The organism is Tepidiphilus thermophilus (genome assembly GCF_001418245.1).
In the GTDB taxonomy this organism is placed as follows: domain Bacteria; phylum Pseudomonadota; class Gammaproteobacteria; order Burkholderiales; family Rhodocyclaceae; genus Tepidiphilus; species Tepidiphilus succinatimandens.
This window is the reverse complement of record NZ_LIPU01000012.1, coordinates 1-53,081: the sequence shown is the minus strand read 5'-3', so window position 1 is coordinate 53,081 and position 53,081 is coordinate 1. Positions and strand designations below refer to the sequence as shown.

At 66.1% G+C, this 53,081-nt stretch carries 53 protein-coding genes and 1 tRNA gene; 25 read left to right on the top strand and 29 right to left on the bottom strand.

The annotated features are described in order from the left end of the window. On the bottom strand, window positions 1–285 hold a 285-nt coding region (locus ASC37_RS09175), incomplete at its 3' end, for a helix-turn-helix domain-containing protein (RefSeq protein WP_157287461.1). Window positions 286–425: 140 nt separating this feature from the next. Next, on the bottom strand, window positions 426–983 hold the full coding sequence (gene greB, locus ASC37_RS09170) for a transcription elongation factor GreB (protein WP_055424100.1): 558 nt from the start codon (window positions 981–983) through the stop codon (window positions 426–428). A gap of 69 nt (window positions 984–1,052) precedes the next feature. On the opposite strand from greB, the gene ASC37_RS09165 reads away from it, so the two are divergent. Further along, window positions 1,053–1,790 (top strand): alpha/beta fold hydrolase, encoded by a 738-nt coding sequence (locus tag ASC37_RS09165; RefSeq protein WP_055424099.1) that lies wholly within the window; start codon window positions 1,053–1,055, stop codon window positions 1,788–1,790. 15 nt (window positions 1,791–1,805) lie between these two features. Here the strand turns inward: ASC37_RS09165 and ASC37_RS09160 are convergent, their stop codons facing one another. The 3 genes from ASC37_RS09160 to ASC37_RS09150 form a co-directional block, all read right to left on the bottom strand. After that, window positions 1,806–2,633 (bottom strand): endonuclease/exonuclease/phosphatase family protein, encoded by an 828-nt coding sequence (locus ASC37_RS09160; RefSeq protein WP_055424098.1) that lies wholly within the window; start codon window positions 2,631–2,633, stop codon window positions 1,806–1,808. Window positions 2,634–2,641: 8 nt separating this feature from the next. Next, window positions 2,642–3,541: a flagellar brake protein gene (locus tag ASC37_RS09155; RefSeq protein ID WP_055424097.1), complete on the bottom strand. Its 900-nt coding sequence runs from the start codon at window positions 3,539–3,541 to the stop codon at window positions 2,642–2,644. A gap of 64 nt (window positions 3,542–3,605) precedes the next feature. Further along, window positions 3,606–5,435 (bottom strand): cation:proton antiporter, encoded by a 1,830-nt coding sequence (locus tag ASC37_RS09150; protein ID WP_055424096.1) that lies wholly within the window; start codon window positions 5,433–5,435, stop codon window positions 3,606–3,608. 140 nt (window positions 5,436–5,575) lie between these two features. Between ASC37_RS09150 and ilvB the strand changes: the two genes are divergently transcribed. From ilvB to ilvC, 3 genes are read left to right on the top strand one after another with little or no spacing between them, the layout of a single operon-like run. Beyond that, window positions 5,576–7,291 (top strand): biosynthetic-type acetolactate synthase large subunit, encoded by a 1,716-nt coding sequence (gene ilvB, locus ASC37_RS09145; protein ID WP_055424095.1) that lies wholly within the window; start codon window positions 5,576–5,578, stop codon window positions 7,289–7,291. A 23-nt stretch (window positions 7,292–7,314) separates the two neighbouring features. Continuing rightward, complete coding sequence (ilvN, locus tag ASC37_RS09140; RefSeq protein WP_055424094.1) at window positions 7,315–7,806, top strand: acetolactate synthase small subunit; 492 nt, start codon at window positions 7,315–7,317, stop codon at window positions 7,804–7,806. Window positions 7,807–7,842: 36 nt separating this feature from the next. Further along, window positions 7,843–8,859 (top strand): ketol-acid reductoisomerase, encoded by a 1,017-nt coding sequence (gene ilvC / locus ASC37_RS09135; protein WP_055424093.1) that lies wholly within the window; start codon window positions 7,843–7,845, stop codon window positions 8,857–8,859. On the opposite strand, the gene tilS is transcribed toward ilvC, so the two are convergent. The 4 genes from tilS to ASC37_RS09115 all read right to left on the bottom strand — a co-directional run bounded on the left by tilS (window position 8,856) and on the right by ASC37_RS09115 (window position 11,998). Next, on the bottom strand, window positions 8,856–9,890 hold the full coding sequence (gene tilS, locus ASC37_RS09130; protein ID WP_055424092.1) for a tRNA lysidine(34) synthetase TilS: 1,035 nt from the start codon (window positions 9,888–9,890) through the stop codon (window positions 8,856–8,858). The genes ilvC and tilS overlap by 4 nt on opposite strands. Continuing rightward, window positions 9,865–10,827 carry an acetyl-CoA carboxylase carboxyltransferase subunit alpha gene (locus ASC37_RS09125; RefSeq protein WP_055424091.1) on the bottom strand — a complete coding sequence of 321 codons (963 nt, stop codon included), beginning with the start codon at window positions 10,825–10,827 and terminating at the stop codon, window positions 9,865–9,867. Before ASC37_RS09125 ends, tilS begins: the two co-directional genes overlap by 26 nt. Window positions 10,828–10,944: 117 nt before the next feature. Then, the gene (locus ASC37_RS09120; RefSeq protein WP_082438446.1) at window positions 10,945–11,649 is read right to left on the bottom strand and encodes a Bax inhibitor-1/YccA family protein; all 705 of its coding nucleotides are present in this window, start codon (window positions 11,647–11,649) and stop codon (window positions 10,945–10,947) included. Window positions 11,650–11,677: 28 nt separating this feature from the next. Further along, window positions 11,678–11,998, bottom strand: coding sequence for a hypothetical protein (locus tag ASC37_RS09115; protein WP_055424090.1), 321 nt, complete (start codon window positions 11,996–11,998; stop codon window positions 11,678–11,680). A 102-nt stretch (window positions 11,999–12,100) separates the two neighbouring features. Here ASC37_RS09115 and ASC37_RS09110 point away from each other — a divergent pair, with 102 nt between their 5' ends. Then, on the top strand, window positions 12,101–13,045 hold the full coding sequence (locus tag ASC37_RS09110; protein ID WP_055424089.1) for a LysR substrate-binding domain-containing protein: 945 nt from the start codon (window positions 12,101–12,103) through the stop codon (window positions 13,043–13,045). Here the strand turns inward: ASC37_RS09110 and ASC37_RS09105 are convergent. The 4 genes from ASC37_RS09105 to ASC37_RS09090 all read right to left on the bottom strand — a co-directional run bounded on the left by ASC37_RS09105 (window position 12,976) and on the right by ASC37_RS09090 (window position 17,856). Continuing rightward, window positions 12,976–14,682, bottom strand: a complete 1,707-nt coding sequence (locus ASC37_RS09105) for a TRAP transporter large permease (protein WP_408646111.1) — start codon at window positions 14,680–14,682, stop codon at window positions 12,976–12,978. The genes ASC37_RS09110 and ASC37_RS09105 overlap by 70 nt on opposite strands. Then, window positions 14,682–15,251 (bottom strand): TRAP transporter small permease subunit, encoded by a 570-nt coding sequence (locus ASC37_RS09100; RefSeq protein WP_055424087.1) that lies wholly within the window; start codon window positions 15,249–15,251, stop codon window positions 14,682–14,684. The genes ASC37_RS09105 and ASC37_RS09100 overlap by 1 nt, the downstream gene beginning before the upstream one ends. A 69-nt stretch (window positions 15,252–15,320) precedes the next feature. Next, window positions 15,321–16,727 carry an FAD-binding oxidoreductase gene (locus ASC37_RS09095; protein WP_055424086.1) on the bottom strand — a complete coding sequence of 469 codons (1,407 nt, stop codon included), beginning with the start codon at window positions 16,725–16,727 and terminating at the stop codon, window positions 15,321–15,323. A gap of 46 nt (window positions 16,728–16,773) precedes the next feature. Next, the gene (locus ASC37_RS09090; RefSeq protein WP_055424085.1) at window positions 16,774–17,856 is read right to left on the bottom strand and encodes a TRAP transporter substrate-binding protein; all 1,083 of its coding nucleotides are present in this window, start codon (window positions 17,854–17,856) and stop codon (window positions 16,774–16,776) included. A gap of 107 nt (window positions 17,857–17,963) precedes the next feature. Between ASC37_RS09090 and ASC37_RS09085 the strand changes: the two genes are divergently transcribed. After that, window positions 17,964–19,625 carry an L-lactate permease gene (locus tag ASC37_RS09085; protein ID WP_055424084.1) on the top strand — a complete coding sequence of 554 codons (1,662 nt, stop codon included), beginning with the start codon at window positions 17,964–17,966 and terminating at the stop codon, window positions 19,623–19,625. 6 nt (window positions 19,626–19,631) lie between these two features. Then, the gene (locus ASC37_RS09080) at window positions 19,632–20,972 is read left to right on the top strand and encodes a glycerate kinase type-2 family protein (RefSeq protein WP_055424083.1); all 1,341 of its coding nucleotides are present in this window, start codon (window positions 19,632–19,634) and stop codon (window positions 20,970–20,972) included. A 36-nt stretch (window positions 20,973–21,008) separates the two neighbouring features. Here ASC37_RS09080 and ASC37_RS09075 read toward each other — a convergent pair. Both ASC37_RS09075 and ASC37_RS09070 read right to left on the bottom strand, forming a co-directional pair. Next, window positions 21,009–21,098 (bottom strand) — tRNA-Ser (locus ASC37_RS09075). Window positions 21,099–21,144: 46 nt separating this feature from the next. Then, complete coding sequence (locus tag ASC37_RS09070; protein ID WP_055424082.1) at window positions 21,145–21,603, bottom strand: HIT family protein; 459 nt, start codon at window positions 21,601–21,603, stop codon at window positions 21,145–21,147. 81 nt (window positions 21,604–21,684) lie between these two features. Here ASC37_RS09070 and ASC37_RS09065 point away from each other — a divergent pair, with 81 nt between their 5' ends. The 5 genes from ASC37_RS09065 to ASC37_RS09045 all read left to right on the top strand — a co-directional run bounded on the left by ASC37_RS09065 (window position 21,685) and on the right by ASC37_RS09045 (window position 26,660). Continuing rightward, complete coding sequence (locus ASC37_RS09065) at window positions 21,685–22,206, top strand: bacteriohemerythrin (protein WP_055424081.1); 522 nt, start codon at window positions 21,685–21,687, stop codon at window positions 22,204–22,206. Window positions 22,207–22,238: 32 nt separating this feature from the next. Then, the gene (locus ASC37_RS09060; protein ID WP_055424080.1) at window positions 22,239–22,997 is read left to right on the top strand and encodes a sulfite exporter TauE/SafE family protein; all 759 of its coding nucleotides are present in this window, start codon (window positions 22,239–22,241) and stop codon (window positions 22,995–22,997) included. A 21-nt stretch (window positions 22,998–23,018) separates the two neighbouring features. Next, the gene (aceB, locus tag ASC37_RS09055) at window positions 23,019–24,620 is read left to right on the top strand and encodes a malate synthase A (protein WP_055424079.1); all 1,602 of its coding nucleotides are present in this window, start codon (window positions 23,019–23,021) and stop codon (window positions 24,618–24,620) included. A gap of 136 nt (window positions 24,621–24,756) precedes the next feature. Beyond that, complete coding sequence (locus ASC37_RS09050) at window positions 24,757–26,373, top strand: MFS transporter (protein WP_055424103.1); 1,617 nt, start codon at window positions 24,757–24,759, stop codon at window positions 26,371–26,373. Beyond that, the gene (locus ASC37_RS09045; RefSeq protein ID WP_055424078.1) at window positions 26,370–26,660 is read left to right on the top strand and encodes a DUF4212 domain-containing protein; all 291 of its coding nucleotides are present in this window, start codon (window positions 26,370–26,372) and stop codon (window positions 26,658–26,660) included. Before ASC37_RS09050 ends, ASC37_RS09045 begins: the two co-directional genes overlap by 4 nt. A 52-nt stretch (window positions 26,661–26,712) precedes the next feature. On the opposite strand, the gene icd is transcribed toward ASC37_RS09045, so the two are convergent. Continuing rightward, window positions 26,713–27,957 carry an NADP-dependent isocitrate dehydrogenase gene (gene icd, locus ASC37_RS09040; RefSeq protein ID WP_055424077.1) on the bottom strand — a complete coding sequence of 415 codons (1,245 nt, stop codon included), beginning with the start codon at window positions 27,955–27,957 and terminating at the stop codon, window positions 26,713–26,715. 202 nt (window positions 27,958–28,159) lie between these two features. Between icd and aceK the strand changes: the two genes are divergently transcribed. Both aceK and ASC37_RS09030 read left to right on the top strand, forming a co-directional pair. Beyond that, the gene (gene aceK / locus ASC37_RS09035; protein WP_055424076.1) at window positions 28,160–29,956 is read left to right on the top strand and encodes a bifunctional isocitrate dehydrogenase kinase/phosphatase; all 1,797 of its coding nucleotides are present in this window, start codon (window positions 28,160–28,162) and stop codon (window positions 29,954–29,956) included. Window positions 29,957–29,994: 38 nt separating this feature from the next. Further along, entirely contained in the window at window positions 29,995–30,666 is a 672-nt protein-coding gene (locus ASC37_RS09030) for an OmpA family protein (protein WP_028873784.1), read from the top strand. A 12-nt stretch (window positions 30,667–30,678) separates the two neighbouring features. On the opposite strand, the gene ASC37_RS09025 is transcribed toward ASC37_RS09030, so the two are convergent. Continuing rightward, on the bottom strand, window positions 30,679–31,353 hold the full coding sequence (locus ASC37_RS09025) for a M48 family metallopeptidase (protein ID WP_055424075.1): 675 nt from the start codon (window positions 31,351–31,353) through the stop codon (window positions 30,679–30,681). A 53-nt stretch (window positions 31,354–31,406) separates the two neighbouring features. Here ASC37_RS09025 and nadC point away from each other — a divergent pair, with 53 nt between their 5' ends. After that, on the top strand, window positions 31,407–32,255 hold the full coding sequence (gene nadC, locus ASC37_RS09020) for a carboxylating nicotinate-nucleotide diphosphorylase (RefSeq protein WP_055424074.1): 849 nt from the start codon (window positions 31,407–31,409) through the stop codon (window positions 32,253–32,255). A gap of 204 nt (window positions 32,256–32,459) precedes the next feature. After that, a complete protein-coding gene (locus ASC37_RS09015; RefSeq protein WP_055424073.1) occupies window positions 32,460–33,701 on the top strand; it encodes an ATP-binding protein in 1,242 nt (413 codons plus the stop codon). A gap of 69 nt (window positions 33,702–33,770) precedes the next feature. On the opposite strand, the gene thrC is transcribed toward ASC37_RS09015, so the two are convergent. Genes thrC through mltG form a run of 9 tightly spaced genes read right to left on the bottom strand, consistent with a single transcriptional unit; the run spans window position 33,771 to window position 43,473 of the window. After that, window positions 33,771–35,201: a threonine synthase gene (gene thrC, locus ASC37_RS09010; protein ID WP_055424102.1), complete on the bottom strand. Its 1,431-nt coding sequence runs from the start codon at window positions 35,199–35,201 to the stop codon at window positions 33,771–33,773. Window positions 35,202–35,231: 30 nt separating this feature from the next. Next, on the bottom strand, window positions 35,232–37,733 hold the full coding sequence (locus ASC37_RS09005) for an ABC transporter permease (RefSeq protein ID WP_055424072.1): 2,502 nt from the start codon (window positions 37,731–37,733) through the stop codon (window positions 35,232–35,234). Beyond that, entirely contained in the window at window positions 37,730–38,908 is a 1,179-nt protein-coding gene (locus tag ASC37_RS09000) for a M20 aminoacylase family protein (protein ID WP_055424071.1), read from the bottom strand. The genes ASC37_RS09005 and ASC37_RS09000 overlap by 4 nt, the downstream gene beginning before the upstream one ends. 23 nt (window positions 38,909–38,931) lie before the next feature. Continuing rightward, window positions 38,932–39,648 carry an ankyrin repeat domain-containing protein gene (locus tag ASC37_RS08995; RefSeq protein ID WP_055424070.1) on the bottom strand — a complete coding sequence of 239 codons (717 nt, stop codon included), beginning with the start codon at window positions 39,646–39,648 and terminating at the stop codon, window positions 38,932–38,934. Further along, window positions 39,645–40,430, bottom strand: a complete 786-nt coding sequence (locus tag ASC37_RS08990) for a TatD family hydrolase (protein WP_055424069.1) — start codon at window positions 40,428–40,430, stop codon at window positions 39,645–39,647. The genes ASC37_RS08995 and ASC37_RS08990 overlap by 4 nt, the downstream gene beginning before the upstream one ends. A gap of 13 nt (window positions 40,431–40,443) precedes the next feature. Then, on the bottom strand, window positions 40,444–40,812 hold the full coding sequence (locus ASC37_RS08985) for a PilZ domain-containing protein (protein ID WP_055424068.1): 369 nt from the start codon (window positions 40,810–40,812) through the stop codon (window positions 40,444–40,446). A 2-nt stretch (window positions 40,813–40,814) separates the two neighbouring features. Next, window positions 40,815–41,825 carry a DNA polymerase III subunit delta' gene (locus ASC37_RS08980; RefSeq protein WP_055424067.1) on the bottom strand — a complete coding sequence of 337 codons (1,011 nt, stop codon included), beginning with the start codon at window positions 41,823–41,825 and terminating at the stop codon, window positions 40,815–40,817. Beyond that, a complete protein-coding gene (gene tmk / locus ASC37_RS08975; protein ID WP_055424066.1) occupies window positions 41,813–42,448 on the bottom strand; it encodes a dTMP kinase in 636 nt (211 codons plus the stop codon). The genes ASC37_RS08980 and tmk overlap by 13 nt, the downstream gene beginning before the upstream one ends. Continuing rightward, window positions 42,445–43,473, bottom strand: a complete 1,029-nt coding sequence (gene mltG / locus ASC37_RS08970; protein ID WP_055424065.1) for an endolytic transglycosylase MltG — start codon at window positions 43,471–43,473, stop codon at window positions 42,445–42,447. The genes tmk and mltG overlap by 4 nt, the downstream gene beginning before the upstream one ends. 96 nt (window positions 43,474–43,569) lie before the next feature. Here mltG and ygfZ point away from each other — a divergent pair, with 96 nt between their 5' ends. Continuing rightward, window positions 43,570–44,565 carry a CAF17-like 4Fe-4S cluster assembly/insertion protein YgfZ gene (gene ygfZ / locus ASC37_RS08965; protein WP_055424064.1) on the top strand — a complete coding sequence of 332 codons (996 nt, stop codon included), beginning with the start codon at window positions 43,570–43,572 and terminating at the stop codon, window positions 44,563–44,565. 3 nt (window positions 44,566–44,568) lie between these two features. Continuing rightward, window positions 44,569–45,330 carry an NRDE family protein gene (locus tag ASC37_RS08960; protein ID WP_055424063.1) on the top strand — a complete coding sequence of 254 codons (762 nt, stop codon included), beginning with the start codon at window positions 44,569–44,571 and terminating at the stop codon, window positions 45,328–45,330. 108 nt (window positions 45,331–45,438) lie between these two features. Here the strand turns inward: ASC37_RS08960 and ASC37_RS08955 are convergent, their stop codons facing one another. Together ASC37_RS08955 and tadA are read right to left on the bottom strand one after the other, a co-directional pair. Then, window positions 45,439–45,957 (bottom strand): L,D-transpeptidase, encoded by a 519-nt coding sequence (locus ASC37_RS08955; protein ID WP_055424062.1) that lies wholly within the window; start codon window positions 45,955–45,957, stop codon window positions 45,439–45,441. After that, window positions 45,948–46,442 carry a tRNA adenosine(34) deaminase TadA gene (gene tadA / locus ASC37_RS08950; protein ID WP_218054552.1) on the bottom strand — a complete coding sequence of 165 codons (495 nt, stop codon included), beginning with the start codon at window positions 46,440–46,442 and terminating at the stop codon, window positions 45,948–45,950. Before tadA ends, ASC37_RS08955 begins: the two co-directional genes overlap by 10 nt. A gap of 86 nt (window positions 46,443–46,528) precedes the next feature. On the opposite strand from tadA, the gene ASC37_RS08945 reads away from it, so the two are divergent. The 4 genes from ASC37_RS08945 (at window position 46,529) to ASC37_RS08930 (ending at window position 51,782) form a co-directional block, all read left to right on the top strand. Continuing rightward, on the top strand, window positions 46,529–47,965 hold the full coding sequence (locus ASC37_RS08945; protein WP_055424061.1) for a putative nucleotidyltransferase substrate binding domain-containing protein: 1,437 nt from the start codon (window positions 46,529–46,531) through the stop codon (window positions 47,963–47,965). A gap of 209 nt (window positions 47,966–48,174) precedes the next feature. Then, window positions 48,175–51,060 carry an adenosylcobalamin-dependent ribonucleoside-diphosphate reductase gene (locus ASC37_RS08940; protein ID WP_055424060.1) on the top strand — a complete coding sequence of 962 codons (2,886 nt, stop codon included), beginning with the start codon at window positions 48,175–48,177 and terminating at the stop codon, window positions 51,058–51,060. A 130-nt stretch (window positions 51,061–51,190) separates the two neighbouring features. After that, on the top strand, window positions 51,191–51,472 hold the full coding sequence (locus tag ASC37_RS08935) for a BrnT family toxin (RefSeq protein ID WP_055424059.1): 282 nt from the start codon (window positions 51,191–51,193) through the stop codon (window positions 51,470–51,472). Further along, window positions 51,462–51,782 carry a helix-turn-helix domain-containing protein gene (locus ASC37_RS08930; protein WP_198289067.1) on the top strand — a complete coding sequence of 107 codons (321 nt, stop codon included), beginning with the start codon at window positions 51,462–51,464 and terminating at the stop codon, window positions 51,780–51,782. The genes ASC37_RS08935 and ASC37_RS08930 overlap by 11 nt, the downstream gene beginning before the upstream one ends. Here ASC37_RS08930 and ASC37_RS11525 read toward each other — a convergent pair. Further along, on the bottom strand, window positions 51,733–51,990 hold the full coding sequence (locus tag ASC37_RS11525) for a hypothetical protein (protein ID WP_141056606.1): 258 nt from the start codon (window positions 51,988–51,990) through the stop codon (window positions 51,733–51,735). The genes ASC37_RS08930 and ASC37_RS11525 overlap by 50 nt on opposite strands. Before the next feature lie 33 nt (window positions 51,991–52,023). Between ASC37_RS11525 and ASC37_RS08925 the strand changes: the two genes are divergently transcribed. From ASC37_RS08925 to ASC37_RS08915, 3 genes are all read left to right on the top strand, one after another. Then, the gene (locus ASC37_RS08925) at window positions 52,024–52,221 is read left to right on the top strand and encodes a hypothetical protein (RefSeq protein ID WP_055424057.1); all 198 of its coding nucleotides are present in this window, start codon (window positions 52,024–52,026) and stop codon (window positions 52,219–52,221) included. 4 nt (window positions 52,222–52,225) lie between these two features. Then, entirely contained in the window at window positions 52,226–52,528 is a 303-nt protein-coding gene (locus ASC37_RS08920; protein WP_055424056.1) for a hypothetical protein, read from the top strand. 326 nt (window positions 52,529–52,854) lie between these two features. Continuing rightward, window positions 52,855–53,081 (top strand): helix-turn-helix domain-containing protein (locus ASC37_RS08915; RefSeq protein ID WP_141654662.1); only part of this gene is annotated, 227 nt, incomplete at its 3' end.

Genomic DNA, 53,081 nt, shown 5'->3' with positions numbered 1-53,081 from the left:
CTTCCACGCTTTTTGCAGGTGCGCGAACGGCTGCGAATGCGCATCCCTGTGGATGCCCTCGAGCCACGGCTGGCCGTTTTCGTCGAGCCAGTCGGAGTCGCTGTACTTGATGGCGTTGAACTGCCGCTTGAGTGCCATGGCATTGGGCTTTTGCCCGGCGGCATACTGCCGGTTCCATTCGGCGAGCGCCCAGTTCCACACGCGCCGGGCCGTGCCGCAGGCGCGTTTGAAGTAATCCGCCTGCTCGGGCGTGGGACGAAGGGCGATTTTGTGGGTGAGGTGCATGGTCAGTCACTCATCGCCAAGAAGTTTTGCCGCCTTGCCCGTGCTCATGGTGTTTTCCATGAACACCCTTATGGACTAATTTGCACTTTTGGTAATACGAGAGTTGGCTCCTTCGTTTCTGGGCATAGAGGGGGAAATTTTCAAGAGGAGGCTTCATAGCGGATGTCGACGATCTCCAGCTCGCGCACGCCGCCCGGCGTGGGAATGCGCACCACCTCCCCCAGCTCGGCCTTGAGTAGCCCCCGCGCGAGCGGCGCGATCCAGCTCACTTTGCCTTTGCCCGCATCGGCCTCGTCGACCCCGACGATCTGCCAGGTCTCCTCCGTCTCGGTATCCAGATCGCGGACCGTCACCGTCGCCCCGAAGAAGACGCGGTCGGTCTGCGTCTGCTCGCGGGGGTCGACCACCACGGCCGATTCCAGCCTTTTGGTGAGGTAGCGCAGGCGCCGGTCGATCTCGCGCAGGCGCCGTTTGCCGTAGATGTAGTCGCCATTCTCGGAACGGTCGCCGTTGCTCGCCGCCCAGGCCACCGTCTCGACGAGCTGGGGGCGCTCGACCTTGACGAGCCGTTCGAACTCCTCGCGCAAGGCGCGATGACCCGCCGGCGTCATGTAGTTCTTGAAGCCGGGAAAGCTTTGTACCTCGACGAGTTCCTCGTCCTCGTCGACCTCGCTCTCGCGCACGAAGGCCTTGCTCATGCGTGCTCCTCCTGAAGCGTCAAGAAAAACGGTAAAGTATAGTCTTCGATTCTGCCGGAGGGTTCCACCATGACGTTCGCCACCGATCCGCTCGTCGTCCTCATCCACGGCGCCGGGCACGACCGGCGCATCTGGTGGGCCGTCACCCTGGGACTGAGCCGGCTGGGCTGGCAGGTGAGCGCCCCCGATCTGCCCGGCCACGGCGCCGACGAGCGCGCGCCCTGCCCCACCATCGAGGAATACGCGGCGGCGCTCGCCGCCGGGCTCGATGCCGAGCGTCCCGTCGTTGCCGTGGGTCACAGCATGGGTTCGCTCGTGGCGCTGGAACTCGCCGCGCGGCTGGGCGAGCGCTGCCGTGGGCTCGCGCTCATCGGCACGGCGCTGCCGATGGCGGTGAGCCCAGAATTGCTCGAGCGCGCCGCCGAGCCGCGCGCCGCCTGCCAGATGATGGAACCGTGGGCATTCGGTGCCCGCGCCCGGGGAACGGGGCTGCCGCGGGCGGTGCAGGAACTCGTGCTGGAACAGCGCCCCGGCGTGCTCGCCAACGACCTGCGCGCCTGCCATGCCTACGCCGCGGAACCGGCACTGGAGCGTGCCAAAGGGATGAGCGCGCCGGCGCTCTTCCTCACCGGGGCACAAGACCGCATGACGCCCGTCAAGGCCGCGACCCGTCTTTGGGAAACGCTCGCGCGGCGCGAAGCCGCCTGTACCTGGCACACCCTGCCCGGCGTGGGGCACACGCCCATGCTGGAAGCGCCGCTTGCGCTGCGCTGGCTGCTGCACCGGTTCCTACGCCGCTGCCGCTGAGCCGATCGCTGCGTTTCAGAATTCGAGATCGAGCACGATGGGCTGATGGTCGGAGGCGGCCGTGTCCCGCACCACGAAAAAATCCCGCACGGCCGGGCGTAGCGCCGCGCTCACCCAGGCGTAGTCGCAGCAGTAAGGGTGATCGGGCCATTCGGCCCCGTGCAGCCCCACCGTGTGCTCGTGCGGCGCTTCGCCATGCACCAGGCGCCAGGCGTCGAACCACAGACCGCTTTCCTCGAGCAGCCGGTACTCCTCGTCTTCGGGAGCGAAGTTCCCGTCCCCGAGCCACACCGCCTCCGCCGGCCGCGGCCAAGCGCGGAAGGTCGCTTCTTCCTCGTCCCCGCCGCCCTGCGGCCAGGCGAGGATTTCCCGCTGATGTTCGACGAGGGCTTGCACCTGCGCCAGGCGCTGACGCCGCGAGTAGTATTCCAAATGGCTCGTCGCTACCCGCAGCCGCCGCTCGCCCACCCGCACCACCGCCTCGAGCAGCACGCGCGGCATGCACTTGTCGGTCTCCGGCGGCGGATAGGGCAGACTCACGCGCTGCACCTGCTCCACCGGCAGACGGCTGCCCAGCCAATTGCCGAAGAGCGCCCGGCCGCCGTGGGCGCGCGGCACGTCGAGCGCCGGGGCGTAGAAGCCGTGATACTCCGGTAGCGCACCGCGCAGGATGGCCGGTCCGTCCTCACCGCGCGAACCGGGCAGCTCGTCGAAGCGGCTCGCCACTTCCTGCAGGCAGATCACGTCCGCGTCGAAGGCGCGCAGCGCCGCAAGCAGGCGCGCCCAATCCACCCGCCCGTCCGCCCCCCGCCCCCATTGAACGTTCCAGCTGACGATGCGCATTTTTCCTCCTAACCGGTCACCGTCGGGTTGGTCTGCACGGCGGCGATGTAGGTCATCAGGGCGACGGTATCCTCGGGTGTGAGATCGACGAACTCGATGCCGTAGCCCTTGGCTCCCTCCAGGGTGCGATCGTCGATCTCGCGCATCGAACGCACGATGGCCGGCACCGCCAGGATGATCTCCGTGCCAGAGATCTCCAGCTTGAACTTGATCTGGATGCGCTGCCCGACCTTCAGCGGATGGCGCGTGGCCAGCAACCCTCCGCCCACCGACAGATCGAGGATGACCCCACCGAAGGCCTGGTTGTCGTCGGAGACCACCGCCGCCACCAGGCGCACGGGGACACGCTCGCTGCGCCGCAGCCGCACCGCCACCACCTCCAGCGGATAGGTCAGATGCAGATGCGGGTAGGGGCGCGAGGCATTGACCAGCACGGAGGAAGGGAAGACGAAGGCGTAGGAGCCGACGCTGCCGCGTACCTGCAAGGCGGTGCCATCGGGCACGAAGAGCGGCAATCCGCCGCGCTCCAGAGCGTCGACGATCACCGACTTGCCGCGCAGCGAACCAATGTAGCGCACGAAATAGCGATCCTCTTCCCGGCCCAGCTGGATCTGAAGGACGGTACCGGGCAGCAGGCGCAACTCCTCGAAGTTCAGGCGAAGGGCATTGTTCTTGCCCGGTTCCTCCTCCCGTTCCACCACGTTCAAGGCCGCACCGATCGCCTGACGGAAACGCTCGTCGGTGGTCAGATTGCGTTCCGCCCCCTGGCGCAGGAGTTTTTCCTTCTCCTCGGCCGAAGCGATCACGTGCCCTTTCGCCAGCAAGAAACGGCCGTGCCGGTCGAAGACGTCGAATGGGATCGGCTTGCCGACCAGAAATTCGCTGGGACGGACGGGAACACGAAGCACCTGGGATCTCCTCTGAGCCGCGGGCACGCATGAACGACGGGCGGCTCATTCTAACGCGGGACGATCATGCCGAAGCGCCCGCCACTTTGCCTTTTTCGCCCTCGACCGGCAGATAGAGGCCGAGCAGATACCAGTCCGGACCGGGGCGGGAGGTAAATTCCGGCCCCACGCCCTGCAGGCGCCCCTTGGCATCGATCGCCAGCAGCAGATTCCCCCGGCCAGAAAACTGCTCCTGGTAGGATTCGAAAGCAAATGCCTCGCTCAAGCGCGTGGCATAGATCTTCGCGCCGCGCTCGAAGAGCGCCAGCAGTTCGGCCAGACCGGCTTCCTTCCCGGCCAAAAGACGGGCATAGCGAGGATCGGCCACCTGCTGCCCCTTCTTCGCCACCTCTTCGGGCGTGAGCACGACGTAGACGTTGCCCCGCCCGAATTCGCGCTGGTAGCGTACCGCCGCCAGTGCGTTCAGTTCCGGATACGGCGACATCGCCAGCAGATAGCCCACGCCGACCAGATCGAGCCGCCGGTCGGCTTCCTTCGAGACCACGTTACCGAAGAACGTCTCCAGCCCCGCCATGCGCGCCTCGCGTACCAGGGCATAATCGGTGTCGGCCACGATCACCCGAAAGCCCAGCCGGGTGAGCGCCAGGCCCAGCTCCCGTCCCAGGCGATGCGCCCCCACGATCAGCACCCCGCGCGCCTGCGGTTCCGCCACCCCCAGACGTTGCGCCGCCAGTCTGGCCGTGCCGCCAGCAAAGAGCACCGTGCCGATGATGACGGCAAAGGTGAGCGGCACCAGCACCTCCGCCCCCGGGTGCCCCAGCTCACGCAAGCGCAGCGCAAAGAGCGCCGACACCGCCGCGGCCACGATCCCGCGCGGCCCGATCCAGGCGATCAGCGCCTTCTCCTGCCACCTCAGCCCGCTCCCCCAGGTCGACGCCCATACCTTGAGCGGCTGGGCCACGAACTGGATCGCCATGAAGACCAGCACCACTCCCTTGCCGACCTCGGCGAGCTGCGCCACGTCCAGGCGCGCCGCCAGGACGATGAAGAGTACCGAAATGAGAAGAATGGTGAGCGTCTCCTTGAACGAGAGGATGTCCTCCAGAGGCACCCCTTTCATGTTGGCCAGGCGCATGCCCATCACCGTCACCGCCAACAATCCCGCCTCGTGGGCGAGCAGGTTGGAGGCGGTGAAAACCCCCACCACGAAAGCGAGCACAATGACGCTGTCAAGGTAATCGGGCACCAGGTAGCGGCGCAACATCCGTCCCAGCGCCTCGGCCGCGATCCAGCCGGTGGCGAACCCCACGCCCACCGCCTTGACGAACACCCACAGCGCCGACCAGGCCGGCAGATCGGGCAGCGCTCGGCTGACGAGAAACTGATAGACCAGCACCGCCGCCAGCGCCCCGATCGGGTCAATCACGATCCCCTCCCAGCGCAGCACCGTGGCCACCTTGTCGCTGGGACGCACGAAGCGCAGCAGCGGTACGATCACCGTGGGTCCCGTCACCATCACCAAAGCCCCAAAGAGCGCCGCCAACCCCCAATCGAGGTCCACGAACAGGTGGGCCGCCACGGCCGCCACCGCCCAGGTCAGCAACGCCCCGAGGCTCACCAGGCGCAATACCACCGTGCTCATGCCCCGCAGCTCGCTGAAGCGCAGGGTGAGGCTGCCCTCGAACAGGATCACCGCCACCGCCAGCGACACCGCAGGAAAAAGCACCGGGCCGAAGAGGCGATCCGGATCGATCCAGCCCAATCCCGGGCCGGCCGCAAGCCCCACGGCCAGCAAAAAGACGATCGCCGGCACCTGGGTGCGCCACGCCGCCCACTGCGCCGCCGCGCCGGCGACGACGATGAAAGCAAGTGTAAACAAGATATTCTCGTTCATCGATCTTTTCTCCCGGGCGCGATGCGTTCCCCATTATAAGAGGTCGAAGGAAGCGACCCGCTTGACCAAAGCCCACCGAGCCGCTAACGTTACGGGTTTACCCGATCCTTGCACGGATCATCCCTACGAGGTACACCCCCATGCTCCTCACCGGCGCCGAAATCGTCGTCCAGTGCCTGCAGCGCGAAAACGTCAAATACGTCTTCGGCTACCCCGGCGGCGCGGTCCTGCACATCTACGATGCCTTCTTTCAGCAAGACCAGATCCGTCACGTGCTCGTGCGCCACGAGCAGGCCGCGGTGCATGCCGCCGACGGCTACGCGCGCGCAAGCGGCGAAGTGGGCGTGGCGCTCGTCACCTCCGGGCCCGGGGCCACCAACGCCGTCACCGGCATCGCCACCGCCTACGGCGATTCCATCCCGGTGGTGATCCTCTCCGGCCAGGTCCCTACCGCCATGATCGGGCAGGACGCCTTCCAGGAAGTCGACACGGTGGGCATCACCCGCCCCTGCGTCAAGCACAACTTCCTCGTCAAGGACGTCGCCGAGCTCGCCGAAACGATCAAAAAGGCGTTTCACATCGCCCGCACCGGCCGCCCCGGGCCGGTGCTCGTCGACATCCCCAAGGACGTCTCGGCCGCCAAGTGTGCGTTCCACTACCCCGAGACGGTGTCGATGCGCTCCTATAACCCCGTCGTCAAAGGGCACCAGGGACAGATCCGCAAAGCCGTGAAGGCGCTGCGCGAGGCCAAGCGCCCCATCCTCTACGCCGGCGGCGGCGTGATCCTCGCCGATGCCGCCGACGAGCTCACGGCGCTCGCCCGCCGCCTAGGGGCCCCGGTCACCACCACACTCATGGCGCTGGGTGCCTACCCGGCGAGCGACCGCCAGTTCCTCGGCATGCCCGGCATGCACGGCACCTATGAAGCCAACCTCGCCCTGCACCACGCCGACGTCGTGCTCGCCGTGGGCGCGCGCTTCGACGACCGCGTCATCGGCAGCCCCGAGCACTTCGCCAGCGAACCGCGCACCATCATCCACATCGACATCGACCCTTCCTCCATCAGCAAGCGCGTCAAGGCCGACCTGCCCATCGTGGGCGACGTGCGCCACGTGCTCGCCGACTTCCTGCGCATCCTCGACGAAGAAGGCCTCACTGCCCCCCGCGAGACGCTCGCCCCCTGGTGGGAGCGCATCGAGCAGTGGCGCGCCCGGCGCTGCCTCGCCTACGAGCAGCCCGCCGATGGCCCGATCAAGCCGCAATACGTGATCGACACGCTATGGAAAGTGACGAAGGGCGAAGCCATCGTCACCTCCGACGTGGGGCAACACCAGATGTGGGCGGCGCAATACTACCGCTTCGATCATCCGCGCCGCTGGCTCAATTCCGGCGGACTGGGCACCATGGGCGTGGGTCTGCCCTACGCCATGGGCGCGCGCTTCGCCCGGCCCGACGCGCCGGTGGTGTGCGTCACGGGCGAAGCCTCCATCCAGATGTGCATCCAGGAGCTCTCCACCTGCAAGCAGTTCCGCCTACCGCTCAAGATCGTCAACCTCAACAACGGCTACCTCGGCATGGTACGGCAGTGGCAAGAGCTCTTCCACGGCGGGCGCTATTCCGAATCCTACATGGACTCCCTGCCCGATTTCGCCGCGCTCGCCCGCGCCTACGGCCACGTCGGCATCCGCGTGGATCGCCCCGCCGATCTCCAGCCGGCGCTCGAGCGCGCTTTCACCGAGCACGCCAATGAACTCGTCTTTCTCGACGTGCGCATCGATCCGCGCGAGAACGTCTACCCCATGATCCAGGGCGGCAAGGGGCTCACCGAGATGATCCTCTCGGCCAACGACCTCTGACCCACGGCACAGGAACGAATGCCATGAGACACCTCATCTCCGTGCTGATCGAAAACGAATCCGGGGCGCTGTCGCGCGTGGCCGGCCTCTTCTCCGCGCGCGGCTACAACATCGAATCGCTCACCGTCGCGCCCACCGAAGACCCCTCGCTGTCGCGCATGACCATCATCACCAGCGGCTCGGACGAGATCATCGAGCAGATCACCAAGCAGCTCAACAAGCTCATCGAGACGGTCAAGGTGGTCGATCTCTCGGAAGCGCCGCACCTCGAACGCGAACTGATGCTGCTCAAGGTGCGCGCCACGGGCAAGGACCGCGAAGAGATGAAGCGCATGACCGACATCTTCCGCGCGCGCATCGTAGACGTCACCGACACCACCTACGTCATCGAGCTCACCGGCAACCAGGGCAAGCTCGACGCCTTCATCCAGGCGATCGACCCGGCGCTCATCCTCGAGGCCGTGCGTAGCGGCGTGTGCGGCATCGGTCGCGGCGAGCGCGTGCTGCGCGCCTGATTCTTTCATCACCACAACGACGAAAAAGGAAACGCCATGAAAGTGTATTACGACAAGGACGCCGACCTCTCGCTCATCAAGGGCAAGGCAGTCACCATCGTCGGCTATGGCTCCCAAGGCCATGCGCACGCGCTCAACCTGCGCGACTCGGGCGTAAACGTCACCGTGGGGCTTCGCCGCGGCGGCAGTTCCTGGCGCAAGGCCGAAGCCGCGGGGCTCACCGTCAAGGAAGTGGGCGAAGCGGTCAAAGGGGCGGATCTGGTGATGATCCTGCTGCCCGACGAGACCCAGCCCGAAGTCTATACGCGCGACATCGAACCCAATCTCAAGCAGGGCGCGGCGCTCGCTTTCGCCCACGGCTTCAACATCCACTACAACCAGATCGTGCCGCGCGCCGACCTCGACGTCATCATGGTCGCCCCCAAAGGGCCAGGCCACACTGTGCGCTCCGAATACGTCCGCGGCGGCGGCGTGCCCACGCTCATCGCCGTGCATCAGGACGTCTCCGGCAAGGCGCGCGATTTGGCGCTCTCCTACGCCGCGGCCAACGGCGGCACCAAGGGTGGCGTGATCGAGACCACTTTCCGCGAAGAGACCGAGACCGACCTCTTCGGCGAGCAGGCCGTGCTCTGCGGCGGGGCGGTGGAACTCGTCAAGATGGGCTTCGAGACGCTGGTCGAAGCCGGCTACGCCCCCGAGATGGCCTACTTCGAGTGCCTGCACGAGCTCAAGCTCATCGTCGACCTCATGTACGAGGGCGGCATCGCCAACATGAACTACTCGATCTCCAACAACGCCGAATTCGGCGAGTACACCACCGGCCCAGAAGTCATCAACGAGCACTCGCGTGCCGCCATGCGCCGTGCGCTCGAGCGCATCCGCAACGGCGAGTACGCCAAGCAGTTCATCCTCGAGGGCAAGCTCAACTACCCCAGCATGACGGCGCGCCGGCGGCTCATCGCCGAGCACCCCATCGAACAGGTGGGCGCCAAGCTGCGTGCGATGATGCCGTGGCTCGCCAAGAACAAGCTGGTCGACCAGAGCAAGAACTAACCACAGCGCCAGGCGGCGTCGCACCCCTGAGGCGCCGCCTCCACCCACAGGCGCTCGCCGCGGGCGCACAGCCACGCATCCCCCAGGGGAAAGCGCCGGACGCCGCCCCCATGAGATGCCGCCTGGCGCAGCCCCTCTTCCAGACGCCGTTGGGTCGGCGGCAGAGCCGGTAGCCGCAACGTCGCCCAGCGTACCAAATTCTTCTGCCGGTGGAGCGGTAGCCGGAAAAACTCCGCCCAATCCCAGCCGCCCTGCGGATGGCGCACCCGTTCGTCGTCGAGCGCGGCCAGGTCGTCCAGTCCCTGCTGCGCCTCGGCCATGGTTTCGGCGGTACGGGCGAGCACGGTGCGCACGCCCGGCAGGCGCGTCTCCAGCCGCGGCAGGATGTCGCCGCGCAGCCAGTTACGGGTGAAGTCGGCGCTCATATTCGACGGATCTTCGACCCAGCTCAAACCGCGTTCTTGCGCCCAGGCGATGAGTGTCTCTTTGGGCAGATCGAGGAAAGGGCGCAGCCACCACGGCGCCGCCGCCCCGGCCAAGGGCGCTGGCGCGATCTGTCGCATCGCCGCGAGCCCCGCCACCCCGGAGCCGCGCAGCAGGCGAAAAAGCACCGTCTCGGCCTGATCGTCACGATGCTGCGCCAGCACCAGCGCATCGCCCGGCACGGCGGCGAGCGCGCGCAGACGCGCCGAGCGCGCCGCCGCTTCCAGCCCCTTGCCGTCCGGCTGCACGCGCACGTACGCCACCTGCAGCGGTACGCCGAGCGCGGCGCAGTGCGAGCGCACCGCCTCGACCCAGGCATCGGCCTGAACGAGGAGCCCATGGTGCACGTGCACCGCCCTCAGCTCCAGCGGAAATTCGCCGCGCGCCTCGGCCAGCGCGTGCAGCAGCACGGTGGAGTCGACCCCGCCGGAGCACCCCAGCACGAGCCGCAGCGGCTGCGAGGACACCCGCGCCGCCAGCGCTTCGATCGCCTTGAAGATCGCCGCGGAGACCGGCTCGCGTTCAGGTGCGCTCGACGAAACGGCCATAGGACGCCAGACGCTGTTGTCGGCGTTCCACCAGCGCCTCGGGCGCGAGCCCTTCGAGCCCGGCGAGCGCCTGCTGCAGATGCCCTTTGAGGATCTCGGCCATCTGCTCCGGTTCGCGGTGCGCCCCGCCCACCGGTTCCAGCACGATGCCGTCGATCAGCCCCAAGGACAAGAGCTTGGGCGCGGTGATACCCAGGATCTCGGCCGCCTCGGGCGCCTTCTCCGCGCTCTTCCACAGGATGGAGGCGCAGCCTTCGGGCGAGATCACCGAATACACGGCGTGCTGCAGCATGAGCACCGCGTCCCCCACGGCGATCGCCAGCGCCCCGCCCGAGCCGCCCTCGCCGATCACGGTGACGACCACGGGCACGCGCAGCATGGCCATCTCGTAGAGATTGCGCCCGATCGCCTCCGACTGCCCCCGCTCCTCGGCGTCGATCCCGGGATAAGCGCCGGGGGTATCGACGAAGGTGAACACCGGCAGACCGAACTTCTCGGCGAGTTTCATCAGGCGCAGCGCCTTGCGATAGCCTTCGGGCCGAGGCATGCCGAAGTTGCGCGCGATCTTCTCCTTGGTGTCGCGCCCTTTCTGGTGGCCGATCACCATGCACGGCCGCCCGTCGAAGCGCGCAAGGCCCCCGACGATCGCCTTGTCGTCGGCGAAATGCCTATCGCCGTGCAGCTCCTCGAAGTCGGTGAAGATGCGCGCCACGTAATCGAGCGTATAGGGGCGCAGCGGATGGCGCGCCACCTGCGTCGTCTGCCAGGCATCGAGCCTGGCGTAGAGCTCCTCGAGCTGCTTGCGCGCTTTCTTCTCCAGCCGCTCGATCTCCTCGCTGATGTCGACGGCGGAAGCGTCGTGCGCATAGCGCAGCTCGCCGATCTTCTCTTCCAGCTCGGCCACCGAGCGCTCGAATTCGAGAAAGATGCGTTTCATCACCTGCGTCCCGACCTGAGAAGGGGGAATTTTACCCGAAGGCCACCGCTAGGGCCGGAAAATTGAAAAGGGCGCCTACGCGCCCCTTTCCCGACGGACGGAATCAGTACGCCCGGATCACTCCTCGCCGTTGAACACGCCGAGCAGCTGCAGCAGGCTGGTAAAGAGGTTGAAGATCGTCACGTAGAGCGAGACGGTCGCCAGGATGTAGTTGGTCTCGCCGCCGCGCACGATCTGGCTGGTCTCATAGAGGATCAGGCCAGACATGAGCAGCACGAACATGGCCGACACTGCCAGCGACAGCCCCGGCATCTGGAAGAAGATCGCCCCCAGCCCGGCGAGGAAAGCCACCAGGATGCCGACGAAGAGGAACCCTCCCATGAAGGAAAAATCCCGCTTCGAGATCGTGGCGTAGGCCGAAAGCCCCAGGAAGATGGCCGCCGTGCCGCCGAAAGCCTGCATCACGATGGCCGGGCCGTTGGGCAGCGCCAGATAGGCCGAAAGGATCGGCCCCAAGGTATAACCCATGAAACCGGTGAGCGCAAAGACGGCGAGGATGCCGCTTGCCCGGTTGGCAAGTTTGTGCACAAGAAAGAGGAGCCCAAAATAGCCCACCAGGGTGATGATGACTCCCGGATGCGGCAGCCGCAGCGCCATGGCCGCGCCCGCGGTGAGCGCCGAAAACGCCAGGGTGAGTGCGAGCAGCACATAGGTGTTGCGCAGCACCCGGTTCGTGGCCGGCAGCGCCTCGCCCCGCGCTTCCGCCCAGGAGATGGCCCGCGCCTGCGCGGCGTCGTTCCAGCGTTCATCGATTCGTTGCATCATCTACCTCCTTCAAAAAATCCACGTCTCACGCCGGCAGCGGCATGGTCTGCGGGCGGGCGAAGCGGCGTTCAAGTACCCGCTGCACGCGCTTCACCGCCCGTTCGACCGCCAGCTGCGCCACGCGCTCGGTAACCGCGAACACCACCTGCGGCCGCTGCCGCAGGCGCATCTGCACCACGCAACGCTTGGCCCAGGCGCCGGTTTCGTCACGCACGTCCACCAGCTTCACCCGCGCCCAGGTCACGCGGTCGCGGAAGCGGCGAATCGCCCCGGAAAAACGGTTTGCCAGCTCCTCCTTGTCGATCTCATGGCACGTCTGACCTTCGCAAACGAGTTCCAGTTTCATCGCGAACCTCCTTGTTCTTGTCGTGGCTTCGAGTTTTCATTGTAGAACAAAGATGCTCAGATAAAATCAGAAAAACATTGCAGATCGTTTCGGAGAATTCGAATGATCAACCTCAAACAACTGCACCACTTCTGGCTCGTCGGGCGCACCGGCAGCATCCAGCGCGCCGCCGAAACGAGCGGCCTCACCCCCCAGACCATCTCGGGGCAGATCGGCGTGCTCGAAGGCGCGATCGGCCGCCGTTTGCTGCGCCGCAAAGGGCGCGGCATCGAGCTCACCGAGGCGGGCAGAATCGCGCTGCGCTACGCCGAACAGATCTTCCGGCTCGCCGAAGAAATGGAAGCGGCACTCACGCGCGAAGACGAACAGCCCACCCTACCCTATCGTCTGGGGCTGCTCGACATCGTGCCGAAGTCGCTCGCCGCCCTGCTGCTCGAGCCGGTGCTCGAACACCAGCCGAGACTGCGCCTGAGCGTGATCGAAGACCCTTTGCCACGGCTACTGAGCGAACTCATGCTCGGGCGGCTCGACGCCCTCATCACCGACGGGCCGCCCCCCGCGCAGCTCGGCAACAAACTGCAATGCCGGCTGCTGATCGAATCCCGGCTCGCCCTCTATGCCCGGCCCGGGCTTAGCCTGGCAGGGCCCCTGCCGCAGGCGCTCGGCGGCGCCCCCTTGCTGCTGCCCGGCGAGAGCGCCGTAACGCGCCTCGCGCTGCTGCAACTCTTCGACGAGCACCACGTCACACCGCACATCGTGGGGGAATTCGACGACAGCGCCCTCATGCGCACGCTGGCAGAGAACGGGGCGGGAATCCTGCCTGCCCCGGCCATTCTCGAATCGACGCTATGCGAGCGCGACGCCCTGCGCTGCCTCGGCATCTTGCCCCACATTACCGAACGCTACTATCTGGTGACCCTCGAGCGCAAATGGCATCACCCCGGCAACGCGGCGCTGCTGCGCCGCTTCGCCCAGGATCACCAACTGGATTCGCCGCCCGCGGCGCCGCGCCCGGGATCCGCAGCGCCTTCGGCCCCCCAGCCCTGATCCCCGACGGGAATCTCGATCTTTTCCAGGTCGATCTTCTCCGCCTTGGAGAAACTCATCGTCACCAGGCTCGGGAAGACGATCAACAAGCCCACCATCACCAGCTGCAGGACGAGGAAGGGAATCGCTCCCCAGTAGATCTCGGCGGTGGAGACGCCGCGGATCTTCTTGCCGGTGACCGCATCGACGTATTCGCCTGCCGGCGCCACGCTGCGCAAGAAGAAGAGCGCAAAGCCGAAAGGCGGGTGCATGAAGGAAGTCTGCATCACCATGGCGATGAGCACGCCGAACCAGATGAGATCGATTCCCAGGGCGCTCGCCGCCGGTCCGAGCAGCGGGATGACGATGAAGGCGAGCTCGAAATAGTCGAGGAAGAAGGCGAGCACGAAGACGAAGAGCGCGGCGAAGATGAGGAATCCCACCTGTCCGCCGGGCAGCTGCGTGAGCAGGTGCTGCACCCAATGGCTGCCGCCCACCCCCTGGAAAGTAAGGTTGAAGAGCGTCGAGCCGATGAGGATGAACATGACGAAGGAAGAAAGCGTCGTCGTGCCTTTGAGCGCCTGAATCAGCAGCGCCCGGTCGAGCCGTTTGCGCGCCCAGGCAAGCAGCATCGCCCCCACCGCCCCCATCGCCCCCCCTTCGGTGGGCGTGGCCACGCCGAGAAAGATGGTGCCGAGCACGAGGAAGATAAGCGCGAGCGGCGGAATGAGCACGAAAGTGACCCGCTCGGCCATGCGCGAGAGCAGCCCCAAACGGAAGGCGCGGTTGATGAGCGCGATCACGAAGGCGATGAGCGCGGCGAAGGTGGTCGCCACCACCACCGTCTCGTCGACCGGCTGTTCCTTGGGCTCGCCGCCGACGAGCCAGGCGAGCATTTCATTGTAGTGCTGGCCGGCGACGATGCCCACCGTGATCGCGATCGCCGCCAGCACAGCCACCGAACGCGTGCCGCTCGAACCGTCGTTCTCGCGGATGGTCCGCGCCTCCGGCGGCAGGGCCGGCAGGTCTTTCGGACGCAGGATCGTCAGACCGATCACGTAGAGCACGTAGAGCCCCACCAGGGCAAACGCGGGGATGAACGCCCCTTTGTAGAGATCGCCCACGCTCTTGCCCAGCTGGTCGGCGAGCACGATCAGCACGAGCGAAGGGGGAATGATCTGTGCCAGGGTGCCCGAAGCGGCGATCACACCGCTGGCGAGCTTGCGATCGTACCCGTAGCGCAGCATGATGGGCAGCGAGATGAGCCCCATGGAAATCACGGAAGCCGCCACCACGCCGGTGGTGGCGGCAAGCAGCGCCCCGACGAAGATCACGGCGAAGGCAAGCCCCCCGCGCACCGAGCCGAAAAGCTGGCCGATGGTGTCGAGCAGATCCTCGGCCATGCCCGAGCGCTCGAGCACCAGGCCCATCAAGGTGAAGAAAGGCACGGCGAGCAGCGTCTCGTTTTGAATGATGCCGAAGATGCGCAGCGGCAACGCCTGGAAGAACACCGGCGAAAGCAGACCGAGCTCGATGCCGATCAAGCCGAAGAACAAGCCGCACGCCCCAAGGGCGAACGCCACCGGAAAGCCGTAGAGCAGAAAGAAGACCAGCCCCAGGAACATCAGGGGCGCGAGATTCTGTGCAAGCCAGGCCATCATCGTGCTCCCTCGGCGCCGCCGGCCGGCGGCGTTTCATCGCTTTCCTTGACGAAAGGCGAAGGCAAGGCGCCCCGGAGAAAGGCGACGCGCTTGATCGCCTCGGAAATTCCCTGAAGCAACAAAAGCGTGAAACCGACGGGAATCGTGAGGTAGACCGGCCAGCGAATGAGCCCGCCGGAATTCGAGGACATCTCGCCGGAGACGAAACCCTGCCAGAAGAAAGGGATGGAGAAATAGAGCACGCCCACGCACACCGGCAGCAGCATGAAGAACAGGCCGAAGAGATCCATCCACGCCTGCGTGCGCAGCGAGAAGCGCGAGATCAGGATGTCGATGCGCACGTGCTCGTTGTTGCGCAGCGTGAGCGCCGCCGCCAGCATGAAGGCCGCCGCGTAGAGATACCACTGCGCCTCGAGCCAGGCGTTCGAGCCTACGTTCAGGAGTTTTCTCACGATGGCATTGCCGGCGCTCAACACGGTGGCGGCGAAGATGAACCAGATCGCAATTCGCCCGAAGAACCGGTTGAGCGCGTCGATGCCGCGCGACAGCCTCAGCCAAGCCTGCATCGCACCGCCCCTTCGTAAAAAAGATAAATTATAAGACAACCGATCACCGCCAGCTTGAAAGCCGCTGGCTCACGGTACGAGTTTGCCCGGGTTGAGGATTCCTTTCGGGTCGAGCGCAGCCTTGATCGAGCGCATCAGCGCCACGCCCACCTCGCCCGCCTCGTGCGCGACGAACTCGCGCTTGCCCATGCCCACGCCGTGCTCGCCGCTGCAGGTTCCACCCAGCGACTGGGCGATCGCCACGAGTTCGGCGCTCAGGGCCTCGGCGCGCGCAAGTTCGGCCTCGTCTTCCGGATCGATCAGGATCACCGTGTGGAAATTGCCGTCGCCCACGTGCCCCAGGATGGGGGCGATCAGGCCGGAAGCATCGATCGCCGCTCGCGCCCGCAGCACCGCCTCGGCCAGCTTGGAGATCGGCACGCAGGAATCGGTGGTGATGCCGCGGCAGCCTGGACGCAGGTTGATGCAGGCGAAGTAAGCTTGATGCCGTGCCTCCCACAAGCGGGAGCGATCCTCCGGGCGGCTTGCCCAGGCGAAGTCCTCGGCACCGTGTTCGCGCGCGAGCTCTTGGACGAGCGCCACCTGCTCCTCGAGCGCGCTCGGTGAGCCATGGAACTCGAAGAAGAGCGTGGGCGCCTCGGCAAGGTCGGTCTTGCTGTAACGGTTGATGGCGTGGATCGAGACCTCGTCGAGGAATTCGACGCGCCCGACGGGCACGCCGCTCTGGATGGTGCGGATCACCGTTTCCACCGCCGCCTGCATCGAAGGGAAACGCACCACCGCCGCGGCCATCTCCTCCGGCAGCGGATGCAAGCGCACCGTGACCTCGCTGAAAACCCCCAGCGTCCCCTCCGAACCGACGAAGAGCCGCGTCAGATCATAGCCGGCGGAGGATTTCTTCGCCCGCGTGCCCGTGCGCAGGATTCGCCCGTCGGCGAGCACCACCTCGAGCGCCAGCACATTCTCGCGCATGGTGCCGTAGCGCACCGCGTTGGTGCCCGAGGCGCGCGTGGCCGTCATCCCGCCGATCGAGGCGTCCGCCCCTGGGTCGATGGGAAAGAAGAGTCCCGTACCGCGCAAGGCGTTGTTCAACTGCTTGCGCGTCACCCCTGGCTGCACCACCGCGAGCATGTCTGCCGGCTCGATTTCGAGGATGCGATCCATGCGGGTGCAGTCGAGGGCAATCCCCCCGTGGACGGCCAGGACGTGCCCCTCGAGCGAAGAGCCCGCGCCGAAGGGGATGACCGGTACGCGGTGCGCCGAGCAGGCGCGCAGCAGGGCGGCAATCTCTTCCCTGCTCTCGACGAAAGCCACCGCCTGCGGCGGCCGGTCGGGGAAGTGCGATTCGTCGTGCCCGTGGTGCGCACACACGCCGGGCGACTGGGTGAAACGCTCGCCGAGCAGCAGGGTCAACTCCTCGACCAAAGTCGGCGGCAGCTCGGCCGCCAAAGGCAAATCGCGGGGTGAGACGTCCATCGTTTCGTCCTCGGGAAGGGTCGCTCAGAGCGAGCGCACTGGGCGCTCACAGCGGCAAACCGGCCATGTATTGGTCGTAGCTCAGCTCCGAGAGGCGGAACCAGGCGTATTCGTCGCGCAGGAACTTCTGGTATTGCGCGTTCAAGCGGCGGAAATCCTCGCTCTTCGCCTCGAACTCGGCAAAGACCTCGCGGCTCGCCTTGAAGGCCGCGTCCATTACCTCCTTGGGCATGCGCTGGATCTTGGCCCCCTCGGCGATGAGGCGGCGCAGCGCCTCGGGATTGCGTGCATCGTACTTGGCGAGCATGCGGGTGTGCGCGTCGGTGGCGGCGATGCGGATCGCTTCCTGATAGGCTTTGGGCAAGGATTCGTACGCCTTGGCATTGACGAGCAAGGTCACCTGGGCGCTGCCCTCCCACCATGCCGGATAATAGCCGTAGGGAGCGACGCGATGAAAACCCAGCTTCTGGTCGTCGTAGGGCGAGCTCCATTCCACTGCGTCGATCGTCCCTTTCTCCAGCGCCTGATAGACCTCGCCGCCGGGAATGGCCTGGGACACCGCCCCGAGCTTGCCGAGCACGTGGCCGGCCATGTTGCCCATGCGCATCTTCAGGCCCTTCAAATCATCGACCGAGCGGATCTCCTTGCGATACCACCCGCCCCACTGCGCTCCGGTATTGCCTAGGGGGAAATTGACGATGCCGTAACGGGCATAGATCTCGCGCAGGAGCTGCAATCCCCCACCATCGTACATCCAGGCATTCATCATCCGGGCGTTCATGCCGAAAGGCAGGATCGCGTCGAAGGCGAAGGCCTCATTCTTGCCGATGAAATAAAAGGTGATGGCGTGCGCCATCTCCACCGTGCCGTTTTGCACCGCATCGAACACACTCAGCGCCGGAACGATCTCCCCTCCGGCCGAAATGTCGATCTGAAAGGCACCGTCGGTCAGGTCGGCGACGTTGCGCGCAAAATCCTCGCTCACGCCGAAGAGCGTGTCGAGCGAACGCGGATAGCTCGAGGCCAGGCGCCAGCGCACGTTGCGCTGGGCCATTACCACGGCCGGAGCCATCCCGGAAAAAAGGATTCCGGCCAAGCCGGTTCCCTGGATGAAACGACGTCGTTGCATCCCTCCTCCACTTTTTATCAAACGATACAATATTTCGATTAGGGTACAATGAAACGGCGCCGACGACAATCGACCGCCAATAACCACACCAAGAGAGGAGACGAGACATGACCTGGCAGCAAGTCTATGACCCATTCGGAAACATGATCGTGTCCACCCTCATCGCCGCCATCCCCGTGGCGGTCCTGCTGATCGGGCTGGGCATCGTCCGATTGCGCGCCCATATCGCAGCGGGATTGGGGTTGATCGCGGCGCTCGCCATCGCCATCGTCGCGTTTGGCATGCCCACGCCGATGGCGACCAAGGCCGCCTTCCTCGGCGCGCTCACTGGGCTCTTCCCCATCGGCTGGATCGTACTCAACGTGATCTTCCTGCACCAGCTCACGACGCAGAATGGCAGCTTCCGCGTGCTGCAGGAATCGATCGCCGGCATCACGGAGGACCGACGGCTTCAGCTCCTGCTCATCGCCTTCGCCTTCGGGGCGTTCTTCGAAGGCGCGGCGGGTTTCGGCACGCCCGTGGCGGTCACGGCGGCGCTCCTGATCGGCCTTGGCTTTTCGCCGCTCGCCGCCTCGGGCCTGAGCCTGATTGCCAACACGGCGCCGGTCGCCTACGGCGCGCTCGGCACCCCCATCATCACGCTCGCCAAGGTCCACGGCTACGATGTGTACGAGATCAGTGCCATGGTCGGTCGGCAGCTGCCGTTTTTCTCCGTGCTCGTGCCCTTCTGGCTCATCTGGGCCTTCGCCGGCTGGCGCGGCATGAAGGAAGTGTGGCCGGCGATCCTGGTGACGGGGGTGAGTTTCGCGATTCCCCAATTCCTCGTGTCGAATTTCATCGGCCCGGAGCTGGTCGACGTGATCGCCGCCCTCTGCTCCATGGCCGCGCTGGTGGCTTTCTTGAAAGTGTGGCAACCGCGCCGCCTCTGGACTTCGGCCTCCATCGTCGGCCACGAAGACGACGGTGGTACGCCGCCACCCGCCACGCCGATCGCCCGCCCACCGCGCGCCGAGGTGATCAAGGCCTGGACGCCTTGGGTCATCCTCACCGTCTCGGTCTTCGTCTGGGGTCTTCCGGCAGTCAAAAATTGGCTCAATTCCCTGTGGGCACCCAAGTTCGTCATCGAAGGCCTGCATAAAATGGTGGAAAAGGTGCCGCCGGTGGTTCCCCAGCCCACGCCGGAGTCGGCCGAGTTCGTCTTCAGCGTGCTGTCGATGACCGGCACCGCCATTTTCGTCGCCGCGATCATCGGCGGATTGGTGATGGGCTATCGCCTGCCCGCCCTCTTCAAATCCTATGGCCGGACGCTGTGGCTCGTGCGCTACTCGCTGCTCACCATCGTGCTGATGCTCGCGCTCGGCACGCTGACGCGCTACTCGGGACTGGATACCACGCTGGGGCTGGCCTTCGCCACCACGGGCATGTTCTATCCTTTCTTCGGCACTCTGATGGGCTGGCTCGGCGTGGCGCTCACCGGCTCGGACACCGCCTCCAACGTGCTCTTCGGCGGCATGCAAAAGGTGGCGGCCGAACAGCTGGGTCTGTCGCCGAACTTGATGGGTGCGGCGAACAGCTCCGGCGGCGTGATGGGCAAGATGATCGACGCCCAGTCCATCGTCGTCGCCTCCACCGCCACGCGCTGGTTCCACCACGAAGGCGACATCCTGCGCTACGTCTTCTTCCATTCGATCGCCCTCGCCTGCCTGATGGGGATCTTCGTGACGCTGCAGGCCTACGTGCCGCCTTTCACAGCCATGGTGATTTGGTAAAACCCTGTGCCCAAGGTTCGTCCGCACGAAACAATTTTCCGCGCCGCCATCGCCGCCGTCGCCCCCGGCGCGGCGCTGCGGCGGGCCGTGCGGCGCGACGCCGACCGCCTGCTGCTCAATGACGGCACATCCTACGCGCTCGAACGCTTCGAGCGCCTCCTCGTCGTCGGGGCGGGGAAAGGAGCGGCGACCATGGCCCAGGCGGCGGAGGACTTGCTCGGCGATCGGCTCACCGCCGGCCTCGTCGTCGTCAAGTACGGCCATGCCGCTCCTCTGCGCACGATCGAGCTCGCCGAAGCGGCGCACCCCGTCCCCGACGCGGCCGGCCTCGCCGCGACCGCCCGCATCCTGCAATTGCTGGAGGAGGCCGACGAACGTACTTTGGTGCTGTGCCTGCTCACCGGTGGTGCTTCGGCCCTGCTCGAGCACCCTCTGCCCGGCCTGACGCTGGCAGACATCCAAGAAACCACCGCCTTGCTGCTCGCCGCCGGCGCCGACGTCCGCGAACTCAACACGGTGCGCAAACACCTCTCGGCCGTCAAGGGTGGACGGCTCGCCGTGGCCGCCCATCCGGCCACCCTCCTCACGCTCGTGCTCTCGGACGTGATCGGCGATCCGCTGGAAGTCATCGCCTCTGGCCCGACGGTCGCGGATCCTTCCACCCATGCCGAAGCCTGGTCCATCCTCGAGCGCCATGGCCTGCAAGCACGCGTTCCGTCGCGCGTGGCGGCACACCTGCGCCGCGGCCTGAGAGGAGAAATTCCCGAGTCACCCAAACCGGGCGATCCCCGGCTCGCCCGCAGCCACACGGCGGTAATCGGGAACCTGCACGAGGCGCTGATCGCGGCGCAAGCGACAGCGCAGCGCCTGGGCTATCGCAGCACCCTTCTCACCGAGACGCTGCAAGGCGATGCCGTCGCCGCTGCCCACCATCTGGCGCACATTGCACTGAACGAGGAACGATCGACGAAGGAACGGCGCTGCCTGCTCGCAGGCGGCGAGACCACGGTGCAGGTGCTCGGTAACGGCAAGGGCGGACGCAACCAGCACCTGGCGCTCGCCTTCGCGCGGGAGGTCTCGGGCCATCCCCGCATCTCGCTCCTTGCCGCCGGCACCGACGGCACCGATGGTCCCACCGACGCTGCCGGCGCCTATGTCGATGGCGACACCATCGCCCGCGCCCGCGCGCTGGGGCTCGACCCCGACGATTTTCTCGCGCGCTGCGATTCCTATACGTTTTTCGCCACGTTCGATGCCCTCACCGGGGACTGCAGCCACTTCCGTCCCGGGCCGACCGGGACGAACGTGATGGACATCGACATCATCCTGATCGAAGCAGGAAAATGACGATCTGTATTGAAGGTATTGAAAAACAAAGAAAAATGGCGGAGGCGGTGAGATTCGAACTCACGAGGGGCGCAAACCCCTGGCGGTTTTCAAGACCGCTGCCTTCAACCGCTCGGCCACGCCTCCGTGCACCAGCGCCTTGCGCGCCGGCGCAGGCGATTCTACCGCAAGTTCAGGCGAATGCCGTCGCTCCGCTGCCGCCCAACTCTGCCCGCAGCGCGGCGGCAAGCGTCGCCGAGGGAAGGATCACGGCGTGCGGCGACGAACCGCGACGGCGCGGCGGGGCCCAGATGGCATCGGGAAAGTGCGCGTCGTCGCGATAGCGCGGAATCACGTGCCAGTGCAGGTGCGGCACCATGTTGCCCAGACTGGCGAGGTTCACCTTGTCCGGGCTCATGAGACGGCGCAGCACGCGCTCCGCACCGAGCACCACTTGCCACAGGTGCGCGCAGTCGGCCGCGCCCAGGTCCGTCATCTCGGCGACGTGCGCTTCCCAGATCACGCGCAGGTAGCCAGGGTAGTCGGCGTGGCGAGCGTCGATGATGCGGCAGCGCGCGTCGCGCCACAGGACGTCTTCCGCTTTCCCAAGGCATAGAGGGCAGCTATCGAAACGATCGGCAGAAGGCGGCATAGCACATTCCCCAAACGTGAATTGGATCACTATAATCCGCTCTTTATTGCGCTGCAAGCGACCGCCATGAATTCGCCCGCCATGGATCCCCGACCCGAGCCTGCGTTCCAGCTTCAATGGCGCGAGGCGCTCTCGGTGCACAACGACGCCATCGACCGCGACCACCGCTGGCTGATCGAGCTCGTCGACCGCATCCAGTCGCTGATCCTCAGGCGCGCCTCGCTCGCCCAGCTCACCGTCGCGCTCGACGAACTCGCCCGCTACACCGAGGAGCACTTCACGCGCGAAGAGGCAATCCAACGGGCAGCAGGCTACCCTCACCTCGGCGAGCATCACCGCGCGCACGAAACGCTCAAACGGCAGCTGCAAGACCTCACCGGTCGCATCCTCGCCCAGCCGGTCGATCGCACCACGCTCGATGCCCTAGACGACGACACCCGACGCGACCTGCTCTCGCTGCTGCGCTCCTGGCTCATCGACCACATCATCAAGGAAGACCTTCAGCTGCGCCCCTGGCTGGAGCGATTCCCCCGTGACTGGAACCCGGCCGACGCCCCTTCCCGCCCTCCGGAAAAAACGCACCAAACAGCCACTCCCGGCTAGAATCCTTCGCATCCAATCGAGCGGAGGGAAAGATGACGGCAAGCGACTGGATCCTGCTCGCACTGGGCGGGTTTGGCGCCGGCGCGATGAACGCGATCGCTGGCGGCGGCACCTTCCTCTCCTTTCCGGCGCTGCTCGCCATTGGCCTGCCACCGGTCACTGCCAACGCGAGCAACTCGGTGGCCCTGTGGCCGGCGAGCCTGGCGAGCGCCTGGGCCTATCGCCGCGAGCTCGCCCGCTACCGCCAGCACCTGCCGCGCCTGACGCTCGCCGCCTTCGTCGGCGGCGCACTGGGCGGTGGCTTGCTGCTGGTGACGAGCAACGCCCTCTTCGCCCGCCTCGTTCCCTGGTTGCTGCTCACGGCCACGCTCCTCTTCGCGCTTGCGCCGCGCATCAACCGCTGGCTGGAAGCGCGTCGCCGCGCCGGGCCGCGCCAGGCGCTGGGCTGGGGCGGCACGCTCTTCCAGCTGCTGGTGTCGGTCTATGGCGGTTTTTTCGGCGCCGGCATGGGCATCGTGATGATCGCCGCCATCGCCATGCAGGGCATCGAGGACCTCAACGAGATCAACGCGCTGAAGAACTGGCTCTCGGCGGTGATCTACAGCGTGGCCGCCCTCACCTTCACCCTGGGCGGCGCGGTGAGCTGGCCGCACACGCTGGTGGTCTTGCTCGCCGCCGCCGTGGGGGGATATCTGGCCGGATACGTGGCGCGCCGCCTGCCGGCCATTTGGCTGCGCCGCTTCATCCTCTTGGTGGGAACGGCACTCACGCTTTATTATTTCTTTTTTTGATCGAGAAGAGAGGGAAACCCCATGACCATCGCCTTGCCCCAAGGCGTGCAACTGCACGCGCCGCTGCACCCGCGTTTCGACGAAATCCTCACCCCTGGCGCGCTCGAGTTCGTCGCCAAACTGCACCGCCGCTTCGAACCCCGCCGCCAGGAGCTGCTGCGCGCACGGCAAGAACGCCAGGCGCGCATCGACGCCGGCGAAAAACCCGACTTCCTGCCCGAGACGCGCGCCGTGCGCGAGGGCGACTGGAAGATCGCGCCGCTACCCAAGGCGCTCGAATGCCGTCGCGCCGAAATCACCGGCCCGGCGGCGGACCGCAAGATGGTCATCAACGCCTTCAACTCGGGGGCGGACAGCTACATGACCGACTTCGAGGATTCCAACAGCCCCAACTGGTTCAACCAGGTGCAGGGGCAGATCAACGTCTACGACGCCATTCGCCGCAAAATCGACTTCGTGGCCGAAAACGGCAAGGAATACAAGCTCGCCGACCAGATCGCCGTGCTGCAGATCCGTCCGCGCGGCTGGCATCTCGACGAAAAACACGTCACCGTTGACGGACAGCGCCTCTCCGGCTCGCTCTTCGACTTTGGCCTCGCCTTCTACCACAACGCCAAAGAGCAGCTCGCGCGCGGCCAAGGCCCCTTCTACTACCTGCCCAAGCTCGAGAGCCATCTCGAAGCGCGCCTGTGGAACGACGTCTTCTGCTTCGCCCAGGACGAACTGGGGCTGCCACGCGGCACCATCAAGGCCACGGTGCTCATCGAGACGATCCTCGCCACCTTCGAGATGGAAGAGATCCTCTACGAGCTGCGCGACCACTCCGCCGGGCTCAACGCCGGGCGCTGGGATTACATCTTCTCCTGCATCAAGAAGTTCCGTAAGGACAAGGACTTCTGCCTGGCCGACCGCGCCCGCATCACCATGGAAGTCCCCTTCATGCGCGCCTATGCGCTCGCGCTCGTCAAAGCCTGCCACAAGCGCGGCGCGCCGGCCATCGGCGGCATGAGCGCGCTCATCCCGATCAAGAACGACCCGGAAGCGAACGAACGGGCGCTCGCCGGCGTGCGCCACGACAAGCGGCGCGACGCCAACGACGGTTTCGACGGCGGCTGGGTGGCCCACCCGGGCCTGGTCGAGGTGGCCATGGAGGAATTCAAGGCCGTGCTGGGCGATCGGCCCAACCAGTGGGACAAGCAGCGCGACGAGACCTTCACCGCGCGCGACTTCCTCAACTTCCAGCCGGAAAAGCCCATCACCGAAGGGGGGCTACGCAACAACATCAACGTAGCCATCCATTATCTGGGCGCTTGGCTGGGCGGCAACGGCGCGGTGGCAATCCACAACCTGATGGAAGACGCCGCCACCGCCGAGATCGCCCGCGCCCAGGTCTGGCAGTGGATCTACAGCCCCAAAGGCGTGCTGGACGACGGGCGCAAGGTGACGGCGGAGCTGGTGCGTACCCTCATCCCCGAAGAGCTCGCCAAAGTCAAGGCAGAAGTCTCTGCGCAGGGCGAAGACACCGCCAACTACGACAAGGCGGCGAAGATCTTCGAGAAGATGGCACTCAGCGAGGAATTCACCGAATTCCTCACACTGCCCCTCTACGAAGAGCTGCCCTGAGCCTGGCCACGGTGCGTTTCTTCCCGCGGAAGCATCGCACCGACCTGGACCCGCCCCGCTGCCGTGCGGGGCGGCATGCGCTTCTCGCACCAAAGGATGATGCGGCATGACGATGCGTCCCGCGTTGCCCTTGCGCCTGATGCTTGCCCTGCGCCGCTGGTGGCGGGACGACGTGCTGGAACTGGCCAAGGAATGGCGCTGGAGCTTCCTGCCGCCGCTCATGATCTACATGGCGGCGGGCATCTCGGGGCTCACCGGCATCGCCGGTACCTTCTTCGTCAAGGAATACCTCGACCTCTCGGCGGCCTTTCTCGCCGCGCTCGGTTTCTGGGCCGGCATCCCCTGGGCGCTGAAAATGCCCTTGGGGCATCTGGTCGATCTCTTCTGGCGCCGCAAGGCGCTCTTCGTCTGGCTGGGCGCCGCCCTGATCGCCGCGAGCCTTCTCATCATGATCGGGCTCACCACCGACCGGGAGGCCATGGCGGCGTTGTGGCCCGTTTCCTACTGGTATGTGCTCTCGACGCTACTCGCACCGCTCGGCTACGTCTTGCAGGACGTGGTGGCCGACGCGATGACGGTGGAGGCGGTGCCCACGCGCGACGAGCGCGGCGAGCCACTGCCCGAGGCGCAGATCAAGCTCATGCACACCACGCTGCAGACGCTGGGGCGCATCGCGATCCTTGGCGGCGGGGTGCTGGTGTCGCTCGCCAATGTGCTCGTTTTCTCGGGCACCGAGCAGCTCACGGCGGCACAGAAAGCCCCGCTCTATGCGCGGGTGTATGCGCTGGCGCTCGTCATCCCTCTCGTGTCGGTCTCCGGCGTGCTCATGGCGGCCTGGATGCGCCGGCAGGCGCGGCGCCGCCACCTGCGGCGCGGCCTCGACCCGGCCCTGTGGAACGAAGCCAGCGTGGAAGCTCCGGCGCCCAACTGGCCACTGCTGTGGGGGAGCCTCTTTTTCGTCGCCTTCACCGTGACGATGGGGCTGCTGGATTTTCCCGGCAACCAAGAGGTGATCTTCGTCGGTTCGATGGCGGTGATCCTCTTTTTGATGCGCCGCCTCATGAACGAACTCACGCCCTTGGCGCGGCGTACCCTCGCCGGCACGGCGCTGGTGATCTTCGTCTTCCGCGCCACGCCCACCGCCGGTCCGGGGCTCACCTGGTGGATGATCGACGTGCTCGGCTTCGACCAATCCTTCCTTGCCAGGCTTTCCCTGATCGGCTCGGTGCTCACCTTGGCGGGGCTCTTCATCTTCCGCCGCTTCATGGCCGAGCGCTCCATTCTCGACATCGTGGTGATCCTGTCGGTGATCGGATCGCTGCTCTCGCTGCCCTACCTGGGGATGTATCACGGCCTGCACGAGTGGACCAGCCGGATGACCCACGGCGTGATCGACGCGCGCTTCATTGCCCTGGTCAATACCGCCGTCGAATCGCCGCTGGGACAAGTGTCGATGGTGCCCATGCTCGCCTGGATCGCGCACTCGGCGCCGCCACACCTCAAGGCCACGTTTTTCGCCGTGATGGCTTCCTTCACCAATCTGGCGTTGTCGGCCGCCGAGCTGGGCACGAAGTACCTCAACACGATCTTCGTGGTCACGCGCGAGGTGCGCGCCCCCGACGGCACGGTGCTCGTGCCGGCCGACTATTCCCAGCTCGGTATGCTGCTCACTGCCGTGATCGCCATTGGGCTCATCGCGCCCTTGGCTACCGTGTGGTACGTGCGCAGCAGCACGAGGCTACAGGCCCAATGATGCCGACCCCCTCTTCCCCCGACGATCAGGAAGAGCTCGTCCTCTGGTACTGGCGACGCACGCGCCGGCTCACCTTTGCCTTGCTGCTCTTGTGGTTCGCCTTCAATCTCGGCGCCGCCTGGTACGCCGAAGCGCTCAATACGATCTCCGTGGGTGGCGTACCCTTGGGTTTTCTGCTGCTGTCGACGGCCTCCCCTTTGCTCTTTACGGTCATTGCCACGGTCTATGCCATAGCGATCAATCGTTGGGAGCGCCAGGCGCGCCGGCTCGACGATCGAATCCCATGAAAAAACCCGCCTCGCGGCGGGTTTCGTCGTAGCGCAACGGCAACGGGGCGAATCACATGCGCTCGATCATCGCCTTGCCGAAGCCAGAGCAGCTCACTTCGGTCGCCCCTTCCATCAGGCGAGCAAAGTCGTAAGTGACGATCTTGTCCTGGATGGTGCGCTCCATCGCCTTGATGACCAGATCGGCCGCCTCTTTCCAGTCGAAGAAACGCAGCATCATCTCGGCCGAGAGGATGAGCGAGCCGGGGTTCACCTTGTCGAGCCCGGCGTACTTCGGCGCCGTGCCGTGCGTGGCCTCGAACACGGCGTATTTGTCGCCGACGTTCGCCCCCGGGGCGATGCCGATGCCGCCCACCTGGGCTGCCAGTGCGTCCGAGATGTAGTCGCCGTTGAGGTTGAGCGTGGCGATCACGTCGTACTCGGCCGGGCGCAGCAGGATCTGCTGCAGGAAAGCGTCGGCGATCGCGTCCTTGACCACGATCTCGCGCCCCGTCTTCGGATTGGTGAACTTGGACCACGGGCCGCCGTCAATGGGCTGGGCGCCGAACTGCTCCTGCGCCACGCGGTAGCCCACGTCGCGGAAGAGCCCTTCGGTGAACTTCATGATGTTGCCCTTGTGCACCAGCGTCACCGACTTGCGGTCGTTGTCGATGGCGTACTGGATCGCCGCGCGCACCAGGCGCGTGGTGCCCTCGATCGACACGGGCTTGATGCCGATTCCCGAGGTTTCGGGGAAACGGATCTTCTTCACGCCCATTTCCTTTTGCAGGAAGTCGATCACCTTGCGCGCGCCTTCGGACTGCGCCGGCCATTCGATGCCGGCGTAGATGTCTTCCGTGTTCTCACGGAAGATCACCATGTCGACGAGCTCGGGGCGCTTCACCGGCGAGGGCACGCCATTGAAGTAGCGCACGGGGCGGATGCACTGATAGAGGTCCATCTCCTGGCGCAGCGCCACGTTGAGCGAGCGGATGCCGCCGCCCACCGGCGTGGTCATCGGCCCCTTGATGGACACGGCGAATTCCTTGAGCGCCGCGAGCGTCTCTTCGGGCAGCCACTGGTCGGGACCGTAGACGCGGGTGGCTTTCTCGCCGGCGTAGACTTCCATCCAGTGGATCTTGCGCTTGCCGCCGTAGGCCTTGGCCACCGCCGCGTCGATCACCTCGATCATCACCGGCGTGATGTCGACGCCGATGCCGTCGCCTTCGATGTAGGGTACGATGGGATCGTCGGGGATCGGCTGACCCAATACGATTTTCTGGCCGCCCGCAGGTACCTTGATCTTGGAATAGCTCACGGTTCTTCTCCCTGATGTCATCATTTCGGGGTCGTGCACCGGCCGCCGCCCTGCCGCAACCGCCGCCCCGAGCCGTTTGGCGCCTTCGCGCGCCGCCATTTCGTATTATCCAATAAAGTCCCACGATCCGAAAGCGCGCGACGCAACGGCGCCGTTGTATCATTTTCCTCATGAGCACGAGGAGCCACGGAGCGGAAACACGATGTCCCCATCCCTGCCGTCCGAGCGCATCGCCGAGGCGATGGCCCGCGTGATGATCGAAGGGTTCGACCGCCACTACCGCATCTTCCGCGAAACGTCCAGCCGCGCCAAAGAGCTGTTCGAGGCCGGCGACTGGCCCAAGCTGCTCGAGGCGGTGCGCGAGCGGGTGGAATTCTACGACCAGCGCGTCGAGGAGACGGTCGAACGCCTGCGCCGCGAATTCGACGTCGCTCACCTCGACGACGCGACCTGGCAGCAGGTGAAGCTCTACTACATCGGTCATCTGCTCGAACACAAACAACCGGAACTCGCCGAGACCTTCTTCAACTCGGTGACGACCAAGATCCTGCACCGCAGCTACTTCAACAACCAGTACATCTTCGCCCGTCCGGCGATCTCCACCGAGTACATCGAGTCCTTCCCTCCGGTCTATACCAGCTACTATCCCAAGGAAGAGGGGCTGCGGCGCACCATCCGGCGCATCCTCGAAGACTTCGACTGGCAGCGACCGTTCGAGGATCTGGATCGCGACGTGCTCTACATCCTGCGCACCGTCAAGCGCCACCTGGGCGGGCGCTGGCCGGCGCCGGAAGTCAATGCCCAGATCCAGGTACTCTATTCCGCCTTCTATCGCAACAAGACCGCCTACGTGATTGGCAAGGCGATCAACGGCCACCAGGAGTATCCCTTCGCGGTGGCGGTGCGCCACGGCGACTCGGGCATGCTGGTGGTCGATGCCCTCCTGCTCGAAGCCTGGCGCATCTCGGTGCTCTTTTCGCTGTCGCGGGCCTACTTTCTCGTCGACATGGAAGTGCCCTCTGGCTACGTCAATTTCCTGCGCTCTATCCTGCCCAACAAGCCGCGCTCCGAGCTCTATACCATGCTGGGGCTGGGCAAGCAGGGCAAGACCATGTTCTTCCGGGATCTCATCGCCCATTTGCGCCACTCCAACGACCATTTCATCATCGCCCCCGGCATCAAGGGCATGGTGATGCTCGTCTTCACCCTGCCTTCCTTTCCTTACGTCTTCAAGATCATCAAGGACGTCTTCGGCAGCAGCAAGAACATCGACCGCGAAACGGTGCGGCAGAAATACCTCATGGTCAAGCGCGTCGACCGGGTCGGGCGCATGGCCGACACCCTGGAATTCTCCCAGGTGGCCCTGCCGCTGGCGCGTTTCTCGCCGGAGCTGCTCGAAGAGCTGCGTGCGGTGGCCGCTTCTTCCTTCGAAATCGAGGGCGACCAGATCGTCATCAAGCACCTCTACATCGAACGGCGCATGACCCCGCTCAACCTCTATCTGGAAAACGCCGACGACGAAACGCTCGAACACGCAGTGCGCGAATACGGCAACGCCATCCGCGAGATGGCCATCGCCAACATCTTCCCCGGCGACATGCTGTGGAAGAACTTCGGGGTGACGCGCTACGGCCGGGTGGTGTTCTATGACTACGACGAGATCGAGTACATGACCGACGTCAATTTCCGCGCCATCCCGCCAGCGCCCTACCCCGAGATGGAGTTCTCGGGCGAAGCCTGGTACAGCGCCGGGCCGCTCGACGTCTTTCCCGAAGAGTTCGCCACTTTCCTGCTGGGCGATCCGCGCATCCGCAAAGCCTTCCTCAAATACCATCGCGACCTGCTCACGCCCCAATTCTGGCAGGAGGTGCAGCGTCGCATCCGCGCCGGCATGGTCGAGGACTTCTTCCCTTACGGTGAAGAATTGCGCTTCTGCCGTCTCTACCCGCCGAAACGGCGAAAGCCTTCGTTACCCCAAACCGGCGGCGAGATGCCATAATGGAAAACGATGAAACGATCCCCATGGAACGGACTGCCATGAAGAAGACGAGATTTCCCCTCCTCATTCTCGGCGCCACGGCACTGCTCGCCGCCTGCGCCGAAAACCCCTACCGCGGCGAGAATGCGAAGACTGCCACCGGTGCCACCATCGGTGCGGTGGCGGGCGGCGTGCTCGGCCGGGTCGTGGCCAGCGACAACGCCAAAACCGGGGGAACGCTGATCGGCGCCGCGGTGGGCGCCACCGTGGGCGGACTCATCGGCCGCCAGATGGACCAGCAGGAAGCCGAACTGCGCCGCCAGATGGCGAGCAGCGGCGTGGAGGTCCACCGCCAGGGCGACACCATCCGCCTGCAGGCGCCCGAGGCCATCACCTTCCAAACGGGCAGCGCCACCCTGCAGCCGCAGTTCATGAGCGTACTCGACCAGCTCGCCCAGAGCCTGCAGCAGTATCCCAACACCATCGTGCGCATCGAGGGGCACACCGACTCCACCGGTTCGGCGGCCTTCAACCAGACGCTGTCGGAGAACCGCGCTCAGGCGGTGGCGAGCTACCTCATCCAGCGCGGCGTGCCGGCCAACCGCATCCAGACCGTGGGCTTCGGCGCCACCCGTCCCATCGCCGACAACCGCACTCCCGAGGGCCGGGCGAAGAACCGCCGGGTGGAGATTTTGCTCGTGCCCATCGTGGATCAGCAGGGCCAAGGCTGACCGGCCGAAGATTCAGCCCAGTGGCCGTCTGAGCGCACTGCGCCGCTGTTGCCAATCCGGCAGGTAGCGCGCCACCATGGCCCAGAACGCCGGGCCGTGGTGTGCATGGAACAGATGGGCGAGCTCATGGACGACCACGTATTCGATGAGATCGGGCGAGCGCTCGGCCAGATAGAGGTTGAACGTCAAACGTCCCGTGGCCCGGGTACAACTGCCCCAGATGGATTTGCAGGGACGGATGCGCCAACGAACGGAAGGTGCGTGCATTCGCTCCTGCCAGTGGGGTAGCATTTCCGCGAGGCATCGCGCGAGGCGCTCTCCCTGCCAGGCGCGCAGGAGCCTCCACCCTTCGTCCAGGCTCCGGACACCGCGCACGAGAAATCCTTCCCCTTCGCCGAAAAGGACCACTGCCTCCCCTGTGTCCGGAGATATTTTCAAGGGATAGGGAACCCCGAAGAGCCAGACCCGATCCGGAGGTTCACGGCGCAAGCGCGATCGCTGTTTTTGCACCCAGGCCGATTTTCCTCGTATCCAGGCCGATACCGCGTCCCCATCGGCATGCAGGGGAATGGACACGCGCAGACGCCCGTCGGGTGGCATGACACGAAGATGCCAGTGGCGGATGGGCTTACGCCGCACTTCCACGACTTCGCCGTCGACCTCCAGGAATTCGCTCTCTGATTTCATGACCGACGATGCTACCATAGCCCTCACTCATGCCACCCCGAGAGGATGCCATCATGCTCTTCACCGAAGCCCTGCGCATCGAGATCCAACGCAACGTCGCCCAGGCGCTCGCCGAAGACGTCGGCACGGGCGATCTCACCGCCCGCCTGATCGACGCCGATGTCCGCACACGCGCCCGCGTCATCAGCCGCGAAGCGGCGATCCTGTGCGGCCAACCCTGGTTCGAGGCGACGCTGCGCGTGCTCGACCCTGCGGCGAGTTTCACCTGGCACGCCGCCGAGGGGGCGGAAGTCGCACCCGGGCAGACGCTGTGTGAAGTGGAGGCGAACGCCCGGGCGCTGCTCACCGCCGAACGCACGGCGCTCAACTTCCTGCAGCTGCTCTCCGGCACGGCCAGCACCACGCGCACCTACGTGCGTGCGGTCGAAGGGACGCGCGCCCGCATCGTCGACACGCGCAAGACGGTGCCGGGGCTGCGCCTGGCGCAGAAATACGCCGTGCACGTGGGCGGCGGCACCAACCACCGGCTGGGACTCTACGACGGAATCCTCATCAAGGAGAACCACATCATCGCCGCTGGCGGCATCCGCCAGGCGCTCGCGCGGGCGCAGGCGCTAGGGGCGGCGCACGCCTTCATCCAGGTGGAGGTGGAGACGCTCGACGAACTCGCCGAAGCGCTGGAAGCCGGGGCGCAGATGATCCTGCTCGACAACATGACGCTCGAGCAGATGAAGGAAGCCGTGTGGATCAACGCCGGCCGCGCCGAGCTCGAAGTCTCCGGCGGCGTCGAGCTCGAGCGGGTGCGGGCGATCGCCGAGACGGGGGTCGACCGCATCTCGGTGGGCAAGCTCACCAAGGACGTGCGTGCCGTCGACCTCTCGCTGCGCCTGCTCGAAACCTGAGCGCGGGATTCCGAGCGATTCTTTTGACACCCTCGTGCCCACAAGGAAGGGAAAACCACGACGACCCCGCAATCTCATCGCCTGGATGGCGACGGGATCGGGGAATCTACGTTCCGTGATCCACGTTCACATGTTCCGATATTTGAGATGATATATTCCGTAATTTACGGTACTTGATTCCGAGATTTACGATACCATCGTCGCATGAACAGGGTGCCCCTTTTTCCGCGCTGGATCGAACCGCGCATCGCTGAAGCCCTGCTGGACACGCCAGTCGTGCTGTTGGCCGGTCCTCGTCAGGCCGGTAAAACGACGCTGGTGCGGCAAATCGCAGCGCAACAGGGCTTGCGCTACCTGACCATGGATGATGAGCTGACCTTGCTGTCGGCACGGGAAGATCCGGTTGGGATGATCCGCAGCCTGGATCGCGCCGTGATCGATGAAATCCAGCGCGCACCGCAGTTGCTGCTTGCCATCAAGAAGAGCGTGGACGAGGACCGGCGTCCTGGTCGGTTTCTGCTGACCGGCTCGGCCAACTTGATGGCGTTGCCCACGGTTGCCGACTCGCTCGCTGGCCGGATGGAAACCCTGTCGTTGCTGCCTTTGTCGCAGAGCGAAATCGAGCTGCGCTCGGCGAACTGGATCGACAGCGCCTTCGCCGGCCGGACACTCCAGGTAGATCGGCCTGCATTGGGCAATGATCTGATCGAGCGTGTGCTGCGTGGTGGCTACCCTGAAGCCATTTCGCGCGCCTCGGCCAGGCGGCGTGTGGCGTGGGCGCGTCAGTACATCGACGCGATCATCCAGCGCGATGTCCGTGACGTGGCAAGCATCGAGAAGCTAGACCAGCTGCCGCGATTCCTGCGAGCCTTGGCACAGACGGCAGGTCAGATGTGCAATTACACTCAACTCGGCGGCCAGGTTGGGCTGGACGGCAAGACCGCCTCGCGTTACGTCGGCGTATTCGAGCAGATGTACCTGCTCGAGCGCATCGAGGTTTGGGCACGCAACCGCCTGAACCGCGTGGTAAAGACGCCCAAGCTGCAGTTCGTCGATTCCGGCTTGCTGGCGGCATTGCTCGATCTGACCGCCGAGGAAGTGCATCGGGATCGGACACGGTTTGGCTGTGTGCTGGAGACCTTCGTTTTTGGAGAACTGCTCAAGCACACGACCACGGCAGAAGGCGACTATCGCCTGATGTACTACCGGGATGCTGACAAGTTCGAGGTCGATGTCGTGATCGAGAACGCTGCCGGACAGCTGGTGGGGATCGAGGTCAAAGCAGCCGCCACTGTTAGGGAAAACGATCTTCGTGGGCTGAAGAAGCTGGCGAGCCTCGCGGGCAGCCAATTCAAGATGGGTGTATTGCTGTACGACGGCAGCGAGACGATGCCTCTCGGGGACGGGATCTGGGCGGCGCCGTTATCTTCACTTTGGGGTACGTAGAAGCAAAGGCGCGACGTCCCTGTATCGGGCAGGACCGTCGCGCCGTCGCCGCTATTTTTTCACAGACGCTCAGGCATGCGCCGCGACGTAGTCCTTCACCTGCTGCACGTCGGCGGGCAGGCGTGTGACGCGCTGCGGCCGTTGCTCCAGATCGGCGAGTTCGGCCGGGCGCGGCGGTTCGAATCCCACCGCCTCGCGCAGCGTCTCGGCGAACTTCGCCGCTTGCGCCGTCTCGAGCACGACCACGGGCGTGTCCTCGATGCCAGCGCAGCGTGCCACCGTCACCGCGTCGGCCGTATGCGGATCGATGAGCACGCCGTGGCGCGTCCAGACGTCGCGGATGGTTGCGAGCCGGTCGGCATGCGTGCTGCGACCGGAGACGAAGCCGAATTCGGGCAAGCGCGCCCAATACGGCGTCCCCTTGAGGTCGAAATATCCCTGTGTCTCCAGCGCCTGCCACAGCCGGCGCAGCGCCTCGGCGTCGCGCCCCACCAGGTCGAAGACGAAGCGCTCGAAGTTCGAGGCCTTGGAGATGTCCATCGACGGGCTGGAGGTGGCGAAGGTTTCGCTCGATGCGCGCGGGCGGTAGACGCCGGTGCGGAAGAATTCGTCGAGCACGTCGTTCTCGTTGGTCGCCAGAATCAGACACCCGATGGGCAGCCCCATCTGGCGGGCGATGTGCCCGGCGAGGATATTGCCGAAGTTGCCGCTGGGCACGGCGAAAGCCACCGGCTCGCCCACGCGCTCGGCCGACTGGAAATAACCGGCGAAGTAATAGACCACCTGCGCAGCGATGCGCGCCCAGTTGATCGAATTGACCGCGCCGATGCGATGGCGGCGCTTGAACTCGGCATCCTGGCTCACCGCCTTGACGATGTCCTGGGCATCGTCGAAGGTCCCCTCGACGGCGAGGTTGTGGATGTTCGGTTCCTGCAGCGAATACATCTGTGCGCGCTGGAACGGGCTCATGCGCCCGGCCGGCGAGAGCATGAAGACCTGCACGCGCTCGCGCCCGCGCATGGCGTATTCGGCGGCCGAGCCGGTATCGCCCGAGGTAGCACCGAGGATGTTCAAGCGCTCATCGCGGCGCTCGAGCACGTACTCGAAGAGCTCGCCCAGCAGCTGTAGGGCCATGTCCTTGAAGGCGAGCGTGGGGCCGTTGGAGAGCTCGAGCAGCCCGAAACGGCCCTCTTCCAGCCAGGTGAGCGGCGTGATGCGCGCGGCGCGCGCCGGATGGCGGGCGAAGGGGTAGCGCGTGGCGGTATAGGTGCGCACCACGAGCCGGGCGAGATCGTCCTCGGCAATATCGTCGAGGTAGCGGCGCAGCAGCTCCCAGGCGAGTTCCCCGTAGGGCAGGCGCGACAGGCGCTCGAGCTCTTCGAGCGGAATATGGGGATAATGCGCCGGCACGTAGAGCCCGCCGTCGGCGGCGAGCCCCTCCAGCAAGATGTCGGAAAACTTCAGTACGGGCGCCTGCCCGCGCGTCGACAAGTACTCCACGGCCACCTCGAGATCGAACGATAGTCGCGATTATACGACGCTCGAGCGCAGCGCTTCGAGCGGCGGACGGCGCAGCAGCGGCGTCACCGTAAGCATGCCGGCAACGGCCACCAGCAGCACGGCGAACCCGGCGGCCGCGGCGAGCAGCCCCCAGCTGAGCACCACTTCCAGGCGGAAGACCGACGCCGCGAGCCACAGGCCGAGTCCCGCGCTCAGCACGACCGAAACCAGCGCCCCCACGGCGCCCAGCGTGGCGAACTCGAGCGCGAGCGTGGCGAGGATCTGCCGGCGGCGCGCCCCCAGCGCCCGCAGGACGGCCACGCGCTGGCGCCGCTCCTCCTGCCCCAGCATCCAGCCCACCGCCAGCACCAATGCCCCCGCCCCCAGGGTGAAGGCGAACACCGCCTGCAGCAACGCCGCCACCCGATCGCTCATGCGTTCGAACTGCTCGCGGATGCGACCGACGTCGATCACGGTCACGTTGGGAAAGCGCTCGACGAGCGTCCGCTCGAAGGATTCCCGTCCCGGCGGCAGGCGATAGCTCGTGATCCAGGTAGCGGCAAAAGATTCGAGCAGTGCCGGCTGCGTGACGACGAAGAAATTGACGTTCATCGATTCCCATCGCAGCCGACGGATGCTGGTCACCACCCCCTCGACTTCCTGCAGATCGATGACGAAGCGCAGACGGCTGCCCAGCCGTAGGCCGAAGGCTTGCGCCAGCCCCTCTTCGACCGAGATCGCATTCTCCGGCGCACCCGCCTCGCCGTGCCAGCGCCCCGCCACCACGCGGTTGTCCTCGGGCAGCGCCGTGCCATAGCTCAGGTTGAACTCGTGGCGCATCAGGCGCTGCGCGCGCGGATCTTCGAAAGAGGTATCGCTCACCGGCGCGCCGTCGATCGCCACCAGGCGGGCACCGCGCACCATGGGCCAGAAGCGCGGTTCGGCTAGCCCTGCCTCGGCAAAGGACATGCGCAGCGCCTCCATCTGGTCGGCCTGCACGTTGATGAGAAAGCGGTTGGGGGCATCCGGCGGGATTCTGAAGCGCCAGGCTTCCAGCAGATCGCCACGCACGATGGCCAGCAGCCACAGCGCCGCCAGCCCCAGGGCGAGCGCCCCGGCCTGCAGGGCGGAGAGGCCCTTCTGGTTGCCGAGTGCGCGCCAGGCAAGGCGCAGTGGCACCGCCGCGCCCGCGGCAAGCCGCCTGAGGGCGGCAAAACCGCTCGAGCCCGCCACCAGCAGCAGCGCGAAACCCGCCACCAGTCCCCCGAAAACGCCCAAGGCCAGTTGCGTCTCCCCCGCGAGCAGGACCGTGAGCGCAAAGAGCGCCAGCGCCCCGGCGCCGGCGGTGGCGAGCACCCCGCCACGCCAGCCGCCCCAATCGCGCCGCAACACGGCAAGCGGCGTCACCTGCGCGAGCGCCACGAGCTGTGGCACGGCGAAGCCGAAGGCGAGCAGCAGGGCGAGCAGCCCCGCCGGCCAGGCGGCCCACCACCGCAGCGAAGGAAGGCTCGCCGTCTCCACCACCTGCGCCGCAAGCACCGCAAACCCCTGCTGAGCGAAGAGCCCCAGCGCCGCCCCGAGCACCAAGGCGAGCGCAAGCGCCGCGACGAATTCCCCCAGTACGATCGCTGCCACCTGCCGCCGGCTCGCCCCCAGGCAGCGCAGCAAGGCGGCGACGTCGAGCCGGTCGCGCACGAAACGGCGCGTGGCGAGCCCCACGGCCACGGCTGCGAGCGCCACGGCCGCGAGCACGGCAAGGCGCAGAAAGCGCTGCGTCTGTTCGAGCAGCGTTTTCACCGCCGGCTGACCGTCTTGCAGCGAGACGAATTCCTCCCCCTTGCCCAGACGCTCTTGCGCCTCCTCGGCCACGCGACTCAGCGCCTTCGCAGGCCCGACCAGATGAACGCGCCACTGCGCCCGCACCCCCGGCCCGAGGAGGCCACTCGCCGGCAGATCCCCGAGACTGATCCAGGATTCAGGGACAAAATCGAGAAAGCTTCCCCCGTGCTCGGGATTGACGCGCACGATGGCGGACACGCGCAGGGTGAGGCGCCCCACCCGAACCTCGTCGCCGGGTTCGATACCGAGCAGGCCCGCCAGCGCCTCGTCGACCCAGACTTCCCCCGGCGCTGGTCCTCCTTGTACGGATTCTTCCGGCCCGTCGGCATTTCGCCGCAAGAGGAACCGTCCGCGTAGGGGATAGCGCGGCGGAATCGCCCGCAAAGCCGACAGCTGCCAGCGCTCGCCCGCGCGCAGGATCGAGGTCATGGCCACGCTCTGCACGCGCTCAAGCTCGGGATGACGATCCAGCCAGGAAAGCACTTCAGGACGCCAGGGGCGGTTGGCGGTGATCAAGGCATCCCCGCCGAGCCAGGAACCGGCCTCGCTCATCAGGGCCCGTCCCAGGCGGTCGTTGAGCCACAGGACGCTGCCCACGGCGGCGACGGCGAGTGCGAGCGCCGCGACGATGGCCGCGAGCGCCGGCGTGCGCAGATCGCGCCGCAGCAGGCGCAGCGTGATCCGCAGGTTCATGCCGCGAGCACGCGCGTGGCGAGCGTGGCCCAGTAGGCCGCCCCCAGCGGCAGGATCTCGTCGTTGAAGTCGTAGTGCGGACTATGCAGCAGGCAGCCCCCCTCACCGGGGCCGTTGCCGATCCAGACATAGGCGCCGGGGCGGTGCTGCAGGAAGAAGGCGAAATCCTCCGCCCCCATCGACGGCGGCTCGTTGCGGCGCACGTTCGGCGCTCCGACGAGCGCGGCGGCCGCCTCGGCGCAGCGCGCCGCCTCGGCGGCGGTGTTGATCGTGGGCGGATAACCCTCGTCCCACTCGATACGGAAGGAAAGACCAAAAGCCGCCGCCACCCCTCGTCCGATGCGTTCCAGCTCCTCGCGGATACGGGAAAAAAGCCCCGGCGCGAAGGCGCGCACGGTACCGGCGAGCTCTGCCTCCTCGGGGATCACGTTGAAGGCATGTCCGGCGTGGAACTGTGTCACCGACACGACCGCCGCCTGCAGCGGATCCACACGGCGGCTCACCACCGTCTGCAGCGCCTGCACGAGCGCCGCCCCGGCGGCGACGACATCATCGCCCAGATGCGGCATGGCCGCATGCGTGCCGCGACCGCGCAAGGCGATGCGGAACCGCTCGGTGCCCGCCATCACCGGACCGGAGTGGACCGCGAACTGGCCGACCGGCAGGCCCGGCCAGTTGTGCATGCCGTAGAGCTCGCGCACGGGAAAGCGCTCGAAAAACCCCTCCTCGACCATACGCTTCGCCCCTCCGCCCCCCTCCTCGGCAGGCTGAAAGACGAAGACGACGGTGCCGGCGAACGCCGGATCGGCGGCGAGGAGCTCGGCAGCGGCGAGCAACATGGCCGTATGCCCGTCGTGACCGCAGGCGTGCATCTTGCCCGGCTCGCGCGAGGCGTAGGCGAACGAGTTGGCCTCGGGGATGGGCAGGGCGTCCATGTCGGCGCGCAGCGCGATCATGGGGCCATCGCCCCCCCGCCCTCGGAGCACTGCGACCACGCTGGTGCCGGCCAGTCCCTCGATCGGCTCGAGCCCGAAGGCGCGCAGGCGATCGGCGACGAAGGCCGCGGTCCGCCGCTCTTCATAGGCGAGCTCGGGATGCGCGTGCAACTCGTGCCGCCAGCTCCGCCAAACCGATTCACGGGCCCGAGCCCGCGCCAACCACGATTCCGTATCCATCATCCTCTCCCCCACTCGAGGACTCACTCGATCACGAGCTGCACCTTGGTCGGCGGCAAGCCTTTGGCGCGCCGTGCCTTCTCGATGAGATCCGCGGCCTCGGTCTGCCGTTTTTCCAGCGCCCAGCTCACCGCCGTTCGCCCTTCCTCGTTGAGTTTCTCGGTGTCCGCTCCGGCGGCGAGCAGGCGTTTGACCACGTCCACGTGACCGTTGCGCGCCGCCAGCATCAAGGCCGTGCTGCCGTTGGGCGCAGCGGCATTCACGTCGGCCTTGGCGCGCAGCAGCACCTCGACGCACTCGAGGTTGCCCTGTAGCGCCGCATAATGCAGCGGCGTCCAACCGGCGTGATCGACGATGGCTCCGGCATCGATCAGACGCTGCAGCACCTTGGCATGCCCCTTGAGCGCCGCCATCATCGCCGGCGTCTCGCCGACGAGGTTACGCCGGTTGGGAGACGCCCCGGAGCGCAACAGCAGATCCACCATCGCCTCGTCGCCGTTGGCGGCGGCAAGATTCAAGAGCGGATTGCCCTTTTCGTCGGTGGTATTTGGATCTATCCCCTTGGCGAGCAGTTTCTTCATGGTGGCCGTGTCGCCGTTTTGCACGGCGAGCGCCGTATCCTCGACGAGATCGGCAGCGAAGAGCGGGGCGATTCCCCAGCCCAAGGTCACGGCCAAAACCACCGTGTGCAGCCAGCGCTTGCCAAAAAGAGATTTCGTGGATCGACGAGCGTTCCTCATTGCGATGAGCTCCTTGCCCCAGAAAAGAGGCGGAAAAAATTCTCGGTGGTACGCTCGGCGATGCGCTCGAAGGGCACGCCGCGCACTTGGGCGAGGCACTCGGCCACGAAACGCACATAGGCCGGCTCGTTCGTCTTGCCGCGGTGCGGTACTGGCGCGAGATAGGGCGCGTCGGTCTCCACGAGGATGCGATCCTCGGGCACGAAGGCCGCCACCTCGCGCAGCGCCGCGGCGTTCTTGAAGGTGAGGATGCCGGAAAAGGAAAGGTACATGCCCAGGTCGAGCGCCGCCCGTGCCACCTCGAGCGATTCGGTGAAGCAGTGCATCACCCCACCGATTGCCTCGATCCCTTCCTCGCGCAGGATCGCCAGCGTGTCTTCGGCCGCGGCGCGCGTGTGTACGATGACCGGCTTGCCACAGGCACGCGCCGCCCGCAGGTGGGTGCGAAAGCGCTCGCGCTGCCACTCGGGACGATCGGTGAGCCGATAATAATCGAGCCCTGTTTCCCCGATGCCGATCACCTTGGGCTCGGCCGCGAGTTCGACGAGGCGCTCCAGCGTCGGCTCCTCGCCGCCCTCGTGATCGGGATGCACGCCGACGCTCGCCCACAGCCGATCGTCGCTGCGCGCAACCGCCAAGACTTTGGGGAAATCCTCCAGCGTCACGCCAATGCACAGAGCGTAACCCACGCCGTTCGCGGCCATGTCGTCCAGCACTTCCGGCAGGCGCTCGGCAAGCCCGGGAAAATCCAAATGGCAATGCGAATCGACCAGAACGGTCATCGTTTCCTTTCCTTTACAAGGTATGAGTGGTGCGACCGGAACCGAGCAAGGTGCCGAGCTTACGCTCGATGCGCACCCGAAGCTGCTGGGAAGTTTCCGATTCGGCGAAATGCACGCCGATCCCCTGCACCCGATTCCCCGGCACCCCAGCCGGCGTGATCCACACCACGGTGCCGGAGACCGAGAAACGCTCCGGTTCGTCGGGCAGCTGCAGCAGGAGGAAGACTTCGTCCCCCAGATCGTAATGCTTGGTCGTGGGCACGAACACGCCGCCGCGCAGCAGAAAAGGCATGTAGGCAGCGTACAGGGCGCTGACGTTGGCCACGTTCAGCGACAGCACCGTCGGGCGCATTTCGGTTCGCGGCCCTTCATCGAACACCATCGTCATCCTCCCACCGTATCAACGTAATCCGACAGCACGTCTTCGAGAAAGAGCCGCAGGTTGAGCGGATGCCTCACCCACTCGGCCCGGGCCCTTGCCCTACGCTCCAGCGCGAGCCAGGCACGCAAGGAGGCCCGCCCGGCGAGCGCCTCGAGCTGCCCCTCGGCTCGGGAAAAATGGCGCGCGGCAGCCCCCGAGGCGACGCGAGCGAGGTCATGCAGCCAGCGCAGCCACCAGTCCATCCACGCCTCCAGCCCGAAGCCGCTCTCCTGCGTCTCCTTGGCCTTGAGCCAACTCTCCAGCCCGGCCGCCCACGCCAGGGGGGCCTTCGGCGCATCTCCACCTGCCTCGGCAAGAAACCGCTCGAGCCACCGCCCCCAGCCGGACCGGGCCCAGCGCAAGGCAGCCAAAGGCGCCCCCCCGGCGAGATCGAGCAGCGGCGCGGCCTGAGCCCCGCCCTCCTGAGTCTCGAGCCAGGCGAGGGCGAGGTCCCGCCGCGGCGGCGCGATCCACCAAACCTGGCAGCGGCTGCGCACCGTCGGCAACAGCGCCGACGGCGAATCGGTTACCAAAAGGAATGATACTCCCGCCGGAGGCTCCTCCAGCACCTTGAGGAGCGCGTTGGCCGTGAAGCGGTTCATCGCGTCGGCCGGCACGATCGTCACCACCCGCCGCCCCGTCTCGGCCAGACTCAAGCCTTCCTGCAAGGCGCGAATCTGTTCGATCGTGATCTGCCGCCCTTCGTTCCCGAGCGCAGTCTCCGGCGCCAGACGCCAGGCCATCGGATGGGCGCCCCTATGCAGCAAGCGGCAGGAACGGCACTGGCCGCACGCCGATTCACCCGCCTCGAGCGGACGCTCGCACAACCAACGGGCGGCGAGCGCTTGGGCGAGCGCCTCTTTGCCCACGCCGCGCGGCCCACCGAGCATGAGCGCCTGGGGTGCACGTTCTGCGGCCATCGCCGCCGCGAAGCGCCGGTACAAGGGTTCGAGCCAGGGCATCAACTCGGCCATCGCCGCTGCACCTCCGCAATCACCTGCTGCGACAGCGCTTCGGGCGGACGGGTCGCATCGAGCACGACGAAGCGCCCCGGCTCGCGCGCCGCCCGTTCGAGATAGGCCGCCCGCACCCGGGCGAAGAAAGCTTGGTCGAGCCGCTCGAAGCGGTCCCGCACCCGGGTGCCGGCCTGCGCGAGCCGCCGCCCCGCCACGGCCGGATCGAGATCGAAGAGGAAGGTGAGATCGGGACGAAACCCTCCCAGCACCCAGCGCTCGATCAGGGCGAAGCGCGCCGCGTCCACGCCGCGCCCGCCCACCTGATAGGCATAGGACGCATCGCTGAAGCGGTCGCACACCACCCAGCGGCCGGCCGTGATCGCCGGCAGGATGCGCGCCTGGACGTGCTCGCAGCGCGCGGCGAACATCACCAGGAGCTCCGTCTCCGGTTGCATCGCTTCCGCGAGCACCACCTCGCGCAGGCGCTCCCCAGCGGGCGTGCCGCCCGGCTCGCGCGTGCGCTCGAACGGCGTGCCGCGCGACTGCAAGAAATGACATAAAGCTTCGAGTTGAGTCGTCTTCCCCGCCCCGTCGATCCCTTCGAAGGTGATGAAGGGCGCGCGTGCCTCGGATCCGGTCATGGGCTTTTTCGTCCTTTCTGCCAGCGCGCCACCGCGCGATTGTGCTCCTCGAGCGTGCGCGAGAATTCGCTCGATCCGTCGCCGCGCGCCACGAAATAAAGGTACTCCGTCTTTTCCGGTCGCACCGCCGCCCAGAGCGAGCCCCGGCCCGGCAGGCAGATCGGCGTAGGCGGAAGACCGCCGCGCGTATAGGTATTCCAGGGATGGTCCTCGCCGAGATGGCGCCGCGTCAGGTTACCGTCGAAGCCCTCTCCCAGGCCATAGATGACGGTCGGATCGGTCTGCAAGGGCATGCCGCGGCGCAGGCGGTTGACGAAGACCGAGGCCACCTTGCCGCGATCTTCCGCCCGCCCCGTCTCCTTCTCCACGAGGGAAGCGAGGATCAGCGCTTCGTAGGGGGAAGAAAGCGGCAGATCCGGATCGCGCGCCTGCCATGCCGTCTCGAGTTCCTCTTTCATCTTGCGATAGGCCAAGCGATAGAGCTCGCGATCCGGCGTCTTGCGGTCGAACACGTAGGTGTCGGGGAAGAAAAGCCCCTCGGCCCGCGCTTCGCTTGCGCCGATCGCCGCGAGCAACGCTCGCTCGTCAGCCCCGGTAAGTGTTTTCTCCACCCAGGGATGGCGCTCCAGCGCGGTGCGCATCTGGGCAAACGTCCACCCCTCGACGAAGGTGACGCTCTCGCGGATGCGCTCGCCACGGCGAAGCAGATCGAGCAGCTGCGGCGCCGTCAGGCCGCGTTCGAGACGATAATAGCCCGCGACGATGGCACTGCCGGGCTGCAAGCGCGCGAGCAGATACAAGGCATGGGGTTCGACTCCCACCCCCTGGCGGGCCAGGGCGCGCCCTGCCTCGAGCACCGAAGCTCCTCGCGGCACTTCCACCTCCATCGTCGCCGCCGCCATCGGCAAGGGCCGCAGCCACAGCCACCAAACCGAAGCCGCACTCAGGCCGAGGATCGCGGCAAGCGCCAGGGCGATCGCCGCCCCCCATCGCCGCCAAGCGCCCTTGCGTTCTTTCCTACCCACGAAGCGCCTCGCAAAGCCCTGCCGTCCGCCGGGTGGACGGCCAAAAGCGCGATTCTATAATGATTGCGTCGACAATTCCGTCCTCCGGTCGTTCCTATGCCCCTGACTCCCGAGCTCGCCGAAACCCTCGCCCAGCACCGCTGCCGCCCCGCCGGCGACGAAGTGCTCGCTCCGCCTTCGCCAGAGAACGCCCCCCGCGTCGTGCCGCTGCCTTCGCTGGCCGTTCTGAAGGCAGAAGGGCCAGACGCCGCCACCCTGCTGCACAATCTCCTGACGAACGACATACGCGCCCTGCCCGTCGGCGAAGCCCGCTGGGCAGCGCTCCTCACGCCCAAAGGGCGCGTATCCGCGCTCATGCTGCTGTGGCGGGAAGCGCAAGACCGTTTCCTGCTCGCCCTGGAAGCGGCGCTCGCCGAGCCGCTGCGCGTCGCGCTCCTGCGCTACCGGCTGCGCAGCAAGGTCGAATTCCTCCTCGAAGAAGGGCTTTTCGCCTTCGCTCGCCTGCAGCCAGACCGGATCGAACCGCCGCTCGTACCCCCCACGCTCGAACGCTTGGACGCCGGCCATGCGCTGCACCTCGCCCCCGGGCTCGGCCTCGAGTTCCTGCCTGCCGAGACCGCTCCCGCACGGTTCGAAGCGCTGCTCGCCGCGGGCCACGTCCCCGGCGGAACCGCCGACTGGCGGCTCGCCCTGGTGCGCCATGGGTTACCTTGGCTCTTGCCGGAGAACCGCGAAGCCTTCCTCCTCCAATGGCTCAACCTCGACCTGCTCGGCGCCGTGAGTTTCACCAAAGGCTGTTACCCCGGCCAGGAGATCGTCGCCAGAACGCACTACCTCGGCCGCCTCAAGCGGCGGATGTACCGGCTGGGCGCACGCGAAGGGGAACCGCCGGCGACCGGCGCCGACTGTTTCTCCCCCGCCTTCGGCGAGCAGGCGGCCGGCCACATCGTGCTCGCGGCGCCGTGCCCCGAAGGCGGGTTCGAAGCGCTCGCCGTCCTGCAGCGCGAAGCGGCCGAGACGGGCGAGGTGCGCTTCGGCTCCCCCGACGGGCCTCGCGCCGCACCCCTGCCCTTGCCCTACCCTCTGGATTAGCCCATGTGCCTCATCGCCTTCGCCTGGCAGGCACACCCGGACTATCCGCTCATCCTCGCCGCCAACCGCGACGAGTATTTCGCCCGCCCGGCCGAACCCATGCACTGGTGGCCCGACGCGCCGCTGCTCGCCGGGCGCGATCGCACCGGCGGCGGCACGTGGCTCGCCCTCACGCGCAGCGGACGGCTCGCCGCGCTGACCAACTACCGCGACCCGACCCGGCATCGCCCCGGCGCCCCCAGCCGCGGCGCCCTCGTCGTCGCCGCGGCGCTCGCCGACTCCGCCCCGCTCGCCGTGCTCGAGCGCCTGGCCGAGCGCAAGGACGAGTACCCGCCTTTCAATCTCCTCGTGATCGACCGTGACGAGGCGGCGATCCTCGAATCGCGCACCGGCCGCGTCGCGCCCATCCCCCCGGGCCTGCACGTTCTGTCGAACGCGCTCCTCAACACCCCCTGGCCCAAGGCCGAGCGCGCGCGGGAACTGCTCGACGCCGCCATCTTTCCCCAGCCCTCGCACGAGCGGCTACTGGCGCTGCTCACCGACCGGGCGCACGCCCCGGACGAGCTGCTGCCCGACACCGGCATCGCCCCCGACTGGGAACGGGCCCTGTCGGCGATCTTCGTACAGACCCCGGGCTATGGCACGCGCTGCAGCACCCTGGTGCTGCGCCGCGCCGATGGCGTCACGGAAGTCGAAGAGATCACCTGGAACGAAGCGGGCGAAGCGGCGGGCAGCGTGCGGTTCAGCGTGACGCCAAGCGATTGACGGGCCGCCCGAATCACCTGCTGCGCGACGGCGGGGTGACGTTACGCGGCGCTGCCTCTTCCGTGCGCCTCGCTACAGCGCCGCTCGCGACATTGCCTTCACAGCCGCTCATTCGGAGGCCGATGCGAGCGACTCTGCCGCCTCCTGCGCCCGCGCCACGATCCGCACTTTCGTCCCCACCGGCACCCGGTCGAAGAGTTCGGCCACATCGGCATTGCGCATGCGGATGCAGCCGTGGGAACCGGGCACGCCCATCGGCACCGTGTCCGGCGCGCCGTGGATGTAAATATAGCGGCGCATGGTGTCGACCTCGCCCAGGCGGTTGAAGCCTGGTTCCTCGCCGCACAGCCACAGGATGCGGGTGAGGATCCAATCCCGCCCCGGGTGCGCCGCCGCCAGTTCCGGCGTCCAGATTTCGCCCGTGGGGCGACGTCCGACGAACACCGCCCCCAGCGGCGCCCCGGCGCCGATCTTGGCACGGATGCGGTGCCACCCCAACGGCGTCTGCAGGCTGCCCCGCCGCTGTCCCGCCCCGCGGGCCGCCGTCGACACCGGATAGCTCGCCACCACCCTTCCTTCCTCGCAGCACCACAGCCGCTGCGCATCGAGCGCCACGATCAGCAACATCCCTGCTCCTTTTTCCGCGCAAGGCGCCGCTCGGCGAAAAATGCCCGCAGCAGCGCGCCGCAGGCCTCGGCCGCCACCCCGCCGCGCACCGAGGTGTGATGATTGAGCCGCCGCTCCCGGAACGGATCGAGCACACTGCCTGCCGCCCCCGTCTTCGGATCGGGCGCGCCGAAGACCACACCCGCCAGCCGCGCGTGCAGCATCGCCCCGACGCACATCAGGCAAGGCTCCAGCGTCACGTAGAGCACGCAGCCCGGCAGCCGGTAGTTGTCGAGCCGCAGGGCTGCCTCGCGCAGGGCCACGATCTCGGCGTGCGCCGTCGGATCCCGGCTCGCGATCGGACGGTTGAAGCCCCGCCCGATCACCTCGCCCTCGTGCACCACCACCGCCCCCACCGGCACCTCGCCAAGCGCCCAGGCTTTCTCCGCCTCCGCAAGCGCCAGCGCCATGAAGCGCTCGTCGTCCGACTCTCCTTGCTGCAACACGCCGCGTCTCTCGTACCACACTGAAGCGGCAAGTCTACCCCAGCGCCGCCTCTTCCCGGCTAGAATGACGCCGCGAGGAGGATCTCATGGCCACGGAAGAAAGCGCACTGTTCCAGCCGGTAGGGCGATGGTGCTCGGGCACGGTCCACGCCTGCCCGCCCGAGACCTCCGTCGACGCCGCCGCACGCCGCATGCGGGAATTGAGCATCTCCAGCCTCATCGTGGCCGAGGCGCCCGAACACCCCCTCGGCATCCTCACCGACCGAGACCTGCGCAACCGCGTCGTCGCGGAAAACCGCCTGCCTTCGACCCTCACCGTGGCCCAGATCATGAGCACGCCCCTGGTGACGGTGGGCGCAGCCGAACCCCTGCACCGCGCCCTCTACCTCATGGCGCGCCACCGCATCCACCGGCTCGGTGTCGTCGACGCCGAGGGGCGCCTCGTCGGCATTCTCAGCCAAACCGATCTGCTCCGGTTGCAGCGCCACTCGCCGCACCAGCTCGCGCTCGACATCGAACACGCCGAGGATTTCGCCACCCTCGCCGCCCTGCAGCGCGACCTGCAGCGGCTCGTCGGTGTCCTCGCCCGTGCCGGGACCCCCATTCGCGAGCTCGTCGAAGTGATCGCCTTCCTCGACGACGCGCTCGCCCGCCGCGTCTTCGAACTCACCCTGCCCGATCCGGCCCTCCAAGACAAGCTCGCCTTCCTCGCCCTGGGCAGCCAGGGGCGCGGTGAGCAGACGCTGGCCACCGATCAGGACAACGCCTTCGTCTACGCCGACGACTGCACCCTGGAAGAACTCGCCGCGCTCGATGCATTTGGCGAGACGCTCACCCAACGCCTCATCGACATCGGCATCCCCCCCTGCCCAGGCGGCATCATGACGCGCAACCCCGACTGGCGCCGCTCGGTACATGAATGGCGCATCCTCCTCTGGGAATGGCTGCAAAAGCCTACTTCCGCCCACCTCATGAACGCCAGCATGCTGGCCGACCTCAAACCCCTCGCGGGCAACGCCGCGCTCGCCGAGCCGCTGCGCGAAGCCTATTACGAACACGCGCAGAGCGACCCTCTGGTACTCGCCCGCATGGCGCAGAACACCCTGCGCTTTGCCGTCCCTCTGGGCTGGTTCGGCCGCATCCAGCCCAACACCGGCGAAGAGGACCTGCTCGATCTCAAGAAAGCCGGCATCTTCGCCATCACCGACGGCGTGCGCATCCTCTCCATCCAACACCGGGCACTAGAGGGGAATACGTTCAAGCGCATCGAACGGCTCGCCGCGCTCGGCGTGCTGCCGCAAGCCGAAGCGGCCGAGCTCGCCGCCGCCTTCGCCTTCCTCACCCGGCTGCGGCTCGACGCCCAGCTCGAACGCCTCGCCGCCGGAGAGCCCGCGCGCAATGCCCTCCCCTTACGCCGCCTCGGCCGCCTGCAGCGCGCCGAACTGCGCAGCGCGCTCGAGACGGTGCGGCGTTTCCAGAAATTTCTCAAACTGCATTTTCGCCTCGATCTGCTGCGCAGTTGATTTTTCGACGCTTCGTCGTGCCGCACCCCCTGTCGCGGCGCCGGTTTTCGCCAAAATCCGATACTTTTGTCATACTAAATGTCGTATGTACAACGCCTTGAAACAACTACATTTTTTATAAGTTATTGATTTTAAAATACTTTAATTTTTTGCGTTTACCCGATTTCTGGGCTATAGTTCGCTTCAGCGCAACGCCCAGGAGCATCGAGATGAGCCAGAAAAACACCACCCAGACTCCCGCCAAACCCACCGTCGACAACCTCCCGCCGCAGGAGATCTCCACCGAGGTCCTATTGGAAAAATATGCCAAAGGCGACGAACGCACCGTCGCCGACGTGCGCCGGCGCGTCGCCCGGGCGCTCGCCGCGGTCGAGAAGGAAGAAGAACGCCCCGCCTGGGAGAAGAAATTCCTCTGGGCGCAGGAGCACGGCTTCATCCCCGCCGGGCGCATCAACAGCGCCGCCGGCACCCAGCTGCAGGCCACGCTGATCAACTGTTTCGTCCAACCAGTGGGCGACTCCGTCACCGAATCGGTCGACGGCTACCCCGGCATCTACACGGCGCTCGCCCAATCGGCCGAAACCATGCGCCGCGGCGGCGGCGTCGGCTACGACTTCTCCCGCATCCGCCCGCACGGCGCGCTCGTGCGCGGCACCCAGTCGAACGCCTCCGGGCCCGTCTCCTACATGCGCGTCTTCGATCGCTCCTGTGAAACGGTGGAATCGGCCGGCGCGCGGCGCGGCGCACAAATGGGCGTGCTGCGCTGCGACCACCCCGACATCGAAACCTTCATCCACGCCAAGGACCAGGGCGATCTGTCGAACTTCAACATCTCCGTGGCGGTCACCGACGCCTTCATGCGTGCGGTCGAAGCCGACGAGATGGTCGAACTCGTGCACAAAGCCGAGCCCGGCCCCGAGATCAAGGCGGCCGGCGCCTACCAGCGCGAAGACAAACTCTGGGTCTATCGCAAGGTGCGCGCGCGCGAGCTCTGGGACCAGATCATGCGCTCGACCTACGACCACGCCGAACCAGGCGTGCTCTTCATCGACCGCATCAACCAGGACAACAACCTCTATTACTGCGAAACGATCGAAGCCACCAACCCTTGTGCTGAGCAACCCCTTCCCCCCTACGGTTGCTGCGATCTCGGTTCGATCAACCTGACGCGCTTCGTGCGTGACCCCTTCACCGACGAAGCACGCTTCGATTTCGAGGCCTTCGGCAAAGTGATCGACGTGGCCGTGCGCATGCTCGACAACGTGCTCGACGTCACCCACTGGCCCCTGCCCGAGCAGCAGCGCGAGGCCATGAGCAAGCGGCGCATCGGCCTTGGCTTCACCGGCCTGGGCGACGCGCTCATCATGCTCGGCAAGCGCTACGACGCCGAAGAAGCGCGCCTCACCGCCTCCGAGATCTCGCGCTACATGCGCGACCGGGCCTACGCCGCCTCGGTGGAACTCGCCAAGGAACGCGGCCCCTTCCCCCTCTTCAACCCCGACCTCTACCTCACCGGCGGCAACTTCGCCTCGCGCCTGCCCGCCGAACTCAAGGCGCTCATTCGCAAGCACGGCCTGCGCAACTCGCACCTGCTATCCATCGCGCCTACCGGCACCATCTCGCTCGCCTTCGCCGACAACGCGAGCAACGGCATCGAGCCGCCCTTCTCCTACACCTACACCCGGCGCAAGCGCATGGCCGACGGCACTTTCAAGGAATACAGCGTCGAAGACCACGCCTGGCGCCTCTACAAGCACCTGGGCGGCGACGTGGAACACCTGCCGCCGGCCTTCGTCACCGCGCTCGAGATCTCGGCCAAGGCCCACGCCGCCATGGTCGCGGCGGTCGCCCCCTACATCGACACCTCCATCTCCAAGACCGTCAACGTCGCCGAAGACTACCCCTACGAAGACTTCCAAGACCTCTACACCTTCGCCTGGAAATCCGGCCTCAAGGGGCTGGCCACCTACCGGCCCAACAATGTCGTCGGCGCCATCCTCACGGTCGAGCCTCCCAAGGAAAAAACGGCCGAGACGAGCGAACTCGAATTCACCGACGCTAACCGGCGCCTGTCCATCCAGAAACTACCCGCGCCGGTCCTCTCCAGCCTGCGCTGGCCCGGGCGGCCGAAACTGCCCGACGGCAACCCCGCCTGGACCTACATGCTCGAAACGCCGGAAGGCGAATTCGCCCTCTTCGTCGGCCACATCGACCAGAACGGGCACGGCGCCTTCCCCTTCGAAGTCTGGGTCAATGGCGCCGACCAGCCCCGCGGCCTCGGCGCGGTTGCCAAGACGCTCTCCATGGACATGCGCGCCAACGACCGCGGCTGGCTGCAGCTCAAACTCGAAGAGCTCGCCAAAGTCGTGGGCGAGAAATCCTTCGACATGCCCTTCCCGCCGCATGGCGAACCCAAGCGCTTCCCCAGCGTCGTCTCCGCCTTCGGTCAGGTGGTACGCTACCGCTGCGAACGGCTCGGCGCCTTCGAGCACCTCGGCGACACCCCCGTGCTCGACAGCCTCTTCAGCCGCCACGAGCCCAAGACCGGCACGGAAGGCACGCTCTCCTGGACGGTGGACATCCAGAACCCGACCACGGGCGACGACTTCATCCTGGGCCTGAAAGAGATCACCCTGCCCTCGCCCGACGGCGCCGGCCCCATGACCCGACCCTACGCCATGTGGCTTGCCGGTCACTATCCGCGCTCGCTCGACGGCCTCACCCGGATCCTGTCGCTCGACATGCGCGTCATCGACCCGGCCTGGATCGGCATGAAACTGCGCAAGCTCCTCAACTACCCCGAGCCCCTGGGCGACTTCATGGCCTTCGTGCCCGGCGACCGGCGCCAGCAGAACTTCCCCAGCACCGTGGCCTACCTCGCCCGCCTCATCATCCACCGCTACGCCATGCTCGGCATCCTGGATGAACGGGGATTCCCCATCCGCGAAATGGGCCTGCTGGAAGCACCGCGTGACGAGCGCGATCCCAAGCTCATGCAAGGCGCGCGCTGCAGCGAATGCGGCAACTACGCCGTGATCCGCAAAGACGGCTGCGACTTCTGCACCGCCTGCGGCGCGGTCGGCACCTGCGGCTGACCTCTGCCCCGTCGCGGAAAACGAAACGCCCGGCCAGGAGCCGGGCGTTTTTCGCTTTTCATCTGCAACGCCACACCAATCCGAAGCGGGTTCCCTTGTGGCTTGTAGTCCGTTGAACTACAATTCAGCCATGGACTTCGAATGGGATGAGGCAAAAAGCGAAACGTGCTTCGTCGAGCGCGGGTTTGATTTCGCCTATGCGGCCAGAGCCTTCTTCGATCCGAATCGCCTGATCCAGGCTGACACCCGATACAGCTATGGAGAAGAGCGTTACCAATTGATGGGCAAGATCGAAGGTCGGCTCTTCGTCGTGGTCTATACGCCAAGGAATGGCGCGATTCGCATCATCTCGGCCCGAAAGGCCAACCAACGGGAGGTCAAGCACTATGAAAATCGTACGCATGAAGATTGACCCCGCAATTCCAGAATCGCTGGATGCAGGGCGAATCGATCCTGAGCGGGTGGATAGCACGACGGAGACCGACATTGCCCGACAGGCCGCTGCCGATGAAGCCGAAGCAGTGCAAGACGTCGCCCGTTTCGTGCGCCGCATCCGCCTGCGTTTGGGGCTAAGCCAAGCGGAATTTGCCGAGCGGATCAATGTTCCGCTGGACACCATCCGCAACTGGGAACAAGGAAAGCGCTGCCCGACGGGTGCCGCCAAAGCATTGCTCAAAGTGCTGGATAAGGCACCGGAAGCCGCACTCGCTGCCCTGCACTGATGGGGCCACGCATCACAAGGAAATCTCGATCATCCCCGTTTTCCGGTAAACTCGGAACCTGACACTTTTCCAGCTGCGCTTTCACATCGCGCTCTGCCCGTTCGCTGAGCACCACGGCCGCGCGCCATTCGGCGCGGGTGAGCGCGACATAGAGCCGCCGGCGCACGGATTCATCGAACTGCGCCCAGTCGGTTTCGGTGAGCAGCACCGCCCGGCAGCGCCGTGCTGCATTGAGAAGGCGATGGATAAGGACATCAACCCTGAAGACGCGCAATTTCTGGCCGAGGTAGCGGCCGAGTCCATCGGCTGGCTGCCGCTGGCGGATGGCGCCTATCTGCACCTGCACCTGTGCAAGCAGGACGAGGAAGAAGTCATCATCACCGTGATCGGTGTGCCGGATACAGGGATGGTGGGGATGAGTGTTCTGTGGGTGGGGTGATGAGATGAGCGAAACCCTTCTGATTGCAGCAGCTGGTTACGTGGTCACCCTGCTGGTAGCCGTTGGCGGCTGGGTGTTCGGGTATCGGATGCAGAGTGAAGCCCGCCGCCTGTCCCGACTCGAAAAGAAAGTCAACCAGCTCGAATCGGAGGCGCGCGCTCGGATCGCACTTGAGAAAGCGGCCTGCGAGTGGTTGGCCGAATTGACCAAACGTAGCCCCGAGGCCGTGAAGCGAGATCTGCGGAGTCGCGGACAGGAGAGATCCGGACTGCGTCCGAAGATGTCAGACAGCGATCTGCCCTCTTGACATCAATACGGTCTCTGCCCTCGCGAGATGAACCGGTCGTAGCTATCCTCCACCGGCTCATCCTCCCACCCACTGCCAGCGAAGCCCCTCGGCGGCGCCGGAGCCTGACCTTGGCAACCGAGGAAGGCTGTATTACAAATGCTGAGCAACTTCAGGTTGTGTAATCAATTGCTGCTGCCGGAACGCGGGGTCTAGCACGAACTGAAAAACCGCTGCAAGAGTAATTGTCAGGTCCCGGACGATTGCATTGATCCGCGACGTCGTGCATTATTCATAGGTCGCGAGACGATGCGTGAGCTGATCGAGGAACTACGGAGGCAAAAGTCATGATGGTTCGACTGCACAAGAACGCCACCACGACCCCTGCGACCCGGCGCTACATCCAAAGCTCGAACCTGCCGGTGAGGCGTCTTGCCCGGGAACTCGGGGTGTCGGAGGACACCATCCGACGCTGGAAGAAACGCACCGACGTCGAAGATCGTCCGCACGCGGCGCACCGTCTGCAGACGAACCTGACCCCGTTTCAGGAGGCGGTCGTGGTGGAGCTGCGCAG

Excerpts from the sequence above, each read along its gene's own strand:
- ilvB (WP_055424095.1), top strand. The coding sequence starts at position 5,576 with ATGCTCCTCACCGGCGCCGAAATCGTCGTCCAGTGCCTGCAGCGCGAA.
- ASC37_RS09160 (WP_055424098.1), bottom strand. The coding sequence starts at position 2,633 with ATGCGCATCGTCAGCTGGAACGTTCAATGGGGGCGGGGGGCGGACGGG.
- ASC37_RS09110 (WP_055424089.1), top strand. The coding sequence starts at position 12,101 with ATGATCAACCTCAAACAACTGCACCACTTCTGGCTCGTCGGGCGCACC.
- nadC (WP_055424074.1), top strand. The coding sequence starts at position 31,407 with ATGCTCTTCACCGAAGCCCTGCGCATCGAGATCCAACGCAACGTCGCC.
- ygfZ (WP_055424064.1), top strand. The coding sequence starts at position 43,570 with ATGCCCCTGACTCCCGAGCTCGCCGAAACCCTCGCCCAGCACCGCTGC.
- ASC37_RS09165 (WP_055424099.1), top strand. The coding sequence starts at position 1,053 with ATGACGTTCGCCACCGATCCGCTCGTCGTCCTCATCCACGGCGCCGGG.
- ASC37_RS09115 (WP_055424090.1), bottom strand. The coding sequence starts at position 11,998 with ATGAAACTGGAACTCGTTTGCGAAGGTCAGACGTGCCATGAGATCGAC.
- ASC37_RS09090 (WP_055424085.1), bottom strand. The coding sequence starts at position 17,856 with ATGCAACGACGTCGTTTCATCCAGGGAACCGGCTTGGCCGGAATCCTT.
- ASC37_RS09105 (WP_408646111.1), bottom strand. The coding sequence starts at position 14,682 with ATGGCCTGGCTTGCACAGAATCTCGCGCCCCTGATGTTCCTGGGGCTG.
- ASC37_RS09000 (WP_055424071.1), bottom strand. The coding sequence starts at position 38,908 with ATGGATACGGAATCGTGGTTGGCGCGGGCTCGGGCCCGTGAATCGGTT.
- ASC37_RS09085 (WP_055424084.1), top strand. The coding sequence starts at position 17,964 with ATGACCTGGCAGCAAGTCTATGACCCATTCGGAAACATGATCGTGTCC.
- ASC37_RS08980 (WP_055424067.1), bottom strand. The coding sequence starts at position 41,825 with ATGGCCGAGTTGATGCCCTGGCTCGAACCCTTGTACCGGCGCTTCGCG.
- ASC37_RS09095 (WP_055424086.1), bottom strand. The coding sequence starts at position 16,727 with ATGGACGTCTCACCCCGCGATTTGCCTTTGGCGGCCGAGCTGCCGCCG.
- ASC37_RS09120 (WP_082438446.1), bottom strand. The coding sequence starts at position 11,649 with ATGCAACGAATCGATGAACGCTGGAACGACGCCGCGCAGGCGCGGGCC.
- ASC37_RS08925 (WP_055424057.1), top strand. The coding sequence starts at position 52,024 with ATGGATAAGGACATCAACCCTGAAGACGCGCAATTTCTGGCCGAGGTA.
- ASC37_RS09015 (WP_055424073.1), top strand. The coding sequence starts at position 32,460 with ATGAACAGGGTGCCCCTTTTTCCGCGCTGGATCGAACCGCGCATCGCT.
- ASC37_RS09100 (WP_055424087.1), bottom strand. The coding sequence starts at position 15,251 with ATGCAGGCTTGGCTGAGGCTGTCGCGCGGCATCGACGCGCTCAACCGG.
- ASC37_RS08940 (WP_055424060.1), top strand. The coding sequence starts at position 48,175 with ATGAGCCAGAAAAACACCACCCAGACTCCCGCCAAACCCACCGTCGAC.
- ASC37_RS09030 (WP_028873784.1), top strand. The coding sequence starts at position 29,995 with ATGAAGAAGACGAGATTTCCCCTCCTCATTCTCGGCGCCACGGCACTG.
- tilS (WP_055424092.1), bottom strand. The coding sequence starts at position 9,890 with ATGGCCGTTTCGTCGAGCGCACCTGAACGCGAGCCGGTCTCCGCGGCG.
- ASC37_RS09065 (WP_055424081.1), top strand. The coding sequence starts at position 21,685 with ATGGATCCCCGACCCGAGCCTGCGTTCCAGCTTCAATGGCGCGAGGCG.
- ASC37_RS09070 (WP_055424082.1), bottom strand. The coding sequence starts at position 21,603 with ATGCCGCCTTCTGCCGATCGTTTCGATAGCTGCCCTCTATGCCTTGGG.
- ASC37_RS09025 (WP_055424075.1), bottom strand. The coding sequence starts at position 31,353 with ATGAAATCAGAGAGCGAATTCCTGGAGGTCGACGGCGAAGTCGTGGAA.
- greB (WP_055424100.1), bottom strand. The coding sequence starts at position 983 with ATGAGCAAGGCCTTCGTGCGCGAGAGCGAGGTCGACGAGGACGAGGAA.
- ilvN (WP_055424094.1), top strand. The coding sequence starts at position 7,315 with ATGAGACACCTCATCTCCGTGCTGATCGAAAACGAATCCGGGGCGCTG.
- ASC37_RS08930 (WP_198289067.1), top strand. The coding sequence starts at position 51,462 with ATGAAGATTGACCCCGCAATTCCAGAATCGCTGGATGCAGGGCGAATC.
- ASC37_RS09060 (WP_055424080.1), top strand. The coding sequence starts at position 22,239 with ATGACGGCAAGCGACTGGATCCTGCTCGCACTGGGCGGGTTTGGCGCC.
- aceK (WP_055424076.1), top strand. The coding sequence starts at position 28,160 with ATGTCCCCATCCCTGCCGTCCGAGCGCATCGCCGAGGCGATGGCCCGC.
- ASC37_RS08990 (WP_055424069.1), bottom strand. The coding sequence starts at position 40,430 with ATGACCGTTCTGGTCGATTCGCATTGCCATTTGGATTTTCCCGGGCTT.
- ASC37_RS09005 (WP_055424072.1), bottom strand. The coding sequence starts at position 37,733 with ATGAACCTGCGGATCACGCTGCGCCTGCTGCGGCGCGATCTGCGCACG.
- ASC37_RS08955 (WP_055424062.1), bottom strand. The coding sequence starts at position 45,957 with ATGTTGCTGATCGTGGCGCTCGATGCGCAGCGGCTGTGGTGCTGCGAG.
- ASC37_RS08960 (WP_055424063.1), top strand. The coding sequence starts at position 44,569 with ATGTGCCTCATCGCCTTCGCCTGGCAGGCACACCCGGACTATCCGCTC.
- aceB (WP_055424079.1), top strand. The coding sequence starts at position 23,019 with ATGACCATCGCCTTGCCCCAAGGCGTGCAACTGCACGCGCCGCTGCAC.
- ilvC (WP_055424093.1), top strand. The coding sequence starts at position 7,843 with ATGAAAGTGTATTACGACAAGGACGCCGACCTCTCGCTCATCAAGGGC.
- ASC37_RS08995 (WP_055424070.1), bottom strand. The coding sequence starts at position 39,648 with ATGAGGAACGCTCGTCGATCCACGAAATCTCTTTTTGGCAAGCGCTGG.
- ASC37_RS09150 (WP_055424096.1), bottom strand. The coding sequence starts at position 5,435 with ATGAACGAGAATATCTTGTTTACACTTGCTTTCATCGTCGTCGCCGGC.
- ASC37_RS08945 (WP_055424061.1), top strand. The coding sequence starts at position 46,529 with ATGGCCACGGAAGAAAGCGCACTGTTCCAGCCGGTAGGGCGATGGTGC.
- ASC37_RS08920 (WP_055424056.1), top strand. The coding sequence starts at position 52,226 with ATGAGCGAAACCCTTCTGATTGCAGCAGCTGGTTACGTGGTCACCCTG.
- tmk (WP_055424066.1), bottom strand. The coding sequence starts at position 42,448 with ATGACCGGATCCGAGGCACGCGCGCCCTTCATCACCTTCGAAGGGATC.
- ASC37_RS09125 (WP_055424091.1), bottom strand. The coding sequence starts at position 10,827 with ATGAAACGCATCTTTCTCGAATTCGAGCGCTCGGTGGCCGAGCTGGAA.
- ASC37_RS09045 (WP_055424078.1), top strand. The coding sequence starts at position 26,370 with ATGATGCCGACCCCCTCTTCCCCCGACGATCAGGAAGAGCTCGTCCTC.
- ASC37_RS08985 (WP_055424068.1), bottom strand. The coding sequence starts at position 40,812 with ATGGTGTTCGATGAAGGGCCGCGAACCGAAATGCGCCCGACGGTGCTG.
- ASC37_RS08935 (WP_055424059.1), top strand. The coding sequence starts at position 51,191 with ATGGACTTCGAATGGGATGAGGCAAAAAGCGAAACGTGCTTCGTCGAG.